52 protein-coding genes (2 of these 52 only partly in view) are annotated in these 57,671 nt (G+C 46.4%); 9 read left to right on the forward strand and 43 right to left on the reverse strand.

The genetic code is table 11. The features are described from left to right. Together UNH61_RS27870 and UNH61_RS27875 are read right to left on the reverse strand one after the other, a co-directional pair. Positions 1-3,087, reverse strand: the 5' portion of a protein-coding gene (locus tag UNH61_RS27870) for a methylmalonyl-CoA mutase family protein (protein ID WP_326995283.1). 306 nt of this gene lie to the left of the window's left edge; 3,087 of the gene's 3,393 nt are visible here — the first part of the coding sequence; its start codon is at positions 3,085-3,087; its stop codon lies beyond the left edge, outside the window. A 599-nt stretch (positions 3,088-3,686) separates the two neighbouring features. After that, the gene (locus tag UNH61_RS27875) at positions 3,687-4,409 is read right to left on the reverse strand and encodes an NUDIX domain-containing protein (protein ID WP_326995284.1); all 723 of its coding nucleotides are present in this window, start codon (positions 4,407-4,409) and stop codon (positions 3,687-3,689) included. A gap of 162 nt (positions 4,410-4,571) precedes the next feature. Between UNH61_RS27875 and ligA the strand changes: the two genes are divergently transcribed. Both ligA and UNH61_RS27885 read left to right on the forward strand, forming a co-directional pair. Then, positions 4,572-6,680, forward strand: coding sequence for an NAD-dependent DNA ligase LigA (gene ligA, locus UNH61_RS27880; protein WP_326995285.1), 2,109 nt, complete (start codon positions 4,572-4,574; stop codon positions 6,678-6,680). A gap of 62 nt (positions 6,681-6,742) precedes the next feature. Beyond that, positions 6,743-7,180 (forward strand): nucleoside deaminase, encoded by a 438-nt coding sequence (locus UNH61_RS27885; protein WP_326995286.1) that lies wholly within the window; start codon positions 6,743-6,745, stop codon positions 7,178-7,180. On the opposite strand, the gene UNH61_RS27890 is transcribed toward UNH61_RS27885, so the two are convergent. From UNH61_RS27890 to UNH61_RS27900, 3 genes are all read right to left on the reverse strand, one after another. After that, positions 7,181-8,104: an SPFH domain-containing protein gene (locus tag UNH61_RS27890; protein ID WP_326995287.1), complete on the reverse strand. Its 924-nt coding sequence runs from the start codon at positions 8,102-8,104 to the stop codon at positions 7,181-7,183. It abuts the gene before it with no gap. Between the two features lie 204 nt (positions 8,105-8,308). Then, positions 8,309-8,518: a hypothetical protein gene (locus UNH61_RS27895; protein WP_326995288.1), complete on the reverse strand. Its 210-nt coding sequence runs from the start codon at positions 8,516-8,518 to the stop codon at positions 8,309-8,311. 285 nt (positions 8,519-8,803) lie between these two features. Next, the gene (locus UNH61_RS27900; RefSeq protein WP_326995289.1) at positions 8,804-9,514 is read right to left on the reverse strand and encodes a LuxR C-terminal-related transcriptional regulator; all 711 of its coding nucleotides are present in this window, start codon (positions 9,512-9,514) and stop codon (positions 8,804-8,806) included. Between the two features lie 302 nt (positions 9,515-9,816). Between UNH61_RS27900 and UNH61_RS27905 the strand changes: the two genes are divergently transcribed. Then, entirely contained in the window at positions 9,817-10,422 is a 606-nt protein-coding gene (locus UNH61_RS27905; protein ID WP_326995290.1) for a superoxide dismutase, read from the forward strand. Between the two features lie 76 nt (positions 10,423-10,498). On the opposite strand, the gene UNH61_RS27910 is transcribed toward UNH61_RS27905, so the two are convergent. The 22 genes from UNH61_RS27910 to UNH61_RS28015 all read right to left on the reverse strand — a co-directional run bounded on the left by UNH61_RS27910 (position 10,499) and on the right by UNH61_RS28015 (position 31,078). Beyond that, positions 10,499-11,884, reverse strand: a complete 1,386-nt coding sequence (locus UNH61_RS27910; protein WP_326995291.1) for a Gfo/Idh/MocA family oxidoreductase — start codon at positions 11,882-11,884, stop codon at positions 10,499-10,501. A gap of 175 nt (positions 11,885-12,059) precedes the next feature. Next, complete coding sequence (locus tag UNH61_RS27915; protein WP_326995292.1) at positions 12,060-13,688, reverse strand: S41 family peptidase; 1,629 nt, start codon at positions 13,686-13,688, stop codon at positions 12,060-12,062. A gap of 84 nt (positions 13,689-13,772) precedes the next feature. Further along, on the reverse strand, positions 13,773-13,991 hold the full coding sequence (yidD, locus tag UNH61_RS27920; protein ID WP_326995293.1) for a membrane protein insertion efficiency factor YidD: 219 nt from the start codon (positions 13,989-13,991) through the stop codon (positions 13,773-13,775). Between the two features lie 30 nt (positions 13,992-14,021). Then, positions 14,022-14,411 carry a ribonuclease P protein component gene (locus UNH61_RS27925; protein WP_326996174.1) on the reverse strand — a complete coding sequence of 130 codons (390 nt, stop codon included), beginning with the start codon at positions 14,409-14,411 and terminating at the stop codon, positions 14,022-14,024. An 18-nt stretch (positions 14,412-14,429) separates the two neighbouring features. Then, a complete protein-coding gene (gene rpmH, locus UNH61_RS27930; RefSeq protein ID WP_012788729.1) occupies positions 14,430-14,585 on the reverse strand; it encodes a 50S ribosomal protein L34 in 156 nt (51 codons plus the stop codon). Positions 14,586-14,763: 178 nt separating this feature from the next. Next, positions 14,764-15,273: an OmpH family outer membrane protein gene (locus UNH61_RS27935; protein ID WP_326995294.1), complete on the reverse strand. Its 510-nt coding sequence runs from the start codon at positions 15,271-15,273 to the stop codon at positions 14,764-14,766. 53 nt (positions 15,274-15,326) lie between these two features. Further along, positions 15,327-15,842, reverse strand: a complete 516-nt coding sequence (locus UNH61_RS27940) for an OmpH family outer membrane protein (protein WP_326995295.1) — start codon at positions 15,840-15,842, stop codon at positions 15,327-15,329. A gap of 66 nt (positions 15,843-15,908) precedes the next feature. Then, entirely contained in the window at positions 15,909-18,671 is a 2,763-nt protein-coding gene (locus tag UNH61_RS27945; protein ID WP_326995296.1) for a POTRA domain-containing protein, read from the reverse strand. After that, entirely contained in the window at positions 18,652-19,413 is a 762-nt protein-coding gene (locus UNH61_RS27950) for an isoprenyl transferase (RefSeq protein WP_326995297.1), read from the reverse strand. The genes UNH61_RS27945 and UNH61_RS27950 overlap by 20 nt, the downstream gene beginning before the upstream one ends. A 224-nt stretch (positions 19,414-19,637) precedes the next feature. Further along, on the reverse strand, positions 19,638-20,504 hold the full coding sequence (locus UNH61_RS27955) for a DUF6089 family protein (protein WP_326995298.1): 867 nt from the start codon (positions 20,502-20,504) through the stop codon (positions 19,638-19,640). 155 nt (positions 20,505-20,659) lie between these two features. After that, complete coding sequence (locus tag UNH61_RS27960; RefSeq protein WP_326995299.1) at positions 20,660-21,550, reverse strand: NAD kinase; 891 nt, start codon at positions 21,548-21,550, stop codon at positions 20,660-20,662. A gap of 101 nt (positions 21,551-21,651) precedes the next feature. Next, positions 21,652-23,064: a POTRA domain-containing protein gene (locus tag UNH61_RS27965; protein WP_326995300.1), complete on the reverse strand. Its 1,413-nt coding sequence runs from the start codon at positions 23,062-23,064 to the stop codon at positions 21,652-21,654. A 150-nt stretch (positions 23,065-23,214) separates the two neighbouring features. Continuing rightward, positions 23,215-23,874, reverse strand: a complete 660-nt coding sequence (locus tag UNH61_RS27970; protein ID WP_326995301.1) for a CBS domain-containing protein — start codon at positions 23,872-23,874, stop codon at positions 23,215-23,217. A 115-nt stretch (positions 23,875-23,989) separates the two neighbouring features. Then, entirely contained in the window at positions 23,990-24,766 is a 777-nt protein-coding gene (locus tag UNH61_RS27975) for an alpha/beta hydrolase (RefSeq protein ID WP_326995302.1), read from the reverse strand. A 71-nt stretch (positions 24,767-24,837) separates the two neighbouring features. Beyond that, a complete protein-coding gene (locus tag UNH61_RS27980) occupies positions 24,838-25,380 on the reverse strand; it encodes a CvpA family protein (RefSeq protein WP_326995303.1) in 543 nt (180 codons plus the stop codon). Between the two features lie 73 nt (positions 25,381-25,453). Further along, positions 25,454-25,906 carry a GatB/YqeY domain-containing protein gene (locus UNH61_RS27985; protein WP_326995304.1) on the reverse strand — a complete coding sequence of 151 codons (453 nt, stop codon included), beginning with the start codon at positions 25,904-25,906 and terminating at the stop codon, positions 25,454-25,456. An 18-nt stretch (positions 25,907-25,924) separates the two neighbouring features. Next, positions 25,925-26,272: a gliding motility protein GldC gene (gldC, locus tag UNH61_RS27990; protein ID WP_326995305.1), complete on the reverse strand. Its 348-nt coding sequence runs from the start codon at positions 26,270-26,272 to the stop codon at positions 25,925-25,927. 30 nt (positions 26,273-26,302) lie between these two features. Next, complete coding sequence (locus UNH61_RS27995) at positions 26,303-27,442, reverse strand: glycosyltransferase (protein WP_326995306.1); 1,140 nt, start codon at positions 27,440-27,442, stop codon at positions 26,303-26,305. A gap of 64 nt (positions 27,443-27,506) precedes the next feature. Then, positions 27,507-27,938 carry a hypothetical protein gene (locus UNH61_RS28000; RefSeq protein WP_326995307.1) on the reverse strand — a complete coding sequence of 144 codons (432 nt, stop codon included), beginning with the start codon at positions 27,936-27,938 and terminating at the stop codon, positions 27,507-27,509. 48 nt (positions 27,939-27,986) lie between these two features. Continuing rightward, complete coding sequence (locus tag UNH61_RS28005; RefSeq protein WP_326995308.1) at positions 27,987-29,108, reverse strand: ABC transporter permease; 1,122 nt, start codon at positions 29,106-29,108, stop codon at positions 27,987-27,989. Positions 29,109-29,117: 9 nt separating this feature from the next. Further along, positions 29,118-30,263: a glycosyltransferase gene (locus UNH61_RS28010; RefSeq protein ID WP_326995309.1), complete on the reverse strand. Its 1,146-nt coding sequence runs from the start codon at positions 30,261-30,263 to the stop codon at positions 29,118-29,120. A gap of 5 nt (positions 30,264-30,268) precedes the next feature. Continuing rightward, complete coding sequence (locus UNH61_RS28015) at positions 30,269-31,078, reverse strand: alpha/beta hydrolase (RefSeq protein WP_326996175.1); 810 nt, start codon at positions 31,076-31,078, stop codon at positions 30,269-30,271. Between the two features lie 201 nt (positions 31,079-31,279). Here UNH61_RS28015 and UNH61_RS28020 point away from each other — a divergent pair, with 201 nt between their 5' ends. Both UNH61_RS28020 and UNH61_RS28025 read left to right on the forward strand, forming a co-directional pair. Further along, positions 31,280-33,073 (forward strand): acyl-CoA dehydrogenase family protein, encoded by a 1,794-nt coding sequence (locus tag UNH61_RS28020; protein ID WP_326995310.1) that lies wholly within the window; start codon positions 31,280-31,282, stop codon positions 33,071-33,073. A 100-nt stretch (positions 33,074-33,173) separates the two neighbouring features. Further along, on the forward strand, positions 33,174-34,916 hold the full coding sequence (locus tag UNH61_RS28025) for an N-acetylmuramoyl-L-alanine amidase (protein ID WP_326995311.1): 1,743 nt from the start codon (positions 33,174-33,176) through the stop codon (positions 34,914-34,916). A gap of 76 nt (positions 34,917-34,992) precedes the next feature. On the opposite strand, the gene UNH61_RS28030 is transcribed toward UNH61_RS28025, so the two are convergent. Next, on the reverse strand, positions 34,993-37,197 hold the full coding sequence (locus UNH61_RS28030; RefSeq protein ID WP_326995312.1) for a transferrin receptor-like dimerization domain-containing protein: 2,205 nt from the start codon (positions 37,195-37,197) through the stop codon (positions 34,993-34,995). Positions 37,198-37,379: 182 nt separating this feature from the next. On the opposite strand from UNH61_RS28030, the gene UNH61_RS28035 reads away from it, so the two are divergent. Together UNH61_RS28035 and UNH61_RS28040 are read left to right on the forward strand one after the other, a co-directional pair. Beyond that, positions 37,380-37,724, forward strand: a complete 345-nt coding sequence (locus tag UNH61_RS28035) for a carboxymuconolactone decarboxylase family protein (protein ID WP_326995313.1) — start codon at positions 37,380-37,382, stop codon at positions 37,722-37,724. Between the two features lie 63 nt (positions 37,725-37,787). Beyond that, on the forward strand, positions 37,788-38,825 hold the full coding sequence (locus tag UNH61_RS28040) for a 2-oxoacid:ferredoxin oxidoreductase subunit beta (RefSeq protein WP_326995314.1): 1,038 nt from the start codon (positions 37,788-37,790) through the stop codon (positions 38,823-38,825). 117 nt (positions 38,826-38,942) lie between these two features. On the opposite strand, the gene UNH61_RS28045 is transcribed toward UNH61_RS28040, so the two are convergent. Then, positions 38,943-39,581 (reverse strand): LysE family transporter, encoded by a 639-nt coding sequence (locus UNH61_RS28045; protein WP_326995315.1) that lies wholly within the window; start codon positions 39,579-39,581, stop codon positions 38,943-38,945. A gap of 29 nt (positions 39,582-39,610) precedes the next feature. Further along, entirely contained in the window at positions 39,611-41,149 is a 1,539-nt protein-coding gene (locus UNH61_RS28050; RefSeq protein WP_326995316.1) for a GH3 auxin-responsive promoter family protein, read from the reverse strand. A 180-nt stretch (positions 41,150-41,329) separates the two neighbouring features. Here UNH61_RS28050 and UNH61_RS28055 point away from each other — a divergent pair, with 180 nt between their 5' ends. Then, on the forward strand, positions 41,330-42,100 hold the full coding sequence (locus UNH61_RS28055; protein WP_326995317.1) for an inositol monophosphatase family protein: 771 nt from the start codon (positions 41,330-41,332) through the stop codon (positions 42,098-42,100). Positions 42,101-42,102: 2 nt separating this feature from the next. Beyond that, a complete protein-coding gene (gene thiL, locus UNH61_RS28060) occupies positions 42,103-43,137 on the forward strand; it encodes a thiamine-phosphate kinase (RefSeq protein ID WP_326995318.1) in 1,035 nt (344 codons plus the stop codon). Positions 43,138-43,243: 106 nt separating this feature from the next. On the opposite strand, the gene UNH61_RS28065 is transcribed toward thiL, so the two are convergent. The 13 genes from UNH61_RS28065 to gmk all read right to left on the reverse strand — a co-directional run. Beyond that, the gene (locus tag UNH61_RS28065) at positions 43,244-44,923 is read right to left on the reverse strand and encodes a glycosyltransferase family 39 protein (RefSeq protein ID WP_326995319.1); all 1,680 of its coding nucleotides are present in this window, start codon (positions 44,921-44,923) and stop codon (positions 43,244-43,246) included. A gap of 39 nt (positions 44,924-44,962) precedes the next feature. Further along, positions 44,963-46,060, reverse strand: coding sequence for an N-acetylglucosamine-6-phosphate deacetylase (gene nagA / locus UNH61_RS28070; RefSeq protein WP_326995320.1), 1,098 nt, complete (start codon positions 46,058-46,060; stop codon positions 44,963-44,965). Between the two features lie 11 nt (positions 46,061-46,071). Further along, entirely contained in the window at positions 46,072-46,470 is a 399-nt protein-coding gene (locus UNH61_RS28075) for a VOC family protein (protein ID WP_326995321.1), read from the reverse strand. Between the two features lie 8 nt (positions 46,471-46,478). Further along, on the reverse strand, positions 46,479-47,282 hold the full coding sequence (locus UNH61_RS28080; protein ID WP_326995322.1) for an amidohydrolase: 804 nt from the start codon (positions 47,280-47,282) through the stop codon (positions 46,479-46,481). A 65-nt stretch (positions 47,283-47,347) separates the two neighbouring features. Beyond that, positions 47,348-47,806, reverse strand: a complete 459-nt coding sequence (locus UNH61_RS28085) for a regulatory protein RecX (protein ID WP_326995323.1) — start codon at positions 47,804-47,806, stop codon at positions 47,348-47,350. A 10-nt stretch (positions 47,807-47,816) separates the two neighbouring features. After that, positions 47,817-50,147, reverse strand: coding sequence for a UvrD-helicase domain-containing protein (locus tag UNH61_RS28090; RefSeq protein WP_326995324.1), 2,331 nt, complete (start codon positions 50,145-50,147; stop codon positions 47,817-47,819). A gap of 400 nt (positions 50,148-50,547) precedes the next feature. Further along, positions 50,548-51,048 carry an RNA polymerase sigma factor gene (locus UNH61_RS28095; RefSeq protein WP_326995326.1) on the reverse strand — a complete coding sequence of 167 codons (501 nt, stop codon included), beginning with the start codon at positions 51,046-51,048 and terminating at the stop codon, positions 50,548-50,550. Between the two features lie 282 nt (positions 51,049-51,330). Beyond that, positions 51,331-51,864, reverse strand: a complete 534-nt coding sequence (locus UNH61_RS28100) for an HdeD family acid-resistance protein (RefSeq protein ID WP_326995327.1) — start codon at positions 51,862-51,864, stop codon at positions 51,331-51,333. A gap of 566 nt (positions 51,865-52,430) precedes the next feature. Further along, entirely contained in the window at positions 52,431-53,915 is a 1,485-nt protein-coding gene (locus tag UNH61_RS28105; protein WP_326995328.1) for a M28 family peptidase, read from the reverse strand. A gap of 117 nt (positions 53,916-54,032) precedes the next feature. Beyond that, positions 54,033-54,491 carry a ribose 5-phosphate isomerase B gene (gene rpiB / locus UNH61_RS28110; RefSeq protein ID WP_326995329.1) on the reverse strand — a complete coding sequence of 153 codons (459 nt, stop codon included), beginning with the start codon at positions 54,489-54,491 and terminating at the stop codon, positions 54,033-54,035. Between the two features lie 30 nt (positions 54,492-54,521). Continuing rightward, positions 54,522-55,379 carry a twin-arginine translocase subunit TatC gene (gene tatC, locus UNH61_RS28115; RefSeq protein WP_326995330.1) on the reverse strand — a complete coding sequence of 286 codons (858 nt, stop codon included), beginning with the start codon at positions 55,377-55,379 and terminating at the stop codon, positions 54,522-54,524. 594 nt (positions 55,380-55,973) lie between these two features. Next, on the reverse strand, positions 55,974-57,221 hold the full coding sequence (locus UNH61_RS28120) for a hemolysin family protein (RefSeq protein ID WP_326995331.1): 1,248 nt from the start codon (positions 57,219-57,221) through the stop codon (positions 55,974-55,976). A 66-nt stretch (positions 57,222-57,287) separates the two neighbouring features. Beyond that, a protein-coding gene (gmk, locus tag UNH61_RS28125; RefSeq protein WP_326995332.1) for a guanylate kinase crosses the window boundary here: on the reverse strand, positions 57,288-57,671 show its 3' portion. It continues 186 nt past the right edge of the window; only the last 384 of its 570 coding nucleotides appear in the window; its start codon lies off the right edge, out of view — the gene reads right to left on this strand; its stop codon occupies positions 57,288-57,290.

Here is a 57,671-nt window from a genome sequence, read left to right on the forward strand (position 1 = left end):
TTTCAGCGATTCATAATAGAGGCTTTCTTCCTGTATCTTGTTACGCTGATACATTCTTTCCATCGCGCCCAGCACACCACCTCTTTCGGTGATACGGTTGAATTCTGCCAGCACGGCTTCTTCCACCAGGTCGGTCAGTTCCTCGATAAAGAAAGCCCCCTGAACCGGGTTTTCATTTTTAGCAGTGCCCAATTCGCGGTTAATGATCAGCTGTATAGCCATGGCCCTTCTTACGCTTTCCTCGGTAGGCGTGGTAATGGCCTCGTCGTAGGCGTTGGTGTGCAGGGAGTTACAGTTGTCGTAGATTGCATACAACGCCTGCAGTGTGGTACGGATATCGTTGAAGTCGATCTCCTGTGCGTGCAGGCTCCGGCCCGACGTCTGGATATGATATTTCAGCTTCTGCGAGCGGTCGTTTCCTTTATACCTGTATTTGATTGCTTTGGCCCAGATACGGCGGGCAACCCGGCCAATCACGGCGTATTCGGGATCCATTCCGTTACTGAAGAAAAACGACAGATTAGGCGCAAAATCGTCGATGTGCATGCCTCTGCTGAGGTAGTATTCCACATAGGTGAATCCATTGGCCAGCGTAAACGCCAACTGGGTAATAGGATTGGCGCCTGCTTCTGCAATATGATATCCGGAAATACTTACGGAATAGAAGTTCCGTACTTTCTGTCCGATGAAATATTCCTGTACATCTCCCATTAGTTTCAGGGCAAATTCCGTTGAGAAAATACAGGTATTCTGCGCCTGGTCTTCCTTCAGAATATCGGCCTGCACAGTACCGCGTACAGTACTCAGCGCATAGGCTTTTATCTTTTCATAAACTTCCCTCTCCAGCACTTCATCTCCGGAAATGCCCAGCAGGGCGAGTCCCAGTCCGTCGTTACCGGCTGGTAACTCTCCGTTATAATGTGGCAGTGGATGGTCCCTGAATTTTTCGCGTATCTGCGCAGCTACTTTTTCGGTAAGTCCGTTTTCCCGGATATATTTTTCACATTGCTGATCGATGGCAGCATTCATGAAAAAGGCCAGGAGTATAGGCGCAGGGCCGTTGATCGTCATAGATACCGAAGTTTTGGGATCACAGAGATCAAAACCGCTGTACAGCTTTTTTGCATCGTCCACTGTAGCGATGCTCACACCGGAATTGCCGACTTTACCATAGATATCCGGGCGCACCGCGGGATCTTCGCCATAGAGGGTAACACTGTCGAATGCCGTCGACAATCGCTTTGCCGGCTGATCGAGCGATACATAGTGAAATCGTTTATTGGTTCTTTCCGGACCGCCTTCTCCGGCAAACATACGGGTCGGGTCTTCCCCTTCCCTTTTCAGCGGGAATACGCCGGCGGCGTAAGGGAATTCTCCCGGCAGGTTCTCCGTCAGCTGCCAGCGCAGGATATCGCCCCAATCGTTATACTTAGGTAGTGTTACTTTGGGGATACGGCTATGGCTCAGGCTTTCAGTAAAGAGAGGCAGTTTGATTACCTTATCTCTCACCTGAAATTCATAAAAATCAGCGCTGAATTTCTTCACTACCGCCGGCCATTCATCTATCAGCTTTTTACATTCCGGATGCAATGATTTTTCCAGGTGGGCTTTCACGTCAGCCAATACAGCAGCATGGGAAGGCTGCATGCTGATCACTCCTTCCACCTGATAAAGCTGAGTGGCCAGCTTGCATTGCTCATCCACCCATTTACTATAATCGGCAATGGCTTCAGATATTTCAGCCAGGTAACGTACTCTTGCCGGTGGAATGATCTGGGATTTTGTAGAGGTAGATTTCACCGCCTCATGTTCCAATGGGCCAAATGCTGCGCCTGTTTTCTCTTCCACTTTCTCCATCACCTTTTCAAACAGCAGGTTGATTCCGGGATCATTGAACTGGGATGCAATAGAGCCAACTACAGGCAGCTCATCTTCTTTGGCGGTCCAGAGATTATGGTTCCGTTTATATTGCTTGCGCACATCGTGCAGGGCATCGAGCGCACCGGCCTTGTCGAATTTATTGATCGCAATTACATCGGCATAATCCAGCATATTGATCTTCTCCAGCTGGGAAGCAGCCCCATATTCGGGCGTCATCACATAGAGCGATACATCGCAGTAGTCTGTAATAGCGGTGTCGCTTTGTCCTATACCGGAGGTTTCGAGGATGATAAAATCAAATGCTGCCAGGCGGCAGATATCAATGGCTTCCTGTATATGCTCGCTGATGGCCTTATCGCTTTCGCGGGTAGCCAGGGAGCGCATATAAGCCCGGGGATGATGGATGGAGTTCATGCGGATACGATCGCCCAGTAAGGCGCCACCGGTTTTCTTTTTAGAGGGATCCACCGATATAACCGCTACTGTTTTATCCTGGCTGTGGTTCAGGAAACGGCGCACCAGCTCATCCGTCACACTGCTTTTACCTGCCCCGCCGGTACCGGTAATACCCAATACGGGCGACTTTTCCCGATCGGCCAGTGTAATATGGGCACCGGAAGTACTATCTACTGCCACGGCGGCTCTCGATTTTTGTCCGCTTAAAAGAGACACCGGCATATCGTTTTCTGCCAGGCTGATGGCACGCGCAATTACTTTCGGGTTCTTATCCTGCTGCAACCGGGCCACATCTTCTTCGCTGCCTGCAGGCAATGGTTTCACAGGTACATCACATTGCCGGATCAGGTCTTCGATCATCCCTTCCAACCCCATCTGCCTGCCATCATCCGGCGAATAAAGACGGGCTATACCATACGCATGTAATTCTGCTATTTCTGTTGGCAGGATTGTTCCTCCACCCCCACCAAATATTTTAATATGCCCGCAACCTTTCTGCTGCAGGAGATCATACATATATTTAAAAAACTCCACATGCCCACCCTGGTAAGAAGTTACGGCTATTCCCTGTGCGTCTTCCTGTATCGCGCAATCCACAATCTCTGCGGCCGATCGGTTATGTCCGAGGTGAATAACTTCGGCTCCTTTTGCCTGCATGATGCGCCGCATAATATTGATCGCTGCATCATGACCATCAAACAGCGCTGCTGCGGTAACAATCCGTACCTTATGTTGAGGTGTATAAGACATAAAAAATTGCTTTTATCCAGATCTGGCAAGTTACGGAAAAAGCAGCTGAACTGCCGTGCCTGCACGGGTTTTAACAGAATTAGAATTGATTGAACGGTATTAGGATACTGTTGGAAATTTTTTAACCGATTGCCCGGCGGCTTAGTTTTTGCCTAAAACAACTTTCCCTTGTACATCGTCTGCACAAGGGAAAGATAATAGTAAAGACACAAGGCAGTAATGCTTCGCAGTCTTATGTTTCATAACGTGGAACTATAAAATCAAACTATATAATGATTTTCTAGTTATTCAAACTTTTTTATTGGAATTTTTCTACATACGGCAATAAACAAACGAAAAAAAACTTCAGCGAAATAGTCTGGTAATTTTGGTTTTGTCCTGTTTAAAAAATATTGCTTTATAGGATGTGTATATCTTACACAATCTTACTTAAATTTTTGTTAAAAACAAACTTTTTTTTCTTTTTCTGTAGAAAATTAACAGGATGGGATATGGAGAAAGCGGTCCGGCCGGATTCCCTTTACTGCAAAGGGTTCCAGGGAAAATCAGCTGTAAATTTATGGCGGTCGGGAGATAGAAAACTGCTACAGTGGCGGCTATCAGAAGCCGATGCCCAGATAGCGCTTCTTGCGTTGCTCGTACTTGTCGAAATTAAACTTGTATAACCTGGCCGGCCGGTGAGGTACGTCTGCCTCTTCTTCATTCAGATCCAGCAGCAGGTCCATCGACAGGAACTTCTTTCTGAAGTTACGGCGGTCAAGTTCCATATCCAGGATCGCTTCATAAAGGTTTTGTAGTTCACGGAGGGAGAACTTCCGGGGTAACAGGTTGAAGCCTATTGGTTGTACCATCACCTGTTGTTTCAGGCGCTCGTGGCAGGTATCCAGGATCTGTTTATGATCGAAGGCCATTTCTTTCACCTCTTTAACGCTGTGCCAGTGCAGTTCGTTGTTGCTGAGCTTTAATTCCACATGAGCGATATTGACGAGAGAATAATACGCCACGGTGATCACTCTTCCCGCAGGATGACGCTGAACTTCTCCGAAGGTCTGTACCTGCTCCATGTACAGGTTTTCCAGCCCTGTCCGGTCTTTCAGTACGCGATAAGCTGCAGCATCCAACTCTTCATCGGGGCGCACGATATCACCCAGCAGCGACCATTTCCCTTTGAATTCTTTCAGGTCAGATTTGATCAGGAGTACTTTCAGTTCATCGTTATTGAATCCGAAAATGACACAGTCAACCGAAATGGCGACTTTGAAATAGTCCTTTATTTCAACAAGGTGCGTGTTGATGTTTTTGGTGTAAACAGAAGAAATCATAAGGAACGTGGAATTACAGTAAACCGACTTTAATGATTACGCGGATCTACATTCAAATGAAAGAAAAAAAAAGCATATTTAAAACAAAAAAATACTGATTTTTTCAGACAGCCCTCCCTAACCTGAAAGATAAGTTTAAATTTACGGTTCAGTTTTACTACTATGTATACAAAGGAGATAGAAATAACCCTGACGCAGCTGGCCAAGGATCTGCTCAGTCACCTGCCACAACAGCAACTGCTCAGTAACATTGATGAAACCCTGGATGCATTACGCCGTGTTATCAGCTATAACGACTGGCGTTACTATGTACAAAGCGACCCGGTGATCAGTGATTACGAATACGACCAGTTGTTTGCCTGGCTGAAGAAGCTGGAACAGGAACATCCGGAGCTGGTGACAGCGGACTCTCCTACCCAGCGCGTAGCACAGGGGCTGACCAAGGAGTTTGTTACGGTACAACACCTGGTACCGATGTTAAGCCTGGAAAACTCCTATAATGCAGATGACCTGCTCGACTGGGACAGGAAAGCGCGGGAAAGTTCCGGCCTGCATGAAATAGAATATTGTATAGAACCTAAATTCGACGGGGCTAGTATTTCCCTGATATATGAAAATGACCAACTCTCCCGGGGTGCCACCCGGGGCGACGGTGTTGCCGGCGAAGATATCACTACCAATATCCGGCAGATCAGGTCAATTCCGTTGTCGGCCAAATTCTCCAAATACGGTATACACCAGATAGAGATACGCGGGGAAGTATTGATCAATAAAAACACTTTCAAAGCATTCAATGATAAGCGTATCGCCGAGAATCTCCCTCCCCTGGCCAATCCCCGCAATGCAGCATCCGGCTCATTGCGCATGGTGGACCCTAACGAAGTGGCCAAACGGGGGCTGGAAGCTTTTCTGTATCATATGAGCTATCATACGATGGATGCCGGCAAAACGGAACCAGAAGCACTCCTTACCCATAGCGGCACGCTGGACCTGCTTTCCACGCTTGGCTTCCGCAGCCCGGCTAAAGAGAAAAAAGTAGTGAAAGGGATCCAGGCAGTGATCGATTATTGCCTGTGGTTTGAAACAGAAAGAGATAATCTTCCGTACGAGATCGATGGCATGGTCATCAAAGTAAACGACTACGAACTGCAGGACAAACTGGGTATGACCACGCATCACCCGCGCTGGGCGATTGCCTATAAATTCAAGGCCCGTCAGGCTACCAGTAAGCTGCGCGCCGTGGAGTTCCAGGTAGGCCGCACCGGCTCCGTGACGCCTGTTGCGAAGATAGACCCCGTACCCATCGGAGGTGTAACGGTAGGCTCTATTTCCCTGTTCAATGAAGATGTGATCCGGGAAAAAGACCTGAAACTGGGCGATACCGTACTGGTAGAAAGAGCCGGTGATGTAATCCCTTATATTGTAAAATCCGTTGCCGACCTGCGGGACGGCAGCGAACAAACAATCATATTCCCCACCCATTGCCCGGTATGTAACGATAAGCTGGTGAAGCCCGAAGGCGAAAGTGTGTGGCGTTGTACCAATATCAACTGCGAGGCGCAGGTGGTAGAAAGAATGATACACTTCGTGAGCAAGGATGCCATGGACATCAAGAGCTTCGGTGAAAGCAACGTAAAGAAGTTCTTCTCCCTGGGCTTACTGAAAGACATTCCGGGCATCTATGAACTCGACTTCGAAAAGATCGGCACACTGGAGGGCTTTGGGAAGAAGTCGCTGACCAACCTCGAAAGCGCCATTGAGCAATCGAAAACGCAACCACTGCACCGGCTGATATTCGGACTTGGTATCCGTTACGTTGGTGAAACCACCGCCAAAACGCTCGCCAATGCCGTGACTAATATCATGGACCTGCAAAACTGGACCGAGGAACAGATCCTGGCGCTGGAAGATATAGGCCCTAAAGTGGCTGGTTCCATCCGTTTATTCTTCTCCAACAACGATAACATAGCCATGTTGCAAAAACTGGCATCATTAGGTATCAATATGGAGAATGCGAAAAAAGCTACCAGTGTATCGGGTAACCTCAACGGCCAAACGTTTTTGTTCACCGGCACATTGCATAAACTGAAACGCAGCGAAGCAGAGGAAATGGTAGAACAGGAAGGAGGCAAAATTATGAGTGGGGTAAGCAGCAAACTCAACTACCTCGTGGTGGGCGACGATGCAGGCAGCAAGCTGGAAAAAGCCAAAAAGATCAATACTATCAAGATCTTGTCGGAAGATGAATTCCTGGCGATGATTAACAAATAGAAAATATATTAGTTTCCGGAAGCAGTGCTTCCGGAAACTGCGACTAAAAACTAAAAGCTGTTATGTCTGACGAGCATTTTATGCGCCAGGCGCTGACAGAGGCCCGCAAAGCCTTTGAAGACGGAGAAGTGCCCATCGGCGCTGTAGTAGTAATGAACGAACGTATAATAGGGCGGGGTTACAACCATGTAGAGCGCCTGAACGATTGCACGGCGCATGCAGAGATGATAGCGCTTACTGCGGCATTCAATACACTGGGCAGCAAATATCTGATGGATGCTACATTATATGTGACGGTGGAGCCTTGTCTGATGTGCGCCGGCGCACTTTACTGGAGCAAAATCGGAAGGATTGTATATGCGGCTCCGGACGATAAAAACAGTTACCGGCGGTCTACCGGCGACCGGTCCCCGTTTCATCCGAAAACAAAACTGGAGGCCGGTCCGTGCAGGGAAGAAAGTCTGCAATTGATGAAAACTTTCTTTGAGCAGCGACGATAGTTATTTCTTTTCTGTCAGTTTATTCATTCCCATCATTTGGTGCATGGTATGTTCCATGCCTTCAGAGGAGCCATCCAGGAAGATTACATTCCCTTTGGAGTTTTCAGCGAAGTGTTTGATGGCTTCTGTCCACATAGAGAAAAGAATTACAGAGGTATCAAGATTCGCCTGCTGCATTTCCTTAGCTGCCATGGTCATACCTTTAGCCACTTCTTCCCTGAATAAAGCCACCCCCATACCACGCAGCTGCGCAGCCTGACGTTCGGCTTCTGCTGCAATTTTGATGGCATTACCATCCGCTTCTGCAGCTTTGGTTTTGGTGATCAGCAAGGCCTGCCCCTCATTTTCTGCGGCAGCTTTCAGGTTGTTCGAAGCAACTACCTGGGCCATCGACTTCATGATCACCTCATCAAAAGTGATATCATTCATTTGCAGATCCTGTAGGTGAAATCCCCATTCTTCCAGGGTTTTATCGATCTGCTCTTTTACATGTTCTGTAATATCCCTCCGCAATCCCAATACTTCTGCCTGTCTTTTTGTAGCCACGAATCCACGGATAGAACCTTCGATAGTACGTACCAGTGCCTGCATGAAGCTCCTGTCGTCCATGAACTTAAAAGCGACATTCTTAATGGTTTCTTCTTCCTGATTCCACACAGAATACAATAACATCGCTTTAAAATAAACATTGGCCTGATCGATAGTAATTGCCTGAAATTCCAGCTCCACGGATCTGTTCTGGATAGAGATTCTTTTAAAAACTTTTTCAATGACAGGAATCTTCCAGTTTAAACCAGGATACAACACCCGGTTATATTTACCGAAGATGGTAGTAACAGCAATATTACCCTGCTGCACCGTAACAAAGCTGGATAGCACCACAATAAGGATCAGTACTATCAGTACACCAAGAAAAGGTCCCATATAACAATAGTTTAGGTAGGATTTCGGCTTAAATATAATGAAATAAAGGCAATAGGTTCTGCGCCTGCCATCATGGAAAGTTTCTCCAGCACCCTGGCTGCTTATCAGGTCAGCAATGGGTCTGTTGGTTCACTATATATAAAAACCTTAGGGTGCTGGTATTACACGAAAGACGTTCCCGCAGTAAAAGCGCAGGTGCTCAGACTATATCCGTTGCTTTCTTCTGAAGTAAATAAATACATCATCCAGTTCGATTTGCTTTAACTGGTAGGCCAGCCGTGTTCTCAGATCTTCCGTTTCATCTTTAATCTTCGTGTATTGATCTTTCAACACTTCATAACGCGCTACAATCTCCTCTGCGGTTGCAGTTTCCTCCAGTTGTAAAATATTAAATGCTCTTTCCTCGGTTATCATAGTAGATAGGGGTGTTTCAACCGTTAATCATATCGAATGTTTAAAAAACATGCGTAATATTTAAGTCACTAAATTAGTTGAGTTTGAAAGACGAGCCAATACCCAAGATTGGGTATTTTTGAAAAAAAAGATAACTTTTAGCAGATTTTTAGCAAACAAAAATCCTCTCTTTTACCCTGATTACCAGGAAAATATAATTCAATGGCATAATGAGTTATCTAAAAAAATGAAGGTTAAAAACAGTGATCCTCACCATCGGAGTATAATACTTTATAGTATTACAGTTTACTCAAAACCAAGTTTCCGGGCAATGGCCACCAGCTCGGAAGTATTGCGCACCTTGAGTTTCAGCCGGATATTTTTTCTATGTGTTTCCACCGTATGACGGCTCAGGCTCAGTGACTGAGCGATTTCCTTATTATTCAATCCTTTCACAGCCATTGCCAGCACGTCTTTCTCTCTGGCGGTGAGTTTATTCAGCAGGTTTTCATGCTGCCGGCGCATGATCTCATTCAACGCTTCTGAAAGTTGCACATTTGTATCCATCGCGTTGGTGAGATCCAGAAATGCGCAGATGATTTCCACTACACGTCCGTTCTTATCGTGCGTAAAAGGAACTTCCAGACCAAGCAGCCAGCGATACTCGAGCTCCCCTTTCTTCCTGATACGCGCCAGCCCGCCAAACTGTGCTTTGTTATTGATAAATGATTGTTGTGCTACAGCAGCCAGCTTGAAATCATCCGGATGCATAATGTGCCTGAAGAATTCCATGCCCATACCAGTCATCTCTGTACGGGAAAAGCCTACTGTTTCAGCCAGCCGATCATTACACCAGGTGACAGATTTGTTATCGTTATCATAGCTATAGATCATAGCCGGAACATGATGTAGAATGCTCTCCAGCCAGTTGACATGATTTTTTAAATGCTCATTTTCCTTCTGTAAGGCATTGAGGGAAAATTGCAGCGCTGACCCTGCGTCCGAACCTGTCTGCATACTATACTTTTTAAACAAACAATAGGGAACAACTGAGCGGCACACATTTCATGTGTCCGATGTTACGTCCTGTTAAACCGAGTAATTGTAAATTTAGAATAATTTTCCATATGATCAAGCCCTTTCTGTTGCATAATTCAGGGGGCCTCAATCGTTAACTGTCAGTATTCGCAGCCTTTTGCGATATTCCCTGTGTTATTATCCTGCTAACCGGAGAATTAAATGGCTAAATTTTAACGGATTGGCAGTAAATTTGGCGACTGTCAAGAAATCTTATTTTAAAACCCATAAAAAACTGAGTTATGGCATTTACACTTCCGGGCTTACCTTACGCAACAGATGCGTTAGAGCCGAATTTCGATAAACTGACTATGGAAATTCACCATGGTAAGCACCACCAGGCTTATGTTGACAACCTGAACAAAGCGATAGCAGGTACTGAAAATGAGAACAAGTCACTGGAAGAGCTGGTTGCCAATGCTGGCAAAATCAGCCCTGCAGTAAGGAACAATGGTGGTGGTCACTGGAATCACAGTTTCTTCTGGACAAGCCTGGCACCTAATGCCGGCGGCACACCTTCCGGTAAACTGGCAGAAGCCATTAACAGCGCATTTGGTTCTTTTGAGGCATTCCAGGAGAAATTCAATACAGCAGGTGCTACCCGTTTCGGTTCCGGCTGGGCATGGCTGATCGTAAAAGACGGTAAACTGGAAGTTACTTCTACTCCTAATCAGGATAATCCGTTGATGGATGTAGCTGAAGTGAAAGGTACACCTGTCCTGGGCGTTGACGTTTGGGAACATGCTTATTACCTGAAATATCAGAACCGTCGTCCTGAATATCTGAAGGCATTCTGGAACGTTATCGACTGGAAAGCTGTTGAAAAGCGCTACGAAGCGGCGAAGTAAGCTATTAGCCTTTGATAAAAATGCAGCGGAGATCACACTATGTGATCTCCGCTGCATTTTTATCAAAAGCTAAAGACTAAGCCAATTTGAGATTCTTCGGATCCCAATGTATGATCTTATTATTGAAATAGCTCTCGTTACAGAGCAATGCCGGAGCTGCTGCCCGGAAACCGAATGTAGGATCTTCTGCAACTTTTCCACCGGTACGCATAGCATTGAACAGGTTGTAGAAGTGGTCGAAGTGAGCACCTTTATAGCCTTTCTCTGCCTCATATATGGTGGTATCCGGAGGCAGCATTTCTGCCCGATGGTAAGCATATGTTTTCCCGTTGTTGGCAGCAGCAGCGTTGGCGGCAGCCAGCGGGTCATTTTCATCCACCACGTTTTTGTTACGGTAAAGTGTTACCTTATCCCACTCAACAGTCATAGAGCCTTCGCTTCCAACCATACGCAGGTAATTGGTTCCACCGGTACCATCTACAAAGTTTACGCGGAGTGAGAGGTTAAAAGCAGGGTGTATTTCTGTTTCAGGATAATCAAACATACCCAGCATGATATCAGGTACTTCCCTTCCATCTTTCCAGTAGCGCAAACCACCAGTGGCCATTACTTTATTAGGGCCCAGGGAACCTGTTACCAGGTGCAGGCTGGAGAAGAGGTGTACAAAGAGATCTCCGGAAACACCGGTTCCGTAATCCCTGTAGTTACGCCAGCGGAAAAAGCGTAAAGGGTCGAAGCTTCTCTTGGGAGCATTTTTCAGGTATGCTTCCCAATCTACCGTTTTAGTTGAGGCATCAGCCGGAATTGGATACTGCCAGGCTCCTGTAGGCGACATACGTGCCCAGAATCCTTCTGCATAGTTCAATTTACCAATGGCGCCATCTTTCAGCAGCTGGCAGGCTTTTTCGTTACCCAGGGAGCTCATACCCTGACTGCCCACCTGGTATACCACTTTTCCGTTACGTTGCTGCGCTTCCACTACAGCCGGAGCCTCGGTGATATCGTGCACCATCGGCTTTTCGCAGTATACCGATTTGCCCTTATTCATCGCTGCTACGGAAATATCTTTATGCCAGAAGTCAGGCACGGCAATAATTACCGCATCAATGTCTTTTCTTTCCAGGATTTCCTGATAACTGCGGGTAGTGTAAATATCATTACCCCATTTCTTTTTGGCATCCGCGAGGCGTCCGTCGTATAAGTCGCAGGCAGCCACCAGCTTAACACCAGGCACCGTAATCGCCGTATTGGCATCAGCAGTACCCATACCACCAGCACCAATCAATGCTACCTGTATCTGGTCATTGGCACTGTATTTCTCATTCAGGCGGGAAAGTGATTGAATATTTCTTTTCTTATCGGCAGCAGTCAGAATGCTTGGCAGCAACGATGCGCCTACTACCCCTTTGGCAACTTTATTGATAAAGCCCCGGCGGGATCCGTCATTGGAATTTACTGGCATGATTAACCTCTTTAGGTTGAAAAAATGATAACAGAGGCTCTCAAAATAAAAACAATAAACGAGAAAAAAGAATTAAGAATATAGAATGAAGAATTAAGAAACGGAGCGGAGATCTCAGAGGATAAAATACTCGCTGAGATCTCCGCTCCGTTTCTTAATTCTTCATTCTATATTCTTAATTCTTTGTAAGCAACTGTTTGTACTTAACCGGACTATGCAGCAGATTCGCAGCAGTATTGATATCATTGTCCCATTCAAGGGATCTTGTGATACGGCCTTTTTGCAGATAATAACGATTAACAATCTCTTCTTCCAACAGGCGTTTTATCTCTGTTTTATTCTTCAGCAGATCCTGCTTTTTGTCGTGTTTCATTTTAGTTTCCAGCTGCTCCAGCTCTGCGGCTACCGCATCATAGTATTTTTCTTTCTTAGCAGTGGTCTTGAAGGATTCCAGGGCTTCTTCACTACGGGTTTTATAGCTGTAGTCTTTATTTTCAAGGTATCGTTCGAAATCTTCGAAATCCGCATCAGACAAAGAGAAACCAGCTGCATTTCCAATATGAGGATGGCTGTAATAGTAGGTAGTGGCGTAGTCGAAAATAAATTGTTTCCTGAGCAGCGTAAGTGCTACCTGACTGATATAGGTAGGGTCCACTTTTGCATCGGGCTCTATTCCGCCACCATCTTTTACAGAACGGCCATCAGCAGTAGTGAAGGATTTGCGGAGAGAATCAGGCACGTATTCCACGCTGCCATCATCGTTGCGGTGGGAGTAGTCGATTGCCTGTATACAACGGCCGCTGGGCGTATAGTATTTGGCAGTGGTTACCTTCAGTTTCGTATTATAAGGCAGCTGACGGGTAGTTTGTACCAGCCCTTTACCATAGGAACGCTGGCCTATAACCAGTCCTCTGTCGAGATCCTGTATGCTGCCGGCCACAATTTCTGATGCAGATGCAGAAGAGTGATTGGTGAGCACAGCCAGGGGCAGGTGTGTATCTACCGGTTGATCTGTAGTTTCATAATTACGATCCCAGTTCTTTACTTTCCCTCTGGTACTGACAATGAGTTTGTTCTTGTCTACGAAAATATTCGCCACTACCACCGCCTCATCCAGCAGGCCCCCCGGGTTACCGCGCAGATCAAGAATGAGGCCTTTCATGGCGGGGTTCGACTGCTTCAGCTGTTCAAATGCTTTGCGCACCATACTGCCGCTGTTCTCTGTGAATTGGGTCATCCGGATATATCCGATATCATTCTTCACTATACCGGCGTAACTAACTGCTTTTACGTTAATTTCTTCACGGACGATCTTCTTCGGGGTTTCCACACCACTGACCGGGTTGCGGAATACCATGTTGATAGGCGTGCCGGCTGCGCCCTTCAGCAGCTTACTTACATCATCCTGGGGCATATTCTTAATGGATTTCCCGTCCATACTCACAATGATATCACCAGGCTTCACACCTGCCTTATCCATCGGACTGCCTTCGTATACATCGGTGATAGCGGTCCAGTCGCCATTGGTATTGATAGAGGCTCCTACCCCGCCATATTTCCCGGTGGCCATGAATTTCAGGTCGTCCAGATTTTCCTCGGAAACAAAATCGGTGAATGGATCCGTTTCCTCCAGCATTGCCTCAATGCCTTTATGCATCACTTTTTCGGGCGACAGATCATCCACGTAATACGTATTCAGTTCGCGGTAAAAGGCGGCAAATATATCCAGGTTTTTAGCGATCTGAAAGTAACGGTCATTTTCGTTAAAAGCGAAAATCCCGGTGGCTATAAGGAGCAACAGCATAGCTGCTGTCAATTTTCTTCTCTTACTAAAAAAAGCACGCATGCAAACGAGTGTGTAAAGTGAATAATTAAAGCTGGCGATGGCTCAGGGAACCGGGTCGTATCCGTGCCCTCCCCAGGGATGGCACGATAAAATACGTTTTATGGTAAGATACCCTCCCTTGAAAGGGCCATATTTTTTGAATGCTTCCAGCCCATATTGGGAACAGGTGGGCGTATACCGGCATTTACTACCCAACAGGGGCGAAATGAACCATTGATAGATTTTTATCAGGAAAATAAAAGGATAACTCAGCCAACGCATAAAACACCTCCAGCTTTTAGCCGCCGGCAGCTAGCCGGCAGTCGTCAGTAGCTTCTTTAAAATTACCGAAATTTTGCCTTGCAGGGTAGAAAAATCGGGGATTTTTTTGTCGGTATAGATGAGAAAAACCGCCAGCTGTCGCGACTGGATTTTCAGGTGATCATAGAGTTCCTGCTTTTGCAGGCGCCAGGCTTCGCGTCCCAGGCGTTTGATGCGGTTACGGTCTACTGCGCGGGGGAAACGGCGGGTAGCGACGCTAAAACCCACCTGTACCGGGGAATTGCCCTGTTCTTTCAGAGGCATATATATCACCCGGTATGGAAAAACAGAAAACGCTTTTCCTTCACGAAAAAGCGTTTCAATAAGTTTTCTGCTTTTTAACCTTTCTTCCTTTCTAAAAGAATAAGTTTTTATGGCAATAGTATTTAGCTACTATAATTATTTCAGCTTACGCTCGTCAGATACAGTCAGCTTCTTACGACCTTTAGCCCTGCGGGAAGCCAATACTTTACGGCCATTGGCAGTTTCCATTCTCTTTCTGAAGCCGTGAACGCTCTTTCTGCGTCTGTTATGCGGTTGAAAAGTACGTTTCATTTCTTTTTTTGTTTTTACCTGTACTACTAAAACTCCCGGATTAAAGGATAATTTTTAAAACGGAAGGCAAAGGTAGCAGAAAATTTTTGAAAAGTAAAATTAAAATCCAAATATCCTGAAATATAAAGGTGGAATGCAATTCCCATCGCATTCCACCTTTATGTATTAATAAAATAAATTATTTAATACCGAGTTTAGCCTTTACTGCCGGTAAGATATCGTCAGAAGCCGGAGAAACGAGCAGCAGGTTGCTGGAGTTATCGATTACATAGCCATAACCTTTTTCTTTTGCTACATCTTCGATAGCTTTACGAGCCTTATCATAGATAGGTTTCAGCAGTTCTGCCTGTTTGCCCTGCACTTTCTGTTCAGCAGCATCACGGTAGTCCTGGATACGTTTCTGGAGATCCTGAATTTCGCGACCTTTAATTTCTTTCATATTGTCGGTCATAGTGGCAGCTTTGCTGTCGAAATCCTTCATTTTTGTAGTGTACTCATCCACCATAGCTTTGCCTTCACCTTCCAGACTCTGAGCAAATGTCTGCAGATCTGTTTCGGCTTTCTTTGCCTCTGGCATTGCAGCTATCAGCGCCTGTGCATTGATATGCGCTACTTTGGACTGCGCCATTGATTGCATGCTGAACAAACCGGTAACCGCCACAAAAGCAATAATTACGTACTTCTTCATGATGTTGTCTGTGTTTAAAAAAATTTAAATATCAGTTAAAAAATAGGTACAAGTTACTTTTTCACTCCGAGAGATTTCAGTATTTCTTCGCTTTTATCCAGTTTAGGATCAGAGAAAATTACAGTGGCTCCACCAGCCTTATCCAGTACAAAATCATACATTCTGCTTGCAGAAAGCTTCTGCACTGCATTATAGATCCTGTCCTGAATTGGTTTTACCAGCTCTTCTCTCTTTTTGAAAAGATCGCCTTCATACCCGAAACGTTTCTTTTGCAAATCCTTTGCCTCTTTTTCCTTTACCACGATTTCGTCTTCCCGTTTGCGTTTCAGTTCCTCTGTAAGCATTACCTGTTCGGCCTGGTAAGACTTATACATTTTATCCACTTCCTGAAATTTTGCATCAATTTCCTTTTGCCACTGCTCTGCAACGGCATCCAGCTTCTTCTGAGAGTCTTTATACTCAGGAATGCTTTCCAGGATATATTTTGTATCTATCACACAATAACGCTGGGCACTTGCTGTGAAGGCCATTCCCAGCACCACTGCGGCCGTAATAAATATCTTTTTCATGCTACAATAGATTTTTTTGCAAAACTGAACGACAGTTAAACTTGCAATATATAATTTATTTTCACATTATTCTGGTTCGAAGCCGAGCATAAAGGTAAACTTAGCGGCATCTTTCAGACCACCACCCGGTTGGAGACGATCGAAACCAATACCGTAGTCAAATCCAAGCAAACCAAACATCGGCAGATAGAAACGCATACCGATACCTGCGGAACGGCGCAAACGGAACGGATTGTACTCATTCAGATCCTTATAACCATTTGCCGCTTCCAGGAACGCCAGACCAAAGATGGTAGAGCTGGGGTTCAGGCTGAACGGATAACGCAATTCCATCACGTACTTGTTGAATACAGTGAATCCGGAATAATCTGCCGGCTGCGGCCCGTTCTCGGGATTCACACTCGGATTGGAAGTATAATACACCGGATAACCTCTCTGAGAGATGATATCGCGGTCGTAGATCGCAAAGTTACTCAGACCATCACCACCCAATTCAAACCTGCCAAAAGGCGACAGCGTTGTACGGTTGTTATAGCGGCCAATATAACCAAATTTAGCAGCTACTTTCAACACGAATGTCTTGTTATCTGTGCCCCTCGGACGACTCAACGGTACATACCATTCTGCATTGAAGCGGTATTTCTGGTACTCGATCAGCTTAAACTGTTCCGAAATCGGCTCCTTGGTATAGTCCTTCCCCGGATTGAACAAGGAGTAAGGTGGCGTATACTGGGCAGACACCATGAAGTTAGAACCACTTCTCGGGAAGATCTGCTGATCCACAGAAGAACGTGACAGTGTCAGTTTAAAGTTGATGTTGTTGGCAGTACCTGACTCAAAACCTCTGATCCCAAAATAGTTATAATTTTTCAGTTTATACTGTTGGTAGTTCACTGAATAGATCAGGGTGAAGAAATCGTCCGGCCATTTCAGCTGTTTACCCAATGATACAGAGGCACCCAATACTTTAAAGTGACCATTGGTGGAAGTACTGGTATCTCCGTATATGCGTTTGTAATAATCATTGTACGCATAAGGATTCTGGTAGCTGCTGTAAAAGCTTACAGAGAACTGGTTTCTCTTCTTTCCACCCAGCCATGGCTCAGTGAAAGAGAAGTTATAAGAGCGGTATGCTTTACCGTTTGAAGACACACGAACAGATAATTTCTGTCCGTCACCACTTGGCAAAGGATCCCAGGTTTCTTTTTTGAAAATATTACGTAGAGAGAAGTTATTGAAAGTAACACCCAGTGTACCGGTCAACCCGATATAACCTCCCCATCCGGCAGATAACTCCAGCTGGTCGTTTGCTTTTTCTTCTACAGTATAATCGATGTCCACCGTACCATCCTGCATATTAGGTACCGGGTTCATTCCGATCTTTTCCGGGTTAAAGAAGCCCAGGTTAGCGATTTCACGGTTAGAACGGATCAGATCCTGACGGCTGAATTTCTCACCGGGAATGGTACGCAACTCACGACGAATTACGTGCTCGTTGGTTTTTTCGTTACCGGCAATACGTACTTCCTTGATGGTAGCCTGCGGCCCTTCACGCATACGGATTTCGTAGTCGATAGTATCGCCCCGGATCCCAATTTCCACCGGATCAATCTGGAAGAACAGGTAGCCATAGTCCATATAGTAGCTGGTGATATCACCACCTTCCTGCGACATTTGTTTACCCAGGCGTTTTTCCAATAATTCGAGGTTGTACACATCTCCCTTCTTGATACCCAGAATACGGGTCAGCAGGGAATCTGAATAACGGGTATTACCTTTCCAGGTGATATCACCAAAGTAGTACTTTTTACCTTCGGCGACCTGCATATCGATATTCACATTCTGGTTATGCACCTTATAAGTGGTATCTCTTACGATCACCGCATCGCGGTAACCTCTGGAGTTATAAAGTGACATTACTTTCCCCTTATCCTCGATGTATTTATTCTCGTTGAATTTGGCAGAACTGAACAGCTTAAAGCGAAAATAGGGGTCCAGCTTTTCGATGGCCCTGCTGGGCTGAAGGAACCCGTAGGTTTGCCAGAAATCATCTTTGGTGGCAGCAGAATCCACATAAACATGCTCCGTATCCGGATGAAGCGTAAAACGGGAACGTTCTTTAGTGCCCTTCATTTTTTTCTTGATCCTGGAATCCGGAATATTGTAGTTACCTACGATATTGATATCCTCTACACGAACTTTACTTCCTTTGTTAACATAGAAAGTAACATGACGGGAGTTTACGGCACTGCTATCGCCACTTTCTTCAATGCGAACAGTAGCATTTCCAAAACCCTTATCGGCATAGAATTTATGTACTACCCCGATCACATTCTGTTTGAGGGCCTGCGTGATAACATTCCCCTTACGCAGATTGGCTTTGGTAGTGATATCATCGGCTTCTGTCTTCTTAATTCCTTTAAAATTAAAGGCCGACATACGTGGCATTTCGGTTAACCCGATTTCGAGCCAGATTTTATTGCCTTCAATTTTGGTTACATAAATGGTCACATCGGCAAACAACCGTTGTGCCCAAAGGCTTTGAATTGCTTTAGTGAACTGGTCACCTCCGGGGTAGGTTACTTTATCGCCTACATTCAGCCCGGAAAGAGACAGCAGTAATGACTTATCCAGGTATTGTGTGCCGACAACGGTGATTTCTGCAATCTCGTATTGTTGCGGAACACTTGGGATGGTCGGAGAAATTGCGGGCGGATTAGCAGGCGGTTGCGTGGGAGGCAGGGTATCTTTTTGCTGAGCAGATACACGAATGCCGGCACCACAACATAATGCTATAGCCAGAAGGCCCTTAGGAAATAATTTCTTCATTCTGCTGAATTTGTTCGCTTGTTTTGCCAAAGCGCCGTTCTCTGGTTTGGAAATTTAAGATGGCTTGATAAAGATGTTCTTTGCGGAAATCCGGCCAGCGGGTATCTGTAAAGTATAGCTCCGCGTAGGCCAGCTGATATAGTAAGAAGTTACTGATTCTGCATTCTCCACTGGTACGGATCATTAATTCAGGATCCGGCTGTCCGGCGGTACAAAGATATTTTTCCCATACCTCCTGAGTAATAGTCTGTGGGTCCAGGGTACCGTTTTTTGCATCCTGAGCGATTTTTTTGGCAGCATTCACAATTTCCCATCTTGCACTATAGCTGAGCGCCATGATAAGATTAAGCCCCGTATTCTGACTGGTAAGGGCAATAGCTTCCTCCATTTCCAACTGGCATTGTGGCGGTAACATTTCCATATCACCAATTACACTCAGTCGGATATTATTTTTACTTAATGTATTCACCTCCATCCGGATGGTGTTTACAAGCAATTCCATGATGCCATTAACTTCGTAAACCGGCCGGTCCCAGTTTTCCGTAGAAAATGCGTACAAGGTCAAATAACCTATTCCCAGCTCTGCACAGGTGGTCACGATATTACGCACACTTTCTACCCCTTCGTGGTGCCCGTACAGCCTGTCTTGTCCGCGCTCCTTTGCCCAACGGCCATTCCCGTCCATGATAATGGCTATATGGCGTGGTAACCGTTGCAGATCCAATTTGTCCTTCAAACTCATTTGTGTCAGGCGTATTATAACAGATTATACCAGATTTACTTCACTAAAAGGGTGCAAAGATACAAAAATAGAGTAATGACTTTTGCGGCAAAGCTTATTGAGGTCTTTTAACGTAGTTTTAACAGCGAATTCAATACCAGTGGGGATCTTAGCAATTTCGGAGACCTGTTACGGTGGTTCGCAGGCATAGAGAGCCTACCCGCAGAAAGTTGTTTTCCGGATATTTAAAATTTACAACGGTAAGAAGTAAAGAGGATACTAATGGTCAGTTCCAGGGTAATAAACTGGTCTTTGTCGCGGCTGTTTCCGCGTTGCCGGCCCGGTACTCCAATAGGGGTGCCCATAACACCCGATCTGTCCTGCAACTGAGCTGCCACGGAAGGCTGCCCGTTAGCCAAAGGCGGGAATGCTGCCAGTCCGGCGTAGGTGGTACTCACATCGTCCAGATAATCCGTTTGGGTAAACCGGTACAACGCCTCTAAGCCCACATTTACTTTTTTTGAAATATTATATTTGAACCCGCCCCCTATCAGCCAGGCGTAGGATACCAGGCTATAAGGCTTACGATCCGGATACAAAGCGGTTCCCTGACCTTCTGTTCGAAGGGGTTGCAGGAAATACTTCGTTCCATTAAGATAAGCGTAGGGATTGAAGTGAAAAATACTGGCACCGCCAGTAAGATATGGAGAAAATCGTCTATATAAACTTCCCGGCTCAAACTTGAAAAAATTAAAATCGCCCTGGAGTGCCAGTTCCCATACATTCGTATTGAAACTCAGGTTCCTGCGGCGCTGATACTCGTTTTTACTGTATGCATCCGAGTAGCCAAGCTGTAAAAACCGGCCATGAACACGCACGCCCACATAATCATTCAGGTATTTCCGGTAATAAACCCCAATAGCAGGTTTAGGAGCATTCAGCGCTCCTGTCGTATTCAGGTCGCCAAAATAATGCGCGGCCCCTACCGACAATCCCAGCTCCCCGACGTATGACAGCTCGTTCTGCGCGGCAGCACGCTCTGCAAACAGACAACCTGCCAGTGACAGCAATGACAAAATAAGATATCGAGGGTATTGAATAGGTTTCAGCATAAAATCAGTCCTACTTAAACGCTAAAATGCCGGATTTATTTAATGTATAGCTGACGATTATGCTTACAGATATAACACGATTTCTTCATGGGGCATAATTTATATTAATATCAGCAGACAACACATTTGTAAATGTAACAATATAATTTACATTTCTATACTTTAATCATGTTTCTGGCGTCGATACCCCATAACAGCTTGTTTCGCAGGGTATGGAGGAAATTGCTGTCGTCTAGTCGCAACAGACTGATTTTGAAATGTTCTTTCTTCACAGCCAGCTGTACGGTATTATCGATTGTTTCCATCCGGCTATCGAGGGTACAGAGGAACTGATCACTCCGGCCTTCCACCTCGAACGAAATGACATTGTCGTTCGGTACAATGATAGGTCGTACATTGAGGTTATGTGGAGCTACCGGCGTGATAACGAAGTTGCCGGCATCCGGGAAAACGATAGGCCCGCCGCAGCTGAGAGAATATCCGGTGGAGCCGGTAGGAGTAGCCACAATCAGCCCGTCGGCCCAATAGGTATTAAGGAATTCCCCGTTCAGATAAGTATGGATTTTTACCATCGCAGATGTATCCTTTTTGTGGATGGTAAATTCATTCAGGGCATAAGGCACCTCTCCGAACAAAGGGATATTTGCATCCAGATGCAGGAGGGAACGCTGATCCACTATATAAGTTCTGTTCAGCAGCGCCTGAACCAGGCCATGAATTTCACCTTTACCGATGCTGGCGAGGAAGCCCAGGCGCCCGAAATTGATCCCTATTACAGGAATATTGGTATCTCTCACGTAGCATACCGTATCCAGCAATGTTCCATCTCCTCCAAGACTCATGAGGAAGTCGATCCTTCCCGGCAGGTCTTCCGCGCAGGAAAATGTTGCCGGTGTTTTTTCAAAAGAAATGTGTTGCTGTAACGTACGATAAAATGGTTCGTAGAGGATGGCTTCTATTTCCGCCTGCCGCAGCTCCTGCAGCAACAAACGAATATTAGCTATATCTTCTGTAATAAATCCCCTGCTATATAACGCAACCTTCATAATAGAGATAGCTTTAGCTGTCGGCCGCTGGCTGCCAGCCTGTTTGTTGTTAAAAAAATTAACCGGCACAGATATCTAAAAGATAACAGCCGGCAGCTGTTTTACATATCTATACTGGTGTGCAAAAATAGGCCTTTTTGCCCTAACTGGTTAAAGCTGTACTCGATGCGAAGACTGGTGTCATAGAATGTTACGATATCGAAACCGAGGCCCCCGGTATAAAGGAGGCGATTATCGAGGAAGCCGTTGCCGGGAAATTTATTATATGCATAACCGACATCGCCATAGCCTTTAGCAAAGATACGTACCGGTACGGAGCTGAATTTCTTTGGTACGATGGGAAGTCTGAATTTAAAAGACACCAGTTCCTGGCGAAGGGTGGATTTCAATATGGCGAAGCTGGTGCCGTCTATTACATAATACTCCAGTCCTCTCAGGTAGTCGTCGCGATACCCCAATGCCTGCCGGTTAATATAAGGCTGCTCCGGGCCAAATTTGGCCATACCACGGAAGCCCAGTGCAAAAAAAGTTTTGGGGCGGAGCTCCCAGTATTTGACGGTACTCAGGCGAAACTGTACATCTTCCACATCGTTCCAGGGGCCCAGTCCGCGTTTACGGAATTCTGCCGATAAACTGAACCCTTTCAGAGGATATACCCAGCTGTCTGCTTTGATATAGGAGAACCTGTAAACAAGATCGAGGAAACTCACGTGCGTACGGCCTTTGCCCAGGTAATCCGGATTAATGACGGCTACCGAATCGGCCACTTTCTCATAGTTATAATTGAGGAATACCTGGTGCCGGGCGTTAATAGCGCGGCGGTAGCTGTAATTGAGCCCCACCACATACAACTGCCGGAGAAAATCATCTTTGCGGAAAAACAGCTGTTTATTCAGGCTGGTACTATCGTTCACTTCGCGGTTACGATTATATGCCAGCAATATACCAAGGCCGTGGCGGAAATGTTTATCGATATAGGGAAGTGTGTACTGCAAGGCAAAACGCTGCGTATAGCCGAACTGTATAGTTGCATTCAGTTCATCGTTGCGGCCGGTCAGATTCCCCTGGGTGCCGGTAACGCCTATATTAAGACGATTTAAGCTTCGTTTTTTCTCTACCCACCACTGGTTAAAGTTCCTGTCGGCCAGCTTGAAGATAGGAAAAGCGAACGTATACCATCTTTCCCAAACCTCAAACACGAGGTCGGCCTGGTTACCTTCCCAATTCTTAACATTCGCGGTAACATTCAGAAAGAGAGAGGTGTTCAGCAGTTGCTTACGACGTTCTTCCAGTGTAGCTGCCAGATCCTGCAGGCGTACTGTATCTCCGGGCACAGTACTGATTTCCCGCAATACCACGGAAGTCCGGGTGCGTTTATTTCCCAGGATAATGATATTGCGCACCACCAGGTAGCTGCTATCCTTTGCAGGTACAGACTGTCCTTCCACAATTTCAGGTAACAACAATCCCACCAGGCAGATTACAGCCAGCAGGCGGAAACAGCATCTCAGCATGTAGGTTCTTAAAGCATTTTAAAAGCGTTGACAATAGCCAAATATAAGCATTAAGAATCAGGAAAGAAGAATTAAGAAATAACGGGAAGACCTTAGCGATTAATCATTACAATTACCTGCTAAGGTCTTCCCGTTATTTCTTAATTCTTTCTACATGCTGATGTAATTCATCAACAAGTCGTAATTCTTTTTGAGCCCTTCTTCTTCAGGCTCTTCCGCAAAAATATATTTGATAACGTAATTAAAGCGCTCGAAAGTGGCCACCAGGCCTTGCAATTCCTGGCGGTTGGTTTTCAATACCACTTCCAGTTTACCTGTGGCAGGGTTGGTAATGGTGTTCACACTCAGCAGTGTTACGTCGTTAGATTCGGCAATACGGGCGATTTCACTCAGGGCGTAGTCGCGCGGCTCTACCTCAAAAGCAAGGATACCGCCGGGTTCCTTCACTCCGTTATAGGTTGCCAGTGCAGCCAGCAACGTATCTTTTGTGATGATGCCCTGGTATTCGTTTTCTTTGGTAACGACAGGCAACACTGACAATTTGAAATCGTAGAAGAGTTTAAGTGCTTCAAAAAGATGCGCATATTCCATGACAGCCGGACGGGTCCCATTGTACTCCATTGATTCGAGGGGAACCTCCGGATCTTCCAGGTCCAGGATATCATCTTCCTCTACCAGGGCCAGGTATTTGCTATCTATTACCATAGGAAGTTGCGTCAGATGATATTCATTCATCAGACGCAGTGCCTTGGAACCCGCATCTGAAGGATGCAGGGCAGGTATTGAAGATATGAGTTCTCTGGCAATCATTTTCGTCTATTCTTATACAATAATAGTAAAGAATATGCCAAAAGAAAAAGAAATTACATATACGCAGGATCAGCCCACCTTTGGGTGCAGCTGCCAGGCAGATCGGCCTCTTTTTTTAATTAGCAGGTTGCAGTTTCAGTTTCTCCAGGAAAGCATGCAGGATCTTATTAAACTCGTCGGGAACTTCCATCATAGGCGCGTGTCCGCACTTATCAATAAACTGCAGTTCAGAATTAGGTATAAGTTTTTGGAACTCTTCTCCCACCATAGGTGGAGTAATGGTATCATTCATACCCCAGATCAACAGTGTAGGCTGTTTAATATCTTTCAGTTCATCTCCCAGATTATGGCGGATGGCAGATTTTGCAAGCGTGATGATCTTGATCACCTTGAGGCGGTTATTTACGATCTCGAACATTTCATCTACCAGTTCCTTTGTAGCCATTTTCGGATCGTAGAAGGTCAGCTCGGCTTTTTTGCGTATGTACTCGTAATCTCCCCGTTTAGGATAGGTTTCACCCATTCCGTTTTCAAACAGTCCTGAGCTCCCGGTCAGGATCAGCGACTTAACAGGTGCTTCGGGATGTTTCAACAGGTATGTAAGCGCCACATGACCACCCAGGGAGTTACCAAGTAAATGCAGTTCCTGGTATCCTCTCGCCTCAACAAATTTATGCACAAATTTGGCGAGCCCTCCTACTGATGTTTCGAGGATGTTTAAATCATACAGCGGTAACATCGGGATCACAACCTTGTTATACTGCCGGAAATACTCGATCATGTGCGAGAAATTACTCAAGGCACCAAAAAGTCCATGCAATAATACCAACGGTTCTCCTTCTCCTTCTTCTATGTAATTAAACTTACCCTGTGTTTTGATTTCGTAATCCATTGCCAAATCTTGAAAGTCAATTTTACGCTAAAATAATTCTTTTTATTAATCTAAATAATCTTTGAAACGAGTTAACCAGGCTGAATATGCCGGGCTGCTGTCTCAAAAAAAGATTGTAATTGGGCGAACATATCCTTAAAAACAGGTATAATGGTTCCCATATGATCCAGTACCCAGGGGCCGATATGCTCGATATATGGATACACAACAGACTGCTGCTTGGTTCCAGGGCTCAGCAGGTATGCCTGGTTGGCCATCCATAATAATACGCTGTAAATTATTATAAATATAATGCTGTACAGGAGTATGCCACCCAGCCGGTTCAACCAGCCCAGCATCACCATTTCCACCAGTTTCTGCAATGCGCTGGCTCCCAGCCTGACAAGCAATATCACGCCCAGGAACAGAATAATAAAGCAGAGAACGGGTAGCCATCGGGAATGCATATCCCAATGCTGCTGAACATACAATGCAGTTACCGCCGATAGTTTCAGTGCTGCCGCCAGTCCCAGTATAGCTGCTACCAGCGAAAATATCGCTACTATCAACCCTCTTGTATAGCCCCTGTACAGGGCAAACACCATGATAATAGCAAAAATAACGTCTATAGACATGATAGAAATATAGGGAATTTACCGGTGCCTGAAACCGTTATATCGGTAAAATATTATCCGGCACCGGTAAATGCTATTTACTGAGCAGCTCTTTCACCAGGGCGGAGATGGCTTTGCCATCTGCCTTTCCGGCCAGTTGTTTGGTTGCTGCGCCCATCACCTTGCCCATATCGGCAGGTGAGCTGGCTCCTGTTGATGCAATAATATCTGTAATGGCTGTACGTAATTCAGCCTCACTCATTTGTTTAGGCAGGAATCTCTCGATCACCTCGAGCTCTTCTTCTTCTTTCTTAGCCAGGTCTTCACGGTTCTGGGTACGGAAAATCTCCAGGGAATCTTTACGCTGTTTGGCAAGTTTCTGCAACAGCTTGGTTTCATCTGCTTCTGTCAGTTCGCCAGAGGCGCCTTCCGCAGTTTTAGCCACCAGGATAGCAGCTTTGATGGCACGTAACCCTCTCAGCTCAGCCTCTTTTTTCCCCAGCATCGCAGCCTTGATGCCTGCGTTGATATTTACTTCTAATGACATATGGTTAGGTTTAATGGATTATTGTCCTTCTGCGGCCTGCTTATCCTGGAATTTCTTAAAGAAATCCTTTGCGAAAGCACGTATATCATCTGCCTGGTCCTTGTAGGGAGTTGCCCTGGCGTATGTATCTGCCATGGTCATCATGGTCTGGAAAAAGAAATCCGCCATCTCATCTACCATCATTTCCTTGGTCCACAGGTCAATACGCAGCGCTGCTCTTTCGGCCGGATCCCAGAAAGATACGATCATTCCTTTGGCCTTGATCATCCGTTCTTCTTTATTATCTGTAGCGCTCCACTCTATTGATTCGGGCACTTTCTGATCGTCCAGACCCACCTGGATCTTTATCGTAGATGTCTTACTCATGTTTTTTCAATTAAAGCGCAAAAATAGCCATCATTTGGCGATTTTTGCAAATGCCTGTCCAGTTGCATGTTCCCAGAGCTGTGCCGCCGCCTGTTCCCAGCTACTATAGGGGCTTTCCGGCGCGGCCTTTGCCAGTAAACGGGATCTCAGCTGTTCATCTTTGTACAACAGGCTCATTTTCTCCGACAGGTCGTCCTGACTCGTCGGATCTACATACAATACCGCATCTCCACCTGCTTCCTGCGCCAATTCACTATCTATCGCAATTACCGGCACTCCGCACCGATGTGCTGCGTAAATGGGAAGCGCCAGCCCTTCGAAACGTGTTGGGTAAACGAGTGCATAAGCCGCTCCGGTCAGATCCGCCAGATCCTGCTCATTGGCATTCTCTACTATCACCACATCCTGCCTGAATTTATAACTCTGCAGGGAATTTATGATCTCTGCTCCGGCTGCTGTTATATTTCCTGCCAGCACCAGCCGTATATTACTACGCTGACGCTTTTTCAATGCGGAAAAAGCTTTCAATACGGGCATAATATTATTCCGTGGATGTATGCTTGCGGTAACCAGGAAATATTCTGCTCCCGCAGCCCATGTTTTCTTCACGGCTTCCCGCTGTTCCCAGTCCAGCGGCTTATACAGCTGACTCAGACCTGTATTCAGTCGCAACAGCTTATCCGTTACACCAGGCGCATAACGTACCAGTTCTTTATTAAGCGTATCGGACAGCACTGCCACTTTCCAGGCCCGCTCCAGGTACTGCGCCAGGTGTTTTTTCAACGACCGCTGCTGCACCGGGGTTTGCAGACCGGCATCCCGGAGAAAGGCCAGCTCCCTGATTAATAGCACCGCCGGTACTTTACTGCGTAAAGGCAGGGTACCATCGAGACCAATAAACAGGTCGGGCTTAAACGGCTTCATCGCCCCTACCAGCTGCCATTCCAGCCACCAGTAGTTATGCCATGCCCTGGTACCTCTTCTTGGCAATATCACTGAGGTGGTATTCGCCGGAAAAGTGAGCCCGGGAGGTACATCTCCATCAAAGAAAAGCGTAAACTGATGCCCCGGCTGCTGCCGGCACATCGCCAGGATTATTTCAGTGGCCACCCTCCCGGTATCTGCAGGTGTATCCTGTCTTAAACAGGCGGCATTAACGGCGATTTGCATATACGGTTACTTTGTCTGCAAGCATGCAAACCTACGCAATTTTAGCATCGGGGGACCCCGTTTTTTACTGGGAGGATTTATTGGTAAGATAAAAAATCTGCGGAGGAGCCGCATTGGCCGGATTCCCTACCGATGCCAGCGTTACTGTTACGGCATAGGTTTTCAAAGGCTTCAGATGCTTCAATGTAATAGTAAACGGTGTGGTAGTAACGTTGGCGATATCGTCTTGTGGTAAGGGGATTACATTGGTTTCTGTGGCTACATTCAGCGTCACTTTCACCCCCTTATCCGGCATCCGGGAAGTAATGTTCACTTTTAAGCCGTAAGTGCTGTCCTGCGCTACGTTATACTTATTCAATTGAACATCCGGCATATTGAACGCCAGGGTTTCTTCCTGTGTACCAGGTGCAGGGTTGTCCCCTTTCTTCTTCTTACAGGAAGTAAAAGTCAGCAATACGCAGGCTGATAAGGCAGTCAGACAGGCTTTCAATAACATATTTCAAATTATAAGGAGATTTGAAATTAGCTTTTTTTATTATACCTGTCAAATTTTACTTCGCACATCCATGGCATCTCTCAATCCATTACCTAACAGGTTGAAAGCCAATACCAGTATCATGATTGCAATACCCGGGGCCAGGGCCAGCAACGGGTTGTGGGTGATTATAAAGTTGTAGTTTTCCTTAATCATCAGGCCCCAGGAGGGTTGCGGAGGCTGAACACCTACGCCAAGGAAGCTAAGTCCCGCTTCCACCACAATAGCGGTGGCAAAATTACCTGCAGCTACTACCATTACCGGCCCCATAATATTGGGCAGAATATGCTTTACTATAATCCTTACATGTCCGTATCCCAGTGCCCTGGCTGCTTCTACATACTCCAGCTCCCGCAGGGCCAACACCTGCCCTCTGATAATACGTGCCACTCCTACCCACATCGTCAGTCCCACGGCAATAAACACCTGCCAGAAACCTTTACCCAGCGCCAATGTCAGGGCAAACACCAGTAGCAATGTGGGCATAGACCATACCACATTCACCAGCCACATCACCACATCATCTGTACGGCCTTTGAAATACCCTGCCACAGCGCCGAGCAATACGCCTATGCTCAATGAGATAATCACCGCCACCCCACCAACACCCAGACTAACCCTGGTGCCGATGATCAGGCGGCTGAGAATATCACGTCCGAATTTGTCGGTACCCAGCCAATAGGTGCGGGGGGAGATGCGTTCATGTATGGTTTTCTCCTTTAGTGCGGCCAGTGATAAACCACTTACTTCCGGCTGGTTGCTCCATAGCTTCGCCAGTGGATATATTTCTTCCCTGCCGGTAGATTCATCTACATAACGTTGTATCACCAGGGTACTGTCTCTGAATTGCCACGACCGCATGGGCACCCAGGTCATATTGGAAGTGGTACCAGATATCAGTCGTTGTAAAAAAGAAGTTTTCGTAGCTGCCTGCCCGTTAGGTACTGCCAGCATAGCAATCCGGAATCCGGGATGCTGCCCTTCCACCTCCAGCACCATTCTGTTGGCATTGGCCGTATGATCCGGTGCAATATAGTAAGCGGCGATACTGACGAACACCGCGAGGATAATAACAATGAGCCCGGCTACGGCTCCTTTATTGCGGTATAGTCGTTTCCAGAATGATTGCATATCGGGCTTTTAATTAACCTGCCGGCCTTTCCACTGATAACTGCCAAACTTCCCAAGCCAGCCTGCGATTACAATATAAGGAATATGAAATATCTGTCCCGGTATAAACCACAACAGCAATTCTGTTTTGTTGAAAAATTTGGCCACGGGTAAAAGGAAATACAGTTCCAACGTTACTTTGAAGAGCAGGATGATCAGGAACCACGGCCACCATACAGGCATGAAAAGCACCAGTATTGCCATGGCCAGCAAGCCGGCATTGAACAGATATACCAGCAGCAGCATCCAGGTCAGGCGCTTGTCTTCATACTTATCCGCCTTCGACGACCAGCGGATCCGCTGATGCAGGAATTCTTTCAGCGTATCTACCGCCAGTGTGCGTACCACCGCCTCCTCACATTTCAGGTAACGGACCTTATCGGGATAAGCATTGTAGATTTTATACATCAGCAGCATATCATCTCCGGAGGCGATATTATCAATGCCTTTAAAGCCGCCAACTTCGTGGAATACCTGTTTTTCATAGGCCAGGTTGGCGCCGTTGCACATCGTGCCCGACGACAGTTGAGCCAGTGATCCGGTGATTCCCTGCATGGTCATGAAATCGAGCGACTGGCATCTCTTGAAAAAGTTATATTCTTTATAAAAGCTTACCGGGGCTGCAATGAATTTAGGTTGATGATATTCGTAGAACTGTACTATTGTTTCGATCCAGCGGGGGCCCATTACACAATCAGCATCGGTAGTCACAATCAGCTGCCCGCTGGCATTGGCGATCGCAATTTCAATGGCCTTCTTCTTGTACGCATTCAGGCGTTCTTCTGCGTTGAGGTATTGCCGTAGTTCCAGCAGGCGGATATTCTCCGCCGGGTAATTACGGATAAGCTCTGCCGTGTCATCGTCTGAAAAGTCATCGATGATAATCACTTCCAGCAATTCCCGCTTATAAGTTTGCCGTTGCAGTGCCTCCAGCAATGCTGGCAGGTTGGCGGCCTCATTCCTTGCCGGAATGATGACCGTTACCGCCGTAGTACAGCTGGTTTTCTGCTGAACGGGGGTAAATTTTTTCAACCGCTTCCAGCCAAGGCTATACCAAAGCATGAGTAAGCCATATCCTAAAGCCAGAATAGATAGTATAATTACAAAAATCTGCATCCGGGTTAAAGATTATTTTTTATGACAAGTCCCAGCTGTTCGGAAATCAGCTGATGTCCTTTATCCAGTATCACAATTTTGCAGGGAAAAGACCCATCCGCGAAGCGGGTGCCCAGTACGGGGGGAATAACGCGATCGTATTTCCCGAATATCAGGAGTGTTAAAACGTTATATTTTGATAATAATTGTTTACATGTCTTTTTATCTGGCATCATATGCCGGAGATTTGTCCAGATATTATAGACCTGCAACCGCTTCTGTGGCTCATTCATCCTGTGTAATGCAAATTTATAAATACTTTGGTTCAGCAGGCCTAGCCGCTTCCCGCTGTGGAGCAACGTAAAAAACAATTGCGGATGATAAGCATTGTACCTGAAGATTTTATTACCAATAGCCGTTTGTGTGACAAACATATGCCAGGGGTTATTCTTTAACCCATCCCCTGCCGCCATGATCAGATGATCGATCCGGGGGGCCATCTTTTCTGTAAGGCACAGACATAACCGCCCGCCCATGCTGTATCCAAGCAGGGAAAAACGATCTTTCCCCTGCCGCTGCAATACCATTTCCACGATCGCAACCAGGTCTTCTTTTTCAAACGGCCTGTTTTCCAGCCACTCCGTACTGCCATGTAAAGGCATATCCAGCGCCACCAGGGTAAACAGATCCCCCAGTGTGGCTGTCAGCGGGTGAAAATGGGCAGCACTTTCTCCGAATCCATGAAGGCAAATCAGCAGCGATGCTCCGCTTCCTTCACAGATACCGTGGATCCGGCTTTGTTGATATGACAGATAAAATTCCAGGTTGTCAGCTATTAATTTTTATGATGTCGATAATGCTCCTGATGCGCGAAGATACAAGTGGTTATAAATATATCATTATATATGGATTACAATTATTATTTATAATATGTTAAAATCTCCATGTACTTCGTTGCATGTAGTGAAAAACATTTGGACCGGGCTCGTTGCAGTCCTTTTTTCAGTAAATTACAGAACTACCAAAAATGCAGTATTATGGACGCAACAGTTGAAAATAAGACCGCGCTGAAAGGCGCTGAATTCCTGGTAAAGGAAAGTGCTCCTGAAGAAGTGTTTACCCCGGAAGATTTTTCGGAAGAACAGCTGATGATCAAAGACATGGCTGACCAGTTCATTGCCAAAGAGATCACTCCGGTGGTGGAGCGTATAGATAAGCTGGAAGAAGGCCTTATGCCCTCGCTTTTGGAAAAAGCCGGTGAACAGGGACTGTTAGGTGCTGCCTTCCCGGAAGAATACGGAGGGCTGGGTAAAGATTTTGTAACTGCTACTATTATCAATGAAGGCCTCGGTGCCGGGCATTCCTTCTCGGTGGCCATGGCTGCGCATACAGGCATCGGATCTCTCCCGATCCTTTATTTTGGTACAGAAGAACAAAAGCAGAAATACATTCCTAAACTGGCTACCGGTGAGATGAAAGGCGCATACGCGCTAACAGAGCCGGATTCAGGTTCAGATGCGCTGGGCGCTAAAACTACGGCCAGGCTAACGGAAGATGGAAAATACTATCTTCTGAACGGGCAGAAATGCTGGATCACCAATTCCGGCTTTGCTGATGTATTCACTGTATTTGCGAAGATTGATGGCGACAAGTTCACTGCTTTCATTGTAGAGAAAGGCACTCCCGGATTCACACTGGGGCCGGAGGAACATAAAATGGGTATCAAAGGATCTTCTACCCGGCAGATCTATTTTCAGGACGCGAAAGTACCTGCTGAAAATGTGCTGGGCGTGATAGGAAAAGGCCACCTCATCGCCTTCAATATTCTGAACATAGGCCGGCTGAAACTCTGTGCAGCCGCACTGGGTGCCTCCAAGAAGTGCATCAATACTTCTGTTCAATACGCCAATACCCGCGTACAGTTTAAACAACCCATCGCCAATTTCGGTGCCATCAAACATAAGCTGGCGGAAATGGTTATCCGTACCTGGACGTCTGAATCAGCGCTTTTCCGCACTGCCCAGCTGATAGATGAAAAGGAAAAAGAATTGCTGGCAGCAGGTAAACCCTTCAACGAAGCCTTACTGGGCGCAGCTGAAGAATACGCCGTGGAATGTGCCATCCTGAAAGTGAACGGCTCTGAAGTACTGGACTATGTAGTGGATGAAGGAGTACAGATCCACGGTGGTAACGGATTCAGTGATGAATACATCATTTCCAAAGCCTACCGCGACTCCCGCATCAACCGCATCTTTGAAGGTACCAACGAAATCAACAGGCTCCTGACGCTGGACATGACGCTGAAACGCGCTATGAAAGGGAAGCTGGACCTGATGACGCCTGCCATGAATGTGATGAAAGAGCTGATGAGCATTCCGGATTTCGGGAGCGATGATGAAAGTGCTTTCAGCAAAGAAAAAAAGCTGATCTCCAATTTCAAAAAAGCCATCCTGATGGCCGCCGGTGCTGCCGCCCAGAAACTGATGGTCAAACTGGAAAATGAACAGGAGATCCTCATGGATATTGCCGATATGGCCATCGAAACATTTGTAGCGGAAAGTGCATTGCTGCGCCTCATCAAGCTCACCACGCATAAAGGCGAAAGTGCTGCTGCACTACAGGCGGATATCGTACGGACTTATCTTTACGATGCAGCCGATCGTATTAACAAGTCCGGTAAAGATGCTATCAATGCATTTGCAGAAGGCGACGAACAACGCATGATGCTCCTCGGCCTGAAGCGCTTTACCAAAGCGGAGCCATTCAATACAAAGGACGCCCGCCGGCGGATTGCAGACAAGCTCATCGAAGAAAATAAATATGGCTTCTGACCTGTTTCATAACTGGTTAGCTTTTTGCTATTGAAAAAATGCAGCGGATAATTACCATATCTTCGCTGCATTTTTTCTAACAGCTATTTGTTGAAAGTGTATGACGCTATCAGTGAAGTTCTTCTCCCAGGCTTTGATCGTACTTTGTATCCCCATTCTGGCCAGCAGTCAGGCTTCGCTCAGGCTCAGCCTGCCTTCCCGCGATCAGAATAATGTAAGTACAGCTAAGCAATTTATCGCAGGCCGTACCTGTGTTGGTTGCACTGTCAGGATCAATAACGATACAACGCATGTGTACTCCACCGGTACTTTTGCCGCGAAATACGAGCTGCCTGTTGGCCGGAGTAACTTCGCCGTTACTACAACCTCACCTAACGGAGAAACATATACGAAAGATGTAGTATTCTACTACAACCCGCCACCAGCTCCGGTAGCCACTTCTGTTTTCCGCATAGATTTTATGGAGATAAGCCCAAGTGGGAACCTTCAGCTAAGCGAAGGAGATACCCTGCGCATCAAAATGAAAGGTTACCCAGGACAGGAAGCCAGCTGGTTCAACAATGTGCCGATCCGGGAAATGCCCTCCTCTCAAACAGGCGGTGTGCCGGGCTATTACAGCGGCATATATGTTATCAAAGCCAGCGATTCATTACTGAATGGTAAAATCATCGCCCGGCTTCGCCGCAGCAACGGTGAAACAGCGGTGCAAGGCAGCACTTACCGTTACAGCGTCATGCGTAATGAAGTACCTTTCACCGGCCGTACCATCGATAATATGACCTATCTTACTTCCAGCCCACATGGCGACCGCCTTGGCCCGGAAAAAATCGGATACCTGGATAAAGATGTACTGCTGCATATAGTAGGCCGTCAGGGAGATTATTATAAAGTGAGATTATCGTCGCACAATACCGCTTTCATCCCCGAGCCGCTTGTAGATACAGAGATTCCGCAGGAACAGCTGCCCGTCAGCATTGCGGACGATGCCAGGATATGGGGCGATGAAAAATATGATTATATCTCTGTGGCGTTATCAGACAAGCTGCCTTACACTTCTACCCAATTGGTTGCTGCTAAAAAGATTATGGTGGATATCCATGGTGTGTACACAGAAAAGAATCTCAGCAGCCAGTTACAAGGCACGAAAGAGATCACAGCTGTATCCTGGGGACAGCCCTATCCTGACGTTTGCCGCATGGTCATATCCCTTAAGCATGCTCCCTGGGGCTACCAGATCTACTATGAAAATAATCGTATAGTCGTGAAGGTGAAAAGGGTGCCGGAAAAACCCTCTTTGAAAAATCTGGTGATAGGCCTTGATCCCGGCCATGGAGGCAGTAATCCCGGGGCTACCGGCCTCACCGGCAATGTAGAAAAAAACATGACCCTGTTGATTTCCCTGCAGCTGAAAAATGCCCTGGAGCGAGAAGGCGCCACTGTTATAATGTCGCGCACTACGGAGAAGTTTGTGGCGAACGAAGACCGCCTTTCTTTCTTCAGAAAAACCAATCCCGATCTGCTGCTGAGTGTTCATATGAATTCCTCCGGCAATCCCGTAGATGTTTACGGAACTGCCACCTACTATAAACATCCATTCTGTGAGCCACTCTGTGCTGCTATTCACGAGCGTTTGCTACAAACAGGATTAAATGATTTTGGCAATAACCCCGACTTCAATTTCATCCTGAACAATCCCACGGAATTCCCTGATGCACTGATAGAAACCTTATTTCTTAGCAATCCGGGCGACGAAGAAAAAATACTGAATCCATCGTTCCAGCGAGAGATCGTGAATGGAATCGTCTCAGGGTTGAAAGATTACCTCGAAGAAATTAATAATTAATAATGAAGAAACAGCGGGAAGACCCTGGCGGATTATTATTATTAATTGCCAGGGTCTTCCCGCTGTTTCTTCATTATTAATTATTAATTCTTCTCAAATAGCCAGCGAGTCTGGCAATAGCGTCTGCTGCTACCAAAATCTGCTCCTGGGCCTCTTTCCAACGGCGTTGTTCTATTGCCTCACGTACACCGGGAATTGTTTTTACACCGTAGCCGGTATAGAAGCCGGGGGCGTAAATGGTATGTTTGTACCAGGTACGTGCAGGGAGTCCCTGATCATTCAGCAGCTGTTGTTCCGCCTGATAAAGGGCTTTATTGGCGGCGCCGGTAAATTGTTTTCCGGCCAGCGCCTGGGTGACAGTGTCGAGGCCGGCTATGGCATTTTGTAATGGTGAGAAATCGAGGTAAGGTACCTCGGGCTTTTGCACTGGTGGCAACAGGTGTTTAGCGGTATCTGTAGCCAGCTGATATTTCCCTTCGCGCAACAGTTGGTTTTCAACGGCGGTAGATTCCCGTATAGTGGTAACCAGATCTGTCAGCTCCGTCACATAGCCGTTCACCGTTTCATAGAGTTTACGGAAATCAAAGGGGAGACTAACGGCACCGGCCATACGTAATACGGTGTGCCCGGCAGTTTGTGACAAGGCTACGCCATAATTAAAGCCAGGATCTTTAAAACGCCGGTAGTCATCGTAGGAGTCGTAGATAGAATGGTATTCTCCGCCAGCATCTTCTCCCCCAAATCCCAGATCCAGGGAGGGTACTCCAAGGTGTTGAAGGAAGGAGGAATAATCCGATCCTGATCCCATGGCACCAATGGGCATTTCCTGTTTCGCCAGTTTCTCTCTGCGAAGCCGGGGAGTTGCTGCTCTCAATACTTCCTGTGCCTGTTTGCGCGCCAGGATGCTGACACCGGTCTGCGGATCTTTGATATCACGCGCTACTTCATTCACCAGGGTTTGCAGGGCATGAGATCCGCTGGCCCCGAGAAATCCACGACCGTTGCCGTCGGAGTTGATATACACCACTGCTTTTTCTTTCAGTTCAGCGGCATGATCCTCCGCCCATTCTGTGGAGCCCAGCAAACCGGGCTCTTCTCCGTCCCATGCGCAGTACACCAGCGTGCGTCGTGGCTGATAGCCTTGTTTTCGCAATTCTCCGATAGCTTTAGCCTCTTCCAGCAGGGCCGCCAGTCCGCTGATAGGATCGGAAGCACCATTCACCCAGGCATCGTGGTGGTTGCCCCGGATCACCCACTGATCGGGCTCCTCGCTTCCTTTGATCCTGGCGATAACGTCGTAGCAGGGCCGGATCTGCCAGTCGAACTGCGCTTTGAGATGAACTCTTGCCTGTCCTCCTCCGATATGATACGTAAATGGCAGTGCCCCGCGCCAGTCTTCCGGAGCAACCGGTCCCTCCAGGGCCTGCAGCAGTGGCGCAGCATCATGATAACTGATCGGCAATACAGGTATTTTCAACAGGTTAGGAGCCTGCAGGCGTTCCAACCGTTTAGCCCCCGACGTGGCGCCAATGCCCGGCGTCAGCGGATCACCCGGATAGATAACAATATCCATTACAGAACCTCGCTGTACACCGTATTCATTTTTGAATGCTCCTTTAGGATATACGTCTCCGTTATAATACCCATCATCTTTGGGATCGGAATAAATAATACATCCCACAGCTCCGTGTTCTTGAGCTACTTTGGGCTTGCTGCCACGCCAGGAACGGCCATACTTTGCGATGACGATCTTGTTTTTCACATTTACGCCGGTACGTTCGAGGTATTCATAATCTTCCGGCAGGCCGTAGTTTACATATACAAGCGATCCTTCTACGTCGCCGTCGGCGCTCCAGGCATTGTACGTAGGCAATTGCCCTTCCTGGCCGGAGGTAGCATCCTCTTTCAACGGAGGTTCTTTCAGCAGTGCCTTATAGGTAACGGGCCCTTTCAACTCCACGATCCGTTCCTTTGGTGTCGGAAACAGTACCTGATAAGTAACTATCTCGGCATCCCAACCGTAACTTTTAAACCGCTGCAGGATATCTTCTGCTACTGCTTTGCCTCCTGCGGAGCCCAGATGGTGCGGGCGGGCGGACAAATCCCTGATAGTTTCCCCGATATGGCTGCTGCTCAGCTGTTTATCGAACTGCTGCTCCAATTCAAGCTGACGGGCAGCAGCACTGCCAGCATAGCCGGTGAGTTGCTTTTCCTGGGCCTTTGTGACACCGCATATGCATAGGAACATAGCGATAACCACGGTTCTTTTGGTTGTTGTCATAAATGATGAAGATCTCATGTGATGGTGGGTAACACAAGATAATCAATAACTTCCGGTTATGTGCCATAAATATAGGTTATAGCACAATAGTCTACTTATTAAGTAGATTAATCTATATTTGTAAATCCTTTCATAGCTTTATTGCGTGAATTGAGGTCATAAACATTATAAACTGCAGTTATATGGGTAACGCGATCCAGGAGTTCAACGACTACCGGGCTAAAATGAATGAGGTAATACTGGGTAAACAGAACAAGGTGATTAACCGGCTGTTCAATCTTGATACAAATACCTATGCAGAAGGAGCATTAAGCACCAAAACCAAGGAAATGCTGGGTCTGGTGGCATCGATGGTACTTCGCTGCGATGACTGTATAAAATATCACCTGGGCAAGGCACATGAACAGGGAGTGACTACTGAAGAGATGTATGAAATTTTCGCAGTAGCTAATATTGTGGGTGGCACCATCGTTATCCCGCATACCCGGAGGGCAGCGGAATACTGGGAGGAATTACAGGCCCAATGAGGGGATAATTACACCGATCTGTCGTAACTTTACGGACTCAATAATAAATTTTAATTCAAACTAATGTCAACAGCAACTATAGCTCCGCAGGCAGCCTTAACGGCAAAAGACTTTGCAACTGACCAGGAAGTACGCTGGTGCCCTGGCTGCGGTGACTACTCTATACTAAAGCAGGTACAAACCATTATGCCTGGACTGGGGATTCCCCGTGAAAACATTGTGATCGTTTCTGGTATCGGGTGTTCTTCCCGTTTCCCGTATTATATGAACACTTACGGCATGCACTCGATCCATGGGCGTGCTACTGCTATCGCATCTGGTTTGAAGGCGACCCGTCCGGAACTGAGTGTGTGGATCGTGACAGGTGATGGCGATGGCTTGTCTATCGGTGGTAACCACACCATTCACCTGCTGCGTCGTAACTTCGACGTGAATGTAATGCTCTTCAACAACCAGATATATGGTTTGACAAAAGGACAATACTCTCCCACATCCGAAGAGAATAAAGTGACCAAGTCTACTCCTATGGGCAGTATCGACCATCCGTTCAATCCGATGGCACTGGCGCTGGGTGCAGACGCGACCTTTATTGCCCGCAGCATGGACCGGGATCCGAAACACCTGCAGGAGATGCTGAAACGCAGCCATGCCCATAAAGGCGCTTCCTTCCTGGAAATATACCAGAACTGTAACATCTTTAATGATGGCGCATTTGAGGCCTTTACTGAAAAAGGAACCAAGGCGGACGAAACCCTTTTTGTAGAACAGGGCAAACCACTGGTATTCGGTGCCCAGAAAAATAAAGGTATCCGCCTCGACGGATTAAAACCTGTAGCAGTGGAGCTGGGCGGCGATTATAGCGAAAGCGATCTCTGGATCCACGACGAAAACGACTTCTACAAAGCTCAGTTGCTCACCCGTATGTTCGACGATACCCGTATAGAAGGCCACTTACCCCGTCCGTTCGGTGTATTCTACGAAGTCTTCCGCCCTACCTACGAAGATATCATGGCAGCCCAGCTTTCAGACGCTATCAGCAAAAGAGGCCCGGGTGACCTGGATAAGCTTTTGGCGGGTAATGAAACGTGGACCATCAGGTAGAATTAGGAATAGAGAAAGAAGAATTAAGAAATAGCGCGAAGACCTTAGCAAAATTATCATCATTGCTAAGGTCTTCGCGCTATTTCTTAATTCTTCTTTCTCTATTCCTAATTCTATCTAGTGTCCTAAACTTCCCAGTTCAAACAACACCTTATACAGCAGTACCACCCCAAAAATGATCATGCTGACACCGGCTATGCGGTTAAGCCATTCTACGTTGGTGAGTGTAAGCTTGTGACGGATCTTATCAGCAACAAACACCTTGAGGATGTCGGCAGATAAAACCAGCGACAGGCAGATAGTATACATGATAAACCGGTGGCTTACGGGAGTAGCACTATTGGCTACGCATACGCCCAGCCAGAAGATGATAACCCCGGGGTTCAGGGTATTCATCAGAAAACCAGCCAGCCAGATTTTCAGATAGTCATGGGTGCGGAACATTTCCGGTTTTTCGTCGCCGGTGCTGATCTTCACCTTTTTGAAAAGCAGCCCGTAAATACCCATTGCAATCAGCAGGATACCGCCTCCTACGCCGATAGACCGCTTGTATTCTTCCAGCCCGCTGATGAAAGACGTTGCCAGGTTACCGGTTAATACGAACATAATATCGCTGAAAGACACACCCAGTGCGAAACTGATCCCTGCCTTAAAACCGTTATTGATGCTATATTTTATTATGGCGAATATTACCGGGCCTACCGATAAGGAAAGAAATAATCCAAGTCCCAGTCCCGCAACAATTGATGCTATCATGCTTATATTTTCCGTGTCACAACTGCAACTTAACTTTTAACAGTCTTTCCTGCAAGAAATTTCTCCCAATCCTTCAGCTTCTCGCCCTTCATGACACGGGGAAACTTATTCATGGCGCCTTCCTTGCCTTTACAACGGAGATAATCGATAAATACATCGTTAGGGAGTATTTCTACGAACACTTCCTTGAGTGCAGCAGAGCGCTCTACTGCATAATCATCGTTCACTTCGGCTAAAGTCTGGTCTATGATTTCTCTTACCTTCTCTGCATCCACTCCCTGAGAATCTGTTCCAATATACCAGCGATGGGCAAAGAGGTTCTGATAAGGGAATCCGGCAACAGTAAACTCTCTGATAGTAATGCCGAGTTTCCTCTGTACATTATCGATGGCTTTGTTCATGTTGTCGATACTCATGTGCTCCCCGCACAGGCTGAGGAACTGTTTGGTACGGCCAACAATAACAATTTCATGTTCTTTCACAGAGGTGAATTTCACCACATCACCGATCAGATAACGCCAGGCTCCTGCACAGGTACTTAGCATCACCGCGTATTCCACATCTTCCACCACCTCATGTATCATGTACGACTTAGGATTGGGTTTTACCTCACCCTCGCCATCAAAGTTCTCTTCATTGAAAGGAATGAATTCGAAGAAAATGCCGGCATTCAATACCAGTTTGATCCCTCTTGTTCCCGGACGGGCCTGGAAGCCGAAGGAGCCTTCTGAGGCCATATACGTTTCGATGAACGCAATGGGCTTTCCGAGCAGTTTCTGGAAGCTTTCACGGTAAGGCTCGAACGACACCCCTCCGTGAATATATACGGCCAGATTAGGCCAGATTTCGTGGATATCCTTTACATTGTGATATTTGATAATCTCTTCCAGCACAATCTGTACCCAGGCAGGTACACCGCATACGGTACCTACGTCCCAGTCTTTCGCCTTACGGACGATCAGCTTGATACGCTGTTCCCAATTGGGTTTACGGGATATTTTCCCACCCGGCTTGTAAAAACGGCGGAACCATCTGGGAATATTCTTGGCCTGGATGCCACTCATATCTCCCTCATAATAATCTCCTTTCTCAAACAATGAAGTGGTTCCCCCCAGCATAAGAATACCCTTTTCAAAGGAACGGGGCGGAATATTGAAGTTTGCCATGGAGTACAGCTGCTTCACGCCTACCTTTTTCACTGTTTTTAACATCGCCCTGGTTACCGGAATATGTTTGCTGGCAGATTCTGATGTACCGGAACTCAGCGCAAAGTACTTGATCTTTTCAGGCCAGCTGACATTTGCTTCTCCCTCCAGGCAACGGAACCACCATTCCTTGTGCATTTTGGAGTAATTATGCACTGGTATCCTTTCGCGGTACTGCCCCATGAAATTGGGGCTGTCCAGGATTTCCTGAAACCCGTAGTGGTTACCAAACTCTGTATCCTTGGCCTTCTCCAGCAACCGGTGCAGTACCTGTAACTGATATTGGCGAGGCGTGCCTAACTTAAACGTGAACTTCTTCCTGATGCGCAGTGACCTGGAAATAAGATTACCTATAATGGCCATTAACTTTCTCTCTCTTTAATTGAACTACAAAAATAAGCGGAATCCCGAATATAAGTTAACTGATTAGTAAGAATTACAGATTAGGAGTTATCAATAAGTATTATATACATACTCAAAATTATAAATGTAAAGGTAAGAAATCGTAAATTATAATTCCCTATTCGTAATTACCTTTGCGGCATGCTAAAAACAACTTTACTCAAAGCTACTGAAGCCAGCGGAAAAATACTGCAACAATATTTCAACGGCCCTTTCGAGGTCAGCAGTAAAAGTACAGTAAACGACCTGGTGACGGAGGTGGATAAAAAATCCGAATCAGCTATTATTGCTACCATCCGGGAAACTTATCCAGATCACTTCATTCTGAGCGAGGAAGTAGGTGAGATAAAGACCAGCTCTTCAATAAAGTGGATCATCGACCCGATCGATGGTACCGTGAACTATGCCAATGGTATTCCGATCTGTTGTGTATCGATTGGGGTGGAGAAAGATGGAGAAATGATACTGGGTGCAGTATATAACCCATTTATGAACGAGCTTTTCCTGGCCGAAAAAGGACAGGGAGCTACGCTGAATGGCAAGCCCATACAGATTTCCAGCCAGGCAAACGTCAACCGTTCCTGTCTGGTGACCGGTTTTCCTTATCAATGGCAGGATCTCCCCAACAACCCTCTCGTGGTTTTCGAAAGGGTTATTACACAGGGCATTCCGGTACGCCGCCTGGGCTCTGCTGCCATAGACCTCTGCTGGGTAGCCTGTGGCCGGTTCGATGGTTTCTATGAGCACCATCTTCAACCCTGGGATGCCGCTGCCGGCTTCCTGATCGTTGAAGAAGCCGGTGGAAAAGTAACCGACTTTTCCGGCAAACGCTACTCTCCCTATCAAAAAGAAGTACTGGCAACGAACGGACATATCCACGGCGGATTACAAGCACTTGTTAACGGAAAATAAAGATGGAACAGGAAAGAACTGAAATACAGGACCTGGGGGAATTTGGTCTGATCGACTTCCTCACGAGGAACATTGAAATACAAAATGCAAGCACCGTACTGGGTGTGGGAGATGATGCCGCCGTGATAGATCACTTCGGCAAACAAACCGTGATCAGTACCGACATGCTGGTAGAAGGCATTCATTTCGATCTGATGTATATGCCGCTCAAACACCTGGGCTATAAATCGGTAGTGGTAAACCTTTCCGATATCTACGCCATGAATGCTACGCCTACGCAGATTATTATCAGCATTGCCTTCTCCAATCGTTTCTCTGTGGAAGCATTGAACGAATTTTACGAAGGGGTGTATGCCGCCTGTGAAAAATATGGCGTAGACCTCGTGGGAGGCGATACCAGCAATTCTCAGAAAGGATTTATCATCAGCATTACCGCTATCGGAGAAGTTGCGCCAAATAAATTCGTAAAACGGTCTACAGCGCAGAAAGGCGATCTGCTTTGCGTTTCAGGCGATCTGGGCGCTGCCTACCTGGGCCTTACCCTGTTGGAGCGGGAAAAAAAGATCTTCCTGGAAAGTCCGGATGTAAAGCCTGATCTCGAAGATCAGACCTATGTCATCGGGCGGCAGCTGAAACCGGAAGCCCGGAAAGATATCATCGAATTCCTGCAGGAACAGGACATTGTGCCTACTTCCATGATGGATGTCAGCGATGGCCTCAGCTCAGAAATACTGCATATTGCCAAACAAAGCAATCTGGGCGTAGTGCTCTACGAAGAGAAGATCCCCATTGCCCAGGAAAGCCGGGAACTTGCCATGAAGTTCGGTCTGGACCCCACCGCCTGTGCATTAAGCGGTGGAGAAGACTACGAGCTGCTCTTTACCATGAAACAAGCGGACCATGATAAAATAGTGCTGAATGAACAAATCAGCGTTATTGGCTACATGACCGACATCTCTGAAGGCGCGCATATCCTGACCAAGGGGGGAAATAAGTTTAAGCTGGTAGCGCAGGGCTGGAACGCGTTCCAGCAGTAAATTCAACATAGGGAGAATTAGGAATTACGAAATAGCTCGAAGACCTACCTTAGTGAATGACGATATTATTATCATTCGCTAAGGTCTTCGAGCTATTTCGTAATTCCTAATTCGTAATTTCTACCGGTATCACCGGGCTATTATGCGTTGGTGGCAGATCTCCGGAGAATACACAGAATTTCAGCTGGTATTTCCCGGGCTGTTCAGGCATGACCACTTCCAGGTTAATCAGTCTCCTCAGGAAAGCTTTTTCCAGGGTCGTGGTAGATTTCACGGCGGGCAATGCATCATCTTTGTTCATAAATACATACCCTAACACCGGTTCATTCGCCCTGTTAATCGGAACAGGCTGATGATAGTCGTTATCAGGCTGCAACAAGATATTGATATGTTCACCTCGTTTGGCTTTGATCTTTTTCAGGGCGGGTTTCAACTGTACCAGTGAATAAGAATAATATTCAGGCTGTATGTTATAATCCCAGGTACCATTGGCTGTTTTCAGGCTATCGGTGATGGGCATTCCCAGCCCGGGATCAAATACTACCATTACGGGTTTACCCCACAAGCGGATCTCTGTATCCCAGAAGTTATATTGGCTACGCCGCGAATACCGGCTGTTAAGTCCATAGGACAGCTGTTCTGTATAGAACATGTATTTGGAGGGGCGCTGGTAACTATTCACAAACACCACCGGCTTTCCCTGGGCAACGGATGCCACCTGAGAAGTCCATTCCCGGTTGTGATGAATTTCCGGCCGTATCTCTACACCAGGCATAAAGTCCCAGACCATATAAACTCTGACAACCAGCACTAGCAACAAGCTCACCGGCAACGTATAAAGCAGCCATTTCTTCGTCCATCCCTTTCTTACAATAGCCTGATGGGCCAGGATCACGGTGGGTGTAAACAACATCACCGTCCAGTTAGCTTCTACCCTGCCTTTAAAAGTACTGAGGAGGAAAAATACCAACACGCCTGTTATACAAAACTTCAATGCGCGTTCAAATGCATTCTGCACCGGGCAGCGGAATGCATAATACAATATCAGCCAGCCTACGAGTGGACCGAACAACAGCAACTGACCTCCCAGGTAATCGAGCGTATAGCTGATATCATAGGAAGAAGCGTTACGCTCTACAAGATGGTACTGCAGCGAAGGAAAACCATGTGTATATTGCCAGTAGATATGCGGCAGAAATAAGAGTGTAGTAATGATACAGGCCACATAAAACTTAAATACTTTCAGCAGATTGATATTCGACAACACGGTAAAGAATACCAGCAATACCCCGTGGTATTTACTATAGAACATCAACACCATGGCGATCCCCAGCAACAGGGTGTTTTTCCATGTCTGTTCATTCAGGAAATTCCGATAGGCCCAGAAATAGACCGCTGCAAAGAATATCAGCGGAACATCCGGCACTGCCAGTATACCTCCTATTTGCATGGCGCCCATAGCGCCGATAATGAGGTAAAAGAGAATATTATCTTTAGCGGCAATCAGCCTGGCTGTAAGCCAGAGGGTCAGTGTATTCACGAACACTATCAGCAAACGCACCCCCAGCTCATTATGAAAAAAGCTGTAACCTATCTTTATCAGGAGGGCAATCATCGGCGGATGGTCGAAATAACCCCAATCCATATGCCGGGAGTACACCCAATAGTAAGCCTCATCGTCCCATAATTCGGAGAACCCGGCCTGTAACAGGCCCAATAGCAGCCATGACAGCAGGAAGAGATACTTATACTGGTCTTTTTTAAAGAATTGTGACAGTGTACCCATGCGGCTATTCAGAATGATTAATCCGCGAATATACTGTTATTAACTGTACACTGTAGTTATCCAGTCTGAACTAATGGCTACCAGCGCGGCATCATAGCCTACTGCTATACGTCCGAGCGACTGTTCACGGCCAATTGCGCGGGCGGGATACAGTGAAGCCATACGCAGTGCCTCTTCCAGCGGAATTTCCACTTCTTCCGCACAATTGCGTACTGCTTTGACCATCGTCAGCATGGAGCCGGACAATACCCCTGTAGCACTGACATAGCGACTGTTGGCTTTCAGGTAGATATAGCCACCCTCTTTATTTTCCTCCACTGCATCGGTAATCAGGAAAAGCCGTTCTTTCATTATCTTTTTACTGATTCTGATAGACGCAAAATCCACGTGAATACCGTCCGCTACAACACTGGCACAAACGTGCGGATGATCGTAAATAGCTCCTACCAGGCCAGGGGCACGGCTCTCCAGCGGCGACATGGCATTAAACAGGTGGGTAGCGCGGTGTATTCCATTGTCGAACGACGTATATGCCTGGGCGTAAGTAGCATTACTATGACCTGCAAATATAGTGATGCCGGCGGCTTCCAGCTGTCGTACCAGTTCGGGATCACAGCATTCAGGCGCCAGTGTGATTATCTTCACCACATCCCGGCCATTTTCCAGTATCCAGTTAATATCCTCCTGGGTTGGAGGATGTATATATTGCTCCAGATGAGCACCTTTTTTTTGCGGGTTAATAAAGGGTCCTTCGAGGTGCAGCCCAAGTACCCCCTCGCCGCCCTTTGCCCAATAGGCTCTTATCGCCTTCATAGCCTCCAGCATGATCTCCGGCCCTATGGTAGCTACAGTGGGCATGATCCACGCCGCACCGCCAGCCCTGCTATAGGCGACAGTGGCTGCCAGCGAGTCGACAGACGGATACATAGAAAAAACCTTCCCATTCCCTCCATATATCTGCAGGTCTATAAAAGCTGGTGCCAGCAGCGCCCCTTTCAGATCTATCACCTGATCTGTTCCTTTCCATCCGGCGGCAGGCTGAATGCTGGTGATTTTCCCCTGATGAGTAGTCAGTACATGATCTTCCAGGATTTCTTCTCCGGTGAAAATCCGGGCATTGAGATAGGCAACAGACATAGCAGTTAAATTTATAGGTGTGAATCTACTTCGTATAATTCCAGAGGCAGGCCATCGGGGTCTGCGAAAAAGGTAAAGCGTTGCTGCGTATGAGGGTCAACGCGCAAGGGTTCCGTGGTCACTCCTTTCTCACGGAGTGTTGTCGCCGCAACTTCTATATCAGCTACTGCAAACGCCAGGTGACGGAGCCCGCAGGCTTCCGGCCTGCTTACCCGTGGCGGTGGATCAGGAAAAGAAAACAGCTCAATAATATACTGATCACCCAGGGCAAGGTCCAGTTTCCAGGAACCCCTTTCCGACCGGTATACCTCGCGTATCACACGCAGGCCCAGCACATCGGTGTAAAATGTTTTACTACGGGAGTAATCAGAACAAATAACAGCGATGTGATGAACTGCCTGCAATAACATATCTCTGTTTAACTATTTGGTAAGATGGTAAAATTATCAGCGTCTTTCAGGAAAGAAATGTTCTTCCTCACTTCCTCGAGGCGCTCACGTTGAAGGGTATACGTAAAAATGTCTTCCTCGTCTGACTTACGGTAAATGATCTCTCCCATAGGATCTATCAGGCTGGTTTCGCCACTATGATAGATATTGTTGCCGTCGTTTCCTACCCGGTTCACCCCAATAGCAAACGCCTGATTCTCGATGGCGCGGGCCTGCAGCAATGTTGTCCAGGCAGTTTTTCTACGCTCCGGCCAGTTGGCTACATATACCAGTACATCATAAGCAGGAGCATTGGTGTCGGGCTGTATAGTGTTGCGGGCCCACACCGGGAAACGCATATCGTAACAAACATTCAGATTGATCTTCCAGCCTTTCACCTGCGCAATGAGGCGTTTGTTTCCTGACTGGTAATGTTCGTGTTCACCTGCATATCCGAACAGGTGGCGCTTATCATAAGTGCCGTAGGTGCCGTTGGGCAGCATCCAGATCAGCCGGTTCAGGTACTGGCCATTTTCTTCAATGATCAGGCTGCCGGTGATAATGATATTCTTCTCCGCTGCTTTCTTCTTCATCCATTGCACTGCTGAGCCATCCATCGTTTCGGCAAGGCGTTCGGGGGCCATGCTGAAGCCGGTGCTGAACATCTCCGGTAAAAAAACCACTTCGGTCCGTTCCTTAATGCTGTTGATTTTCTCATCAAACATGCGCAGGTTGGCCTCTTTGTCTTCCCAATGCAACTGGGACTGTATGAGTGTTACTTTCAGATCTGACATTATCAGTTATTGTGCATACAAAATTACGGCCTGTCTGGTTAGAAACTTTTCAAATTATTGACCAATCAAGGCTCATTCTTTGCAATTTGTTCAAGGGCACCGGTGATCAACTCTGATTCAAAACCGCGCTGCAACAGGTATTGCATGGCCTTATACTTTCGTTTCATCCCTGTTTCCCCGCGGAGCGACGCGTACTTCTTTTCGGCGAGCTTATGCAATACTGCCTGGTAGGCATCTTCCTCAATCTCCTCCATCGCTTTTTTTATACACCAGGCGGATACCTGCCGCTGTTTCAGCTCCATCAGTATTTTTTTCCGTCCCCACTGTTTGATGCGGAATTTTCCTCCGGCGAAAGCCCTTGCAAAGCGTTCTTCATTAAGAAAGTTATCTGCTATCAGCTCTGCAATGGCCTGCTCTACTTCCTCTCCCCTCAACCCCAGTTCCAGACATTTGTACCTGGTTTCCTGGTGACTGCGTTCCTGGTAGGCGCAGAACTGCCGGAGCTTCAGCATGGCTGTTTGCATGTAGATCCTTTTATTTGACTATCATGAGTTTGGCGTAATTCAGCATGATCTTCTTTTCGCCACCTCCTTTAGGGAAAGCAATCGTAGCAATCCTGTTATTCGGCGCACCTTCCAGGGAAAGAATCGTACCGAAACCAAATTTCTGGTGTTCTACCTGCATGCCGGGTTCCATACCAGCCGGATCATCCGGAACAAAGTTGGTAGATGGCACATGGCTGGTAGCGCCCGTAAAATTCGGCTTGGGAGCAGGTTTCTGGGCGGTTTGTTGAGAAGGCTGCTGTGCAGGCGCTTTCTTCTGCATTCGGTCGAACATATTCCCACTATTCCACCCCGCATTTCCACCACCAAAGGCATTGCGCACGCTTCCTCCGCCAGCATAGCTCCGGTCGATATACTTTTCGGGCATTTCTTCCAGGAAGCGGCTTGGCTCATTCTGAACCAGGTTTCCGAAACGATAACGGCTGTTGGCATAAGTTAGCCACAGGCGTGCCTTTGCCCTGGTAATAGCTACGTAAAACAGCCGGCGTTCCTCCTCCAGCTCTTCCCGGGTGTTGATAGACATACCGCTTGGGAAGAGGGTTTCTTCCAGACCAACGGTAAATACCACAGGGAACTCCAGTCCTTTTGCCGCGTGGATAGTCATCAGCTTCACTACATCACTGTCTTCTTTATCTCCCTGATCAGCATCCGTCAACAGCGTAATTTGCTGCAGATAGGAGCCCATGCTTTTATCCAGCAATTCTCCTTCCTCATCAGGAGTTTCCGTAAATTCCTTTATAGAGTTCAGCAGTTCCTGCACGTTCTCATAACGGGCAAGCCCCTCCGTAGTTTTATCATTAAAAAGCTCCTTTACAATGCTGGTAGATTTACCAACAGCAACTGCCACATCGTAGGCATTATGCGTGGTCAGCAGCGCCTGAAAGCTCCTGATCATGATTACAAATGCTTCAATGGCTTCCAGCGTACCTCCTTTAAACCCGAATTCCCGGGCTCTTTCCAGCACTTCCCACATGGTGATATTGTGTTCATTGCTGAGCACCACCGTTTTTTCGATAGTAGTTTTACCGATACCACGCACAGGATAATTGATGATACGTTTCAGGCTTTCTTCATCGCGCGTATTCATGACAATCCGCAGATAGGCCACGAAGTCCTTGATTTCCTTACGCTGATAGAACGACAGGCCGCCGAAGATCCGGTACGGGATGGCTTTACGACGAAGGCTTTCCTCGAAGGAGCGACTCTGGGCGTTGGTACGGTACAGAATCACGAAATCGCGGTTTTCGTAATGATTCCGCAGTTTCTGCTCTGCAATGGTGTCTGCCACAAACTTACCTTCCTCATTATCGGTCATTGTACGCACCAGTTTGATGGTGTCGCCATCGGTATTGTCTGTCCACAGATTCTTTTCTATCTGTCCCTTATTGTGTGCAATTACTTCATTGGCCACATTGAGGATAGATTTGGTACTGCGGTAGTTCTGTTCCAGCTTAACCACTTTCACATCGTCATAATCCTTTTCAAACTGGAGGATATTCTCAATAGTAGCGCCGCGGAAAGAGTAAATACTCTGTGCATCATCTCCCACTACACAAATATTTTCATGCACAGAACCCAGCAATTTAATGATCTCATACTGAGCAGGATTGGTATCCTGGTACTCATCGATCATAATATATTTAAACTTATGCTGATATTTGTGCAACACATCCGGGAAGGCTTTCAGCAGTACATACATTTTGAATAAAAGATCGTCGAAGTCCATAGCGCCGTTCTTGAACGTGCGTTTGGCGTACATGTCGTAGATCTTACCGATCAGGGGCCTGTTGGCCCTCATATCTTCCTGTTGTACCAGATGATCCAGCTGATATTCTTCCGGTCCCATCAGGCTGTTTTTAGCAGCTGAGATACGGTTATAGACGAAGCTGGGTTTATAGTGTTTATCGTCGAGATTCAGTTCGTTGATAATTGTTTTGATCACGCTTTTGGCGTCGTCTGTATCATAAATGGTAAAATCGCTGGGGTAGCCGAGTTTTGTGGCTTCTCCTCTGAGCAACCGGGCGAATACGGAGTGGAAAGTACCGATATAGAGGTTCCGGGCCTCACTTCCGCCCAGGATTTTCTCCACACGTTCTTTCATTTCCCGGGCAGCCTTATTGGTAAAGGTGAGTGACAAAATATTAAACGCGTCTACGCCGTTGCGCATCAGGTGGGCGATCCGGGTGGTAAGTACCTTTGTTTTTCCCGAACCGGCTCCGGCTACAATCATCAAAGGGCCGTTGATATGTATTACTGCTTCCCGCTGGCGTTCGTTAAGCTCGTCTAAGTAGTTTGCCTTCATCACGACTGCTGTTTATAATTTTCTTTGTATAGCAAAAAGATGTAGTATTTCAGAAGGGTGTAAAAGTACGAAAAAGGAAGAAAGGAATAAAGTTACCATTCATCCTGAATAAGGAATTCCTGTTCATCCTTGTGGATGCGGGTACATGCTTTCAGTCTGATACAGGGGAGAACCGGAATTGGGTACAGGGTTAAATCTCCGGAACCGCCGGAATACAGGGGCCTGCAAACAACTTACAGCATACACTGTTTTTCTGTAGGATAAAACAGTTAACAGGGTATTAAAATTAGCAATCTTTAGTTTACTACCGGGTCTTCATAGTAATTACAACAGTCGCCGACATTTCTCTGCTAAGGGTTTGCAAGCCATGGCATTTCCGGGCCTGACACGCTCAATGGATTCAGTGCCTGGTAATACGGGTTTTCAGCATCTTACGGGCAAAATGAATACGACTTTTCACGGTACCCAATGGCTCGTTCAGGATGGCTGCGATTTCGTAATACTTATAGCCCTCAAAATACAGCATGAATGGTTGTTTAAAAATAATAGGCAGGCCGTAGACTGCCATCTGTATATCCTTCACTCTCAGGTCGGACTCTGCGAAGTTGCCGATAGTGGAGGGTTGATGGCTTAGCAGGTAATCGCCCACTGCGTTGTCCAATAAACGGTACTGCCGGTTTCCACGGCGGTAGTTATTGATAAAGATATTCCGCATGATCGTATACAACCATGCCCGGATATTAGTGCCTGCCAGGTATTTGTCGTGGTTAGACAAAGCCCTGAAAATAGTTTCCTGGTAAAGATCTTTAGCAGACTCTGAATCTTTTGTTAATGTAACTGCGTATGGTCGCAGGAAATCGGCATTGCCAAGTAATAAATTGTTGAATTCGGTGGATGACATAACGGTTAACTTTAATCAATTTGTAATCGGCTGCGTCAGCAGCCCTTGGCTGGGGGGAACGCATGCCTGCGATAAAGCGGGCTACCGGGTTCCTTCCGGTGTCAATGACGCTGGTACTGCCAATATAAAAGGGAGGTATCAACACCCTGATAATCGGCAGAAATGAGCCTTCTAATCAGGTGTAATGGTATTCATAAGGAATAGTTTTAGTTAAAAAATATACTCGCATGTGGGGTGTTTTTAAGGATAACCGGGAATGCAATTCACATGTCAAACTAATACTCAATGCCTTGCACGTAACCGCAGCGAAAGCCAGATCAGTATAATACCTGTAATAATCGCGTAGCAGCCGAACATCCAGGTTAGTGTAACCGCAGCAGCAACAGGATTTGCCACCAGCAAAATACCGAAGATAATAGTAATCAGCCCGCCCAGTATATACCAGCCTTCACCGGTGATTACCTTTCTCAGCCTGATGGCGACGATCAGCTCAAACAACCCAGCCAGCATTGCCCAGAATGCTATCAGGTATATCAGGGCTGCGCCCGTTGCAAAAGGATTATAAATCGTCAGGATGCCAAATATAAAGCCCAATAATCCGGAGAACAGGAATACGCCCCAGTTTTCACTTGTTTTCCTGGCTGCAATAGCGCCGATGATGGCGAAAAGACCGGCGATAAAAAGATAGGCACCAAGGAAAACAATCAATGTAGTAAAAGTCACACCGGGCCAGCCTACGGCTAATATACCCAATGCCAGGGCAAAGATTCCTCTCAACAAAAAAATCCACCAATAGCCGCTATAAAAGTTGCGCATGCATTCTCAGTTTATGGGTTTCATAATCGGTAAACCTGCTCATGGCCGGGTTTCTTCATTAGGGCATTTCCGTTTTCCAGTATTCTGAACAACCAGGGTATTGATAATTTCTAAAAATGCATGTGTACTTAGATAACCTCTTCACAACATCGCTCATCTGAATAAAAGGGTGCTCTCCCTTGAAAACAATGGTTTCCCGAGATAAGAAAAGTAATAGGCGTTTTCATGCTGGTAAATTTATATGGTGACTCAAAGCGGAAACTGGTGCACTATATACTACCAGCAAAAAACCGCTAATTCCTATAAATACCGATTGAACAACAACAGTTTATTTAAATACTAAATTGGGGGAGCCCGACTCTTATAACAAAGCCTGACCACACTTACTGACGAATCTCTACATTCACTCAATAATTCGAATACATAATAAACTTATGCACCCACAGTAAAACATTAGGATTCTATACACAATCTAACAAAAATTGTTAAGAAAAACAAAAAGCTTTTCGAGTTTTCTAAACAATGTAACAGCAGGGTTGTTACAGGCAGCTCATCCGTTAGGATTACTATTTTTCATGGCGGTCTACCACCAGTTTCTGCTCTCTGTTTGCAATGTCCCAGGCTGTGTAAAATACCAGTCGCGCTCTTCTGGCAAGGAGATTAAAATCGATCTTATCAACGGTATCAGTTGGCTCGTGATAGTCGGCATGGGTACCGTTGAAGTAAAAGATAATAGGGATGTTATGCTGGGCAAACATATAGTGATCCGACCTATAATAGAATCCCTCCGGATCGTTGGGGTCATTGTATTTATAATCGAGTTTGAAACGGGTGTAGGTATTATTCGCTTTTTCATTGATAGGGCGTAATTCGGAGCTGAGTTTATTGTCGCCTATAATGTACAGGTAATTGGTATCTTTTTCGTGGGCGGGATCGATGCGGCCCACCATATCAATATTCAGATCGGCCACTGTTTTCGCGAGTGGATAAATGGGATGGGAGGTATAGTATTGAGATCCCAGTAATCCTTTTTCTTCTCCTGAAACAGTCATAAACACCATGCTTCTGCGGGGCCTGTAGCCTGCTTTCGCAGCGTTGGCAAAAGCTGTGGCGATTTCAATCACCGCACTGGTCCCGGAACCATCGTCATCCGCCCCGTAATAGATATCGTTGCCCTGCCTGCCAAGGTGATCGTAGTGAGCAGTTACAAAAACGAATTCATCTTTCTTGTCTGTTCCTTCCAGAAAAGCCAGCACATTCGATGGCTGCAGTACCGTTTCTGCTTTATTGAATAACAGATGAACCGGTACCTGTACTTTTGCAGGCGGTTTGTATCCTCTGTCCAGCGCTTCAATCAGGTTTTCGCCATGATCTGTACCGAGTATGTCGGCTGCAAGTGCCGGGGTGATATAGTATATATTGGGCCGTATGATGCTGTCTTTCTCCCGGTAAATCCCCGTTGTACGGAGTTTCTGTTGATTCACCGATTTGAAACGGCCGGCTGAAGGAGATATCACAAGCACCGCTGCTGCATACCTGTCTTCCGCTATCTTCATTTTTTCTTCCAGGCTGCTTCTCTCTCCCCGTTTGTAACCATCCCGGAGCATCACCACCTTTTTTTTCAGATCCATGGTATTATAGTCGGTGGCTGCATCCGCAAAGATCACCTGCGTAGCGTGCAGATCCTGCCGGGAGCCACTCCGGAGATCAGCCAGAAAATCCTGCGCGAAATAATATGTTTTATTGCGAACAGTGATGGTACTGTTCAGGAGGCTATCGGAGTACAAGGGGTAATGCTGTTCCCAGTTATCCTTACCGGCTCCTGGTTTCAGACCAGCTGCTTCAAACTGGCTGATAATATAGGAAGCAGCCCGCTCCTGCCCTCTGGTAGCTGTTTCCCTGCCTTCCATTTCCGGGCCGGCAATCACATGTAATTGCTTGCTGACCGCGGCCGGAGTGATCGTTTCCCCGAATTTGGTGATAGCATCCTTTACCTGTGCAGACAGGTCAATAGCGAAGAGAGAACATAGAATAAGCAGTGCGGCTCGCATGAGTTGCAGGTTTAATATCAGCTGTTGTTGAATAAAAAAGAGCCGGCTTTACCGGCTCTCTATATTACTACATTTTCGTGTATTCGTAAGCGTAAAAAGGACATACGGTCACTCCTGTTACAGACAGGCCATTTTACGTACCCTGTCCTGATGGCGGCCTCCTTCAAACGGCGTAGCCATAAACACTTCTACCATTCTTGTTGCCACCGGGATATCTACAAAACGGGCAGGGATGCACAGTACGTTGGCGTTGTTATGAGAACGTGTCAGCCTCGACAGTTCTTCACCCCAACAAATACCGGCTCTGATGCCCTGGTGTTTATTAGCGGTAATAGCCACTCCGTTAGCACTACCGCAAATCAGGATGCCAAAGGCAGCCTGTTCTCTTTCCACTGCAGTGGCCACCGGGTGTGCATAATCAGGATAATCTACTGAATCCTTTGAATAGGTACCGAAATCCTTTACCTGTAAACCTTTCGACTCGAGGTAAGAAATCACTTCTTCCTTATATTCAAATCCTGCATGATCGGAACCAATTGCTACAGGTAGGGTCAGATTAAATATAGTGTTTTCCATTTCACTTGCTGGTTTAACGTTAGACATTACTTAGGACCACTCTTCTACTTCCGTTTTTTTCAGGTTTTCCTCCCGGTCTCTGGACGCTCTCTTGGATATAAAGATACTGATTTCGTACAAGCCGTACAGCGGTGTAAATACAATCAGCTGATCTACAAGATCCGGAGGCGTGATAATAGCCGCCAGCACAAGGATTACTACAATCGCATGACGCCTGTAAGTGCGCAGGAATTCAGGAGTGAGAATGCCTAATTTAGAAAGGAAGAATACCAGGATAGGTAGCTGGAATAAAAGCCCCATACCCAGCACGATCTGCGTCATCAGATCAAAATAGTCATCCATAAAAAACTGGTTCACCGCTTTTTGCGTCACGGTATAAGAGGCAAGGAAGTTGATAGTGAACGGCGCCATCAGAAAATACGCAAACCCAATACCGAGGAAAAACTGGAAAGAAACCCAGAAAATAATACCCCTGGCACCTTTCAGCTCCCGCTCTTTCAACGCAGGCTTTACAAAGCGCCAGAACTCCCAGAAAATGTATGGGAATGCACAAACGAACCCGACGATGAATGCCATTCTAAACTGCAGCATAATCTGTCCCACCATCTTATAGTTGAGGAACTGTACTTTCACCGGAGTAATACAAAGCTGGTTGCTCAATCCCACCAGGTGGCCGAGTTTGCACAGAACAATGTAAGAAGGGAAATCGGCGTTGGTAGGCCCAAAAATTACATTGTCAATAATCCATTGAGTATAGACGAAACCGATTATGCTGAATAGAACGAGTGCCAGCGCGGATCTTACGAGGTGCCACCGGAGTTCTTCCAGGTGGTCGAAGAAAGACATTTCTGCTTTTTCCTCGTTATTTGAAAATAGTTTTTTTAACATACTCTATACGATCGAACGATGTTGAATACGGTTTCTTGTTTAGGGATCACAAATATAGTTGTTGCACATTAGAAATTCCAGTAGACAGGACATAAAGTCCAGCATTTTTAATACCGATTTAAAGTATTACTAACAGCGACTTGAGTGAAAACAGCGGTAGAAGAAGGCAGATGAGTTGGGTCAAAAAAAAGAGCCAGCCCGAGAAGAATCAAGAGCCGGCCTTTCATCCATTGTTTGTTAACCCCAAAAAAGTTGAATTCGAGAATGTCTTTAGCTTCCAGTTCAGCTACTTACCTAATTGATGGCAAGCGTTCAGAATAAGTAAGAATCACTGGTTGCGTTTTATATTGTAATACAAAAATAACAAGAAATTCTTTTATTATCAATGTTGAAACACTTTTTTTACAACCTTTTAACAAAAATCAAATCATTGTGTTACATCATCTATGGCAAATGTATACAATCCGTGTTAAATTCCTACTACTTTTTTTAAAAAACGTTTTAGCTAATTTGTTATTGTCTCGTTAACACTTACATTAAAGAAAAAATTATATCATATTAATATCAGATAAGACCCATCTTTAACGGTCACTCCTATATCAATATTTTCATTTTCACCATCTCGATCCTCGTATCTGTAACATTCAGAATATCAAACTCATAGTCGTCGATGATGATGCGTTCTTTGATCTTTGGAATGGTTTCGTGATGGTTGATGATATAGCCTGACAACGTTTCACTTTCATCTTCCGGAAAGTCCAGACCATACCTTTCATTCAAGTAATCAAGTTCCAATCTTCCTGAAAAAATATATTCTTTCTCAGCGATCTGTTTTTCCACAAACTCTTCTTCATCGTGTTCATCCTTGATATCGCCGAAGATTTCTTCGAGTACATCTTCGATGGTAACGATACCTGCGGTACCACCGAATTCATCCACCACCCACGCGATGCTTTTGCGTTCTTTATTGAACTTGCTGAGCAGATCTATAGCACTCATTGTTTCAGGCACAGCCAGGATTGGATGAATAATGCTGCTGATCTCTTTGGGATCCTTGAACATATCCAGCTGATGGATGTATCCGAGTATATTGTCGATACTGCCTTCGTAGATAATGATCTTCGAAAGTTTGGTATCCATAAATTTCTGGCGGGCATCGGCAAGCGGGCGATGAATTTCGAGCGCTTCAATTTCCTTGCGTGGAATAAGGCAGCCACGGATCTTCACATGTGCCAGTGACAGGGCGTTTTCAAACAGTTCTGTATTCAGCTCCTGATTGTTTTCGCCAAAATGCTGCTGTGATTGTCTGATGAAGTGTTCTACATCCACCCGGGTGAATGATTCCCCATTTTCGAGCAATCGTACGTTAAAGAGGTATTTGAGCACCCATTCAGAGATGGAGGCCATTACATTCCCTATCACGTAAAGCGGCTTTGCAACGAGAGATATGGGCAGTGCAAAGAAGCTGAGTAATGTTTCGGGTCTGGATCTGAAAACAGCCCTGGGAATGAAGAAACCGAGGAACAGCATGAGCAGGGAAGCCAGGATGATTTCCGCGAAGATAATCAGGGGTTGCATTCCTGTTGAATCTGACTGGGGTTTCATAGATTCCCATGCAGTCTGGAATACGCCTGCCACCATAATGCCGTAGATCACCACGGTAATAGTAAATCCTACCAGGCTGGTAGCCAGAAACCGGCTGGGGTTTTCATTCAGATTGGCCAGTATGCGGCCTGTGGCCCGTCCCTGCTTCTTTTTGAGCTCAATGCTAAGTTTATTCACATTGGCAAATGCGGCTTCTATGCCTGAGAAGAAGCCTGCCAGCAGAACCAGGAAAACCAAAATGATTATAGTGTATCCGTCCATCCTAACAAAAATAATGATTTAGGAAAACCAACGATCAAGCCGCTATTTTATATTTAAAAAAACTGAAACGAGTTTTTTCACTTCTTCATATGCTTTCTCCAACTCGTCATTTATTACTATCTGATCAAATTCGTGTGCGAACGACAACTCATACCGGGCTTTTGCAAGGCGCTCCTCCAGCGAGGCCTGTGTTTCTGTTCCCCTTTCACTGAGGCGTTCTCTCAACGCTTCAATAGATGGAGGCTGTATAAAGATAGTCAAAGCATTTTCATGATACTTCTCCTTTATTGATAATGCACCTTTCACATCGATGTCGACCATCGGTATCTGCTGATTATTCCAGATGCGTTCCAGTTCACTTTTCAATGTGCCATAATACTTACCGGCATATACCATCTCATATTCTGCAAAAGCGTTTTCCTCTAT

This window comes from Chitinophaga sp. 180180018-3, from assembly GCF_037893185.1.
Lineage (GTDB): Bacteria > Bacteroidota > Bacteroidia > Chitinophagales > Chitinophagaceae > Chitinophaga.

Excerpts from the sequence above, each read along its gene's own strand:
- UNH61_RS27875 (WP_326995284.1), bottom strand. The coding sequence starts at position 4,409 with ATGATTTCTTCTGTTTACACCAAAAACATCAACACGCACCTTGTTGAA.
- ligA (WP_326995285.1), top strand. The coding sequence starts at position 4,572 with ATGTATACAAAGGAGATAGAAATAACCCTGACGCAGCTGGCCAAGGAT.
- UNH61_RS27885 (WP_326995286.1), top strand. The coding sequence starts at position 6,743 with ATGTCTGACGAGCATTTTATGCGCCAGGCGCTGACAGAGGCCCGCAAA.
- UNH61_RS27890 (WP_326995287.1), bottom strand. The coding sequence starts at position 8,104 with ATGGGACCTTTTCTTGGTGTACTGATAGTACTGATCCTTATTGTGGTG.
- UNH61_RS27895 (WP_326995288.1), bottom strand. The coding sequence starts at position 8,518 with ATGATAACCGAGGAAAGAGCATTTAATATTTTACAACTGGAGGAAACT.
- UNH61_RS27900 (WP_326995289.1), bottom strand. The coding sequence starts at position 9,514 with ATGCAGACAGGTTCGGACGCAGGGTCAGCGCTGCAATTTTCCCTCAAT.
- UNH61_RS27905 (WP_326995290.1), top strand. The coding sequence starts at position 9,817 with ATGGCATTTACACTTCCGGGCTTACCTTACGCAACAGATGCGTTAGAG.
- UNH61_RS27910 (WP_326995291.1), bottom strand. The coding sequence starts at position 11,884 with ATGCCAGTAAATTCCAATGACGGATCCCGCCGGGGCTTTATCAATAAA.
- UNH61_RS27915 (WP_326995292.1), bottom strand. The coding sequence starts at position 13,688 with ATGCTGTTGCTCCTTATAGCCACCGGGATTTTCGCTTTTAACGAAAAT.
- yidD (WP_326995293.1), bottom strand. The coding sequence starts at position 13,991 with ATGCGTTGGCTGAGTTATCCTTTTATTTTCCTGATAAAAATCTATCAA.
- rpmH (WP_012788729.1), bottom strand. The coding sequence starts at position 14,585 with ATGAAACGTACTTTTCAACCGCATAACAGACGCAGAAAGAGCGTTCAC.
- UNH61_RS27935 (WP_326995294.1), bottom strand. The coding sequence starts at position 15,273 with ATGAAGAAGTACGTAATTATTGCTTTTGTGGCGGTTACCGGTTTGTTC.
- UNH61_RS27940 (WP_326995295.1), bottom strand. The coding sequence starts at position 15,842 with ATGAAAAAGATATTTATTACGGCCGCAGTGGTGCTGGGAATGGCCTTC.
- UNH61_RS27945 (WP_326995296.1), bottom strand. The coding sequence starts at position 18,671 with ATGAAGAAATTATTTCCTAAGGGCCTTCTGGCTATAGCATTATGTTGT.
- UNH61_RS27950 (WP_326995297.1), bottom strand. The coding sequence starts at position 19,413 with ATGAGTTTGAAGGACAAATTGGATCTGCAACGGTTACCACGCCATATA.
- UNH61_RS27955 (WP_326995298.1), bottom strand. The coding sequence starts at position 20,504 with ATGCTGAAACCTATTCAATACCCTCGATATCTTATTTTGTCATTGCTG.
- UNH61_RS27960 (WP_326995299.1), bottom strand. The coding sequence starts at position 21,550 with ATGAAGGTTGCGTTATATAGCAGGGGATTTATTACAGAAGATATAGCT.
- UNH61_RS27965 (WP_326995300.1), bottom strand. The coding sequence starts at position 23,064 with ATGCTGAGATGCTGTTTCCGCCTGCTGGCTGTAATCTGCCTGGTGGGA.
- UNH61_RS27970 (WP_326995301.1), bottom strand. The coding sequence starts at position 23,874 with ATGATTGCCAGAGAACTCATATCTTCAATACCTGCCCTGCATCCTTCA.
- UNH61_RS27975 (WP_326995302.1), bottom strand. The coding sequence starts at position 24,766 with ATGGATTACGAAATCAAAACACAGGGTAAGTTTAATTACATAGAAGAA.
- UNH61_RS27980 (WP_326995303.1), bottom strand. The coding sequence starts at position 25,380 with ATGTCTATAGACGTTATTTTTGCTATTATCATGGTGTTTGCCCTGTAC.
- UNH61_RS27985 (WP_326995304.1), bottom strand. The coding sequence starts at position 25,906 with ATGTCATTAGAAGTAAATATCAACGCAGGCATCAAGGCTGCGATGCTG.
- gldC (WP_326995305.1), bottom strand. The coding sequence starts at position 26,272 with ATGAGTAAGACATCTACGATAAAGATCCAGGTGGGTCTGGACGATCAG.
- UNH61_RS27995 (WP_326995306.1), bottom strand. The coding sequence starts at position 27,442 with ATGCAAATCGCCGTTAATGCCGCCTGTTTAAGACAGGATACACCTGCA.
- UNH61_RS28000 (WP_326995307.1), bottom strand. The coding sequence starts at position 27,938 with ATGTTATTGAAAGCCTGTCTGACTGCCTTATCAGCCTGCGTATTGCTG.
- UNH61_RS28005 (WP_326995308.1), bottom strand. The coding sequence starts at position 29,108 with ATGCAATCATTCTGGAAACGACTATACCGCAATAAAGGAGCCGTAGCC.
- UNH61_RS28010 (WP_326995309.1), bottom strand. The coding sequence starts at position 30,263 with ATGCAGATTTTTGTAATTATACTATCTATTCTGGCTTTAGGATATGGC.
- UNH61_RS28020 (WP_326995310.1), top strand. The coding sequence starts at position 31,280 with ATGGACGCAACAGTTGAAAATAAGACCGCGCTGAAAGGCGCTGAATTC.
- UNH61_RS28025 (WP_326995311.1), top strand. The coding sequence starts at position 33,174 with ATGACGCTATCAGTGAAGTTCTTCTCCCAGGCTTTGATCGTACTTTGT.
- UNH61_RS28030 (WP_326995312.1), bottom strand. The coding sequence starts at position 37,197 with ATGACAACAACCAAAAGAACCGTGGTTATCGCTATGTTCCTATGCATA.
- UNH61_RS28035 (WP_326995313.1), top strand. The coding sequence starts at position 37,380 with ATGGGTAACGCGATCCAGGAGTTCAACGACTACCGGGCTAAAATGAAT.
- UNH61_RS28040 (WP_326995314.1), top strand. The coding sequence starts at position 37,788 with ATGTCAACAGCAACTATAGCTCCGCAGGCAGCCTTAACGGCAAAAGAC.
- UNH61_RS28045 (WP_326995315.1), bottom strand. The coding sequence starts at position 39,581 with ATGATAGCATCAATTGTTGCGGGACTGGGACTTGGATTATTTCTTTCC.
- UNH61_RS28050 (WP_326995316.1), bottom strand. The coding sequence starts at position 41,149 with ATGGCCATTATAGGTAATCTTATTTCCAGGTCACTGCGCATCAGGAAG.
- UNH61_RS28055 (WP_326995317.1), top strand. The coding sequence starts at position 41,330 with ATGCTAAAAACAACTTTACTCAAAGCTACTGAAGCCAGCGGAAAAATA.
- thiL (WP_326995318.1), top strand. The coding sequence starts at position 42,103 with ATGGAACAGGAAAGAACTGAAATACAGGACCTGGGGGAATTTGGTCTG.
- UNH61_RS28065 (WP_326995319.1), bottom strand. The coding sequence starts at position 44,923 with ATGGGTACACTGTCACAATTCTTTAAAAAAGACCAGTATAAGTATCTC.
- nagA (WP_326995320.1), bottom strand. The coding sequence starts at position 46,060 with ATGTCTGTTGCCTATCTCAATGCCCGGATTTTCACCGGAGAAGAAATC.
- UNH61_RS28075 (WP_326995321.1), bottom strand. The coding sequence starts at position 46,470 with ATGTTATTGCAGGCAGTTCATCACATCGCTGTTATTTGTTCTGATTAC.
- UNH61_RS28080 (WP_326995322.1), bottom strand. The coding sequence starts at position 47,282 with ATGTCAGATCTGAAAGTAACACTCATACAGTCCCAGTTGCATTGGGAA.
- UNH61_RS28085 (WP_326995323.1), bottom strand. The coding sequence starts at position 47,806 with ATGCAAACAGCCATGCTGAAGCTCCGGCAGTTCTGCGCCTACCAGGAA.
- UNH61_RS28090 (WP_326995324.1), bottom strand. The coding sequence starts at position 50,147 with ATGAAGGCAAACTACTTAGACGAGCTTAACGAACGCCAGCGGGAAGCA.
- UNH61_RS28095 (WP_326995326.1), bottom strand. The coding sequence starts at position 51,048 with ATGTCATCCACCGAATTCAACAATTTATTACTTGGCAATGCCGATTTC.
- UNH61_RS28100 (WP_326995327.1), bottom strand. The coding sequence starts at position 51,864 with ATGCGCAACTTTTATAGCGGCTATTGGTGGATTTTTTTGTTGAGAGGA.
- UNH61_RS28105 (WP_326995328.1), bottom strand. The coding sequence starts at position 53,915 with ATGCGAGCCGCACTGCTTATTCTATGTTCTCTCTTCGCTATTGACCTG.
- rpiB (WP_326995329.1), bottom strand. The coding sequence starts at position 54,491 with ATGGAAAACACTATATTTAATCTGACCCTACCTGTAGCAATTGGTTCC.
- tatC (WP_326995330.1), bottom strand. The coding sequence starts at position 55,379 with ATGTTAAAAAAACTATTTTCAAATAACGAGGAAAAAGCAGAAATGTCT.